Annotated in this window: 46 protein-coding genes, 4 pseudogenes and 1 riboswitch (1 of these 51 running past the window's edge); of the genes and pseudogenes, 36 read left to right on the top strand and 14 right to left on the bottom strand. The window is 59.0% G+C overall.

Annotated elements, in window-relative coordinates:
- The 3 genes in view from B7E11_RS02690 to B7E11_RS02680 are tightly spaced (at most 10 nt apart) and all read right to left on the bottom strand, a layout consistent with a single transcriptional unit that may run on beyond the window.
- Positions 1 to 681 carry the 5' portion of a 2,3-diaminopropionate biosynthesis protein SbnB gene (locus tag B7E11_RS02690; protein WP_080832085.1) on the bottom strand. It extends 288 nt beyond the left edge of the window, so only the first 681 of its 969 coding nucleotides appear in the window; it begins with the start codon at positions 679 to 681; the stop codon falls past the left edge of the window.
- Positions 678 to 1,655, bottom strand: a complete 978-nt coding sequence (gene sbnA, locus B7E11_RS02685; RefSeq protein WP_080832084.1) for a 2,3-diaminopropionate biosynthesis protein SbnA — start codon at positions 1,653 to 1,655, stop codon at positions 678 to 680. The genes B7E11_RS02690 and sbnA overlap by 4 nt, the downstream gene beginning before the upstream one ends.
- A gap of 10 nt (positions 1,656 to 1,665) precedes the next feature.
- Positions 1,666 to 2,970 (bottom strand): phenylacetate--CoA ligase family protein, encoded by a 1,305-nt coding sequence (locus tag B7E11_RS02680; protein ID WP_080832083.1) that lies wholly within the window; start codon positions 2,968 to 2,970, stop codon positions 1,666 to 1,668.
- 154 nt (positions 2,971 to 3,124) lie between these two features.
- On the opposite strand from B7E11_RS02680, the gene B7E11_RS02675 reads away from it, so the two are divergent.
- The 7 genes from B7E11_RS02675 to B7E11_RS02645 all read left to right on the top strand — a co-directional run bounded on the left by B7E11_RS02675 (position 3,125) and on the right by B7E11_RS02645 (position 11,203).
- Entirely contained in the window at positions 3,125 to 3,967 is an 843-nt protein-coding gene (locus B7E11_RS02675; protein ID WP_245809600.1) for a YheC/YheD family protein, read from the top strand.
- Between the two features lie 191 nt (positions 3,968 to 4,158).
- A complete protein-coding gene (locus tag B7E11_RS02670) occupies positions 4,159 to 5,034 on the top strand; it encodes an AraC family transcriptional regulator (protein ID WP_080832082.1) in 876 nt (291 codons plus the stop codon).
- Positions 5,035 to 5,181: 147 nt separating this feature from the next.
- Positions 5,182 to 6,135, top strand: a complete 954-nt coding sequence (locus B7E11_RS02665) for an ABC transporter permease (RefSeq protein WP_080832081.1) — start codon at positions 5,182 to 5,184, stop codon at positions 6,133 to 6,135.
- Positions 6,136 to 6,153: 18 nt separating this feature from the next.
- A complete protein-coding gene (locus B7E11_RS02660) occupies positions 6,154 to 7,047 on the top strand; it encodes a carbohydrate ABC transporter permease (RefSeq protein ID WP_080832197.1) in 894 nt (297 codons plus the stop codon).
- A 91-nt stretch (positions 7,048 to 7,138) separates the two neighbouring features.
- On the top strand, positions 7,139 to 8,809 hold the full coding sequence (locus tag B7E11_RS02655) for an extracellular solute-binding protein (protein ID WP_080832080.1): 1,671 nt from the start codon (positions 7,139 to 7,141) through the stop codon (positions 8,807 to 8,809).
- Positions 8,810 to 8,924: 115 nt separating this feature from the next.
- On the top strand, positions 8,925 to 9,917 hold the full coding sequence (locus B7E11_RS02650) for an N-acetylglucosamine kinase (RefSeq protein ID WP_080832079.1): 993 nt from the start codon (positions 8,925 to 8,927) through the stop codon (positions 9,915 to 9,917).
- On the top strand, positions 9,914 to 11,203 hold the full coding sequence (locus B7E11_RS02645; protein ID WP_080832078.1) for a 6-phospho-beta-glucosidase: 1,290 nt from the start codon (positions 9,914 to 9,916) through the stop codon (positions 11,201 to 11,203). The genes B7E11_RS02650 and B7E11_RS02645 overlap by 4 nt, the downstream gene beginning before the upstream one ends.
- Positions 11,204 to 12,455: 1,252 nt before the next feature.
- Here the strand turns inward: B7E11_RS02645 and B7E11_RS02635 are convergent.
- Positions 12,456 to 14,245 (bottom strand): annotated as a pseudogene (locus B7E11_RS02635) (glycosyl hydrolase family 18 protein).
- Positions 14,246 to 14,720: 475 nt separating this feature from the next.
- On the opposite strand from B7E11_RS02635, the gene B7E11_RS02630 reads away from it, so the two are divergent.
- From B7E11_RS02630 to B7E11_RS02620, 3 genes are all read left to right on the top strand, one after another.
- Complete coding sequence (locus tag B7E11_RS02630; RefSeq protein WP_080832076.1) at positions 14,721 to 15,494, top strand: ABC transporter permease; 774 nt, start codon at positions 14,721 to 14,723, stop codon at positions 15,492 to 15,494.
- Complete coding sequence (locus tag B7E11_RS02625; protein WP_080832075.1) at positions 15,491 to 16,282, top strand: ABC transporter permease; 792 nt, start codon at positions 15,491 to 15,493, stop codon at positions 16,280 to 16,282. The genes B7E11_RS02630 and B7E11_RS02625 overlap by 4 nt, the downstream gene beginning before the upstream one ends.
- A gap of 82 nt (positions 16,283 to 16,364) precedes the next feature.
- The gene (locus B7E11_RS02620) at positions 16,365 to 17,354 is read left to right on the top strand and encodes an ABC transporter ATP-binding protein (protein ID WP_080832074.1); all 990 of its coding nucleotides are present in this window, start codon (positions 16,365 to 16,367) and stop codon (positions 17,352 to 17,354) included.
- Positions 17,355 to 17,391: 37 nt separating this feature from the next.
- Here the strand turns inward: B7E11_RS02620 and B7E11_RS02615 are convergent, their stop codons facing one another.
- From B7E11_RS02615 to spoVAC, 3 genes are read right to left on the bottom strand one after another with little or no spacing between them, the layout of a single operon-like run.
- Positions 17,392 to 18,252 (bottom strand): DUF421 domain-containing protein, encoded by an 861-nt coding sequence (locus B7E11_RS02615; RefSeq protein WP_080832073.1) that lies wholly within the window; start codon positions 18,250 to 18,252, stop codon positions 17,392 to 17,394.
- 2 nt (positions 18,253 to 18,254) lie between these two features.
- Complete coding sequence (spoVAD, locus tag B7E11_RS02610) at positions 18,255 to 19,307, bottom strand: stage V sporulation protein AD (protein WP_080832072.1); 1,053 nt, start codon at positions 19,305 to 19,307, stop codon at positions 18,255 to 18,257.
- Between the two features lie 4 nt (positions 19,308 to 19,311).
- Positions 19,312 to 19,782: a stage V sporulation protein AC gene (gene spoVAC / locus B7E11_RS02605; protein WP_080832196.1), complete on the bottom strand. Its 471-nt coding sequence runs from the start codon at positions 19,780 to 19,782 to the stop codon at positions 19,312 to 19,314.
- Positions 19,783 to 19,951: 169 nt separating this feature from the next.
- Between spoVAC and B7E11_RS02600 the strand changes: the two genes are divergently transcribed.
- The 6 genes from B7E11_RS02600 (at position 19,952) to B7E11_RS02575 (ending at position 25,818) form a co-directional block, all read left to right on the top strand.
- Positions 19,952 to 20,158, top strand: a complete 207-nt coding sequence (locus B7E11_RS02600; RefSeq protein ID WP_080832071.1) for a DUF1657 domain-containing protein — start codon at positions 19,952 to 19,954, stop codon at positions 20,156 to 20,158.
- A gap of 72 nt (positions 20,159 to 20,230) precedes the next feature.
- Positions 20,231 to 20,986 (top strand): polysaccharide deacetylase family protein, encoded by a 756-nt coding sequence (locus tag B7E11_RS02595; RefSeq protein ID WP_080832070.1) that lies wholly within the window; start codon positions 20,231 to 20,233, stop codon positions 20,984 to 20,986.
- A 97-nt stretch (positions 20,987 to 21,083) separates the two neighbouring features.
- Positions 21,084 to 21,944, top strand: coding sequence for an ABC transporter ATP-binding protein (locus tag B7E11_RS02590; RefSeq protein ID WP_080832069.1), 861 nt, complete (start codon positions 21,084 to 21,086; stop codon positions 21,942 to 21,944).
- A 408-nt stretch (positions 21,945 to 22,352) separates the two neighbouring features.
- Positions 22,353 to 23,327, top strand: coding sequence for an AAA family ATPase (locus B7E11_RS02585; RefSeq protein WP_080832068.1), 975 nt, complete (start codon positions 22,353 to 22,355; stop codon positions 23,325 to 23,327).
- Entirely contained in the window at positions 23,324 to 24,424 is a 1,101-nt protein-coding gene (locus tag B7E11_RS02580; RefSeq protein WP_080832067.1) for a DUF58 domain-containing protein, read from the top strand. The genes B7E11_RS02585 and B7E11_RS02580 overlap by 4 nt, the downstream gene beginning before the upstream one ends.
- Positions 24,421 to 25,818, top strand: a complete 1,398-nt coding sequence (locus B7E11_RS02575; protein WP_080832066.1) for a DUF4129 domain-containing protein — start codon at positions 24,421 to 24,423, stop codon at positions 25,816 to 25,818. Before B7E11_RS02580 ends, B7E11_RS02575 begins: the two co-directional genes overlap by 4 nt.
- A gap of 102 nt (positions 25,819 to 25,920) precedes the next feature.
- Here the strand turns inward: B7E11_RS02575 and B7E11_RS02570 are convergent, their stop codons facing one another.
- Entirely contained in the window at positions 25,921 to 26,556 is a 636-nt protein-coding gene (locus tag B7E11_RS02570; protein WP_080832065.1) for a hypothetical protein, read from the bottom strand.
- Between B7E11_RS02570 and B7E11_RS02565 the strand changes: the two genes are divergently transcribed.
- The 4 genes from B7E11_RS02565 to B7E11_RS02550 are packed head-to-tail and all read left to right on the top strand — an operon-like array spanning position 26,546 to position 30,135.
- Positions 26,546 to 27,505, top strand: coding sequence for a metal ABC transporter solute-binding protein, Zn/Mn family (locus B7E11_RS02565; protein ID WP_080832064.1), 960 nt, complete (start codon positions 26,546 to 26,548; stop codon positions 27,503 to 27,505). The two genes, B7E11_RS02570 and B7E11_RS02565, sit on opposite strands and share 11 nt — an antisense overlap.
- A gap of 20 nt (positions 27,506 to 27,525) precedes the next feature.
- Positions 27,526 to 28,314 (top strand): metal ABC transporter ATP-binding protein, encoded by a 789-nt coding sequence (locus B7E11_RS02560; protein ID WP_080832063.1) that lies wholly within the window; start codon positions 27,526 to 27,528, stop codon positions 28,312 to 28,314.
- 4 nt (positions 28,315 to 28,318) lie between these two features.
- Entirely contained in the window at positions 28,319 to 29,251 is a 933-nt protein-coding gene (locus tag B7E11_RS02555) for a metal ABC transporter permease (protein WP_080832062.1), read from the top strand.
- Positions 29,248 to 30,135, top strand: coding sequence for a metal ABC transporter permease (locus B7E11_RS02550; protein WP_080832061.1), 888 nt, complete (start codon positions 29,248 to 29,250; stop codon positions 30,133 to 30,135). Before B7E11_RS02555 ends, B7E11_RS02550 begins: the two co-directional genes overlap by 4 nt.
- Positions 30,136 to 30,328: 193 nt before the next feature.
- Here the strand turns inward: B7E11_RS02550 and B7E11_RS02545 are convergent, their stop codons facing one another.
- Positions 30,329 to 31,189, bottom strand: coding sequence for a helix-turn-helix transcriptional regulator (locus tag B7E11_RS02545; RefSeq protein WP_080832060.1), 861 nt, complete (start codon positions 31,187 to 31,189; stop codon positions 30,329 to 30,331).
- Positions 31,190 to 31,331: 142 nt separating this feature from the next.
- Between B7E11_RS02545 and B7E11_RS02540 the strand changes: the two genes are divergently transcribed.
- The 4 genes from B7E11_RS02540 to B7E11_RS02525 all read left to right on the top strand — a co-directional run bounded on the left by B7E11_RS02540 (position 31,332) and on the right by B7E11_RS02525 (position 35,657).
- Positions 31,332 to 32,627, top strand: coding sequence for a Gfo/Idh/MocA family protein (locus B7E11_RS02540; RefSeq protein ID WP_080832059.1), 1,296 nt, complete (start codon positions 31,332 to 31,334; stop codon positions 32,625 to 32,627).
- A 92-nt stretch (positions 32,628 to 32,719) separates the two neighbouring features.
- A complete protein-coding gene (uxaC, locus tag B7E11_RS02535) occupies positions 32,720 to 34,129 on the top strand; it encodes a glucuronate isomerase (protein WP_080832058.1) in 1,410 nt (469 codons plus the stop codon).
- A 295-nt stretch (positions 34,130 to 34,424) separates the two neighbouring features.
- Complete coding sequence (locus B7E11_RS02530; RefSeq protein WP_080832057.1) at positions 34,425 to 35,018, top strand: YqaA family protein; 594 nt, start codon at positions 34,425 to 34,427, stop codon at positions 35,016 to 35,018.
- Between the two features lie 21 nt (positions 35,019 to 35,039).
- The gene (locus B7E11_RS02525) at positions 35,040 to 35,657 is read left to right on the top strand and encodes a DedA family protein (RefSeq protein WP_080832056.1); all 618 of its coding nucleotides are present in this window, start codon (positions 35,040 to 35,042) and stop codon (positions 35,655 to 35,657) included.
- A gap of 65 nt (positions 35,658 to 35,722) precedes the next feature.
- On the opposite strand, the gene B7E11_RS02520 is transcribed toward B7E11_RS02525, so the two are convergent.
- The 3 genes from B7E11_RS02520 to B7E11_RS02510 form a co-directional block, all read right to left on the bottom strand.
- Complete coding sequence (locus B7E11_RS02520) at positions 35,723 to 36,199, bottom strand: C40 family peptidase (RefSeq protein WP_080832055.1); 477 nt, start codon at positions 36,197 to 36,199, stop codon at positions 35,723 to 35,725.
- Between the two features lie 4 nt (positions 36,200 to 36,203).
- Positions 36,204 to 36,348, bottom strand: a riboswitch (cyclic di-AMP (ydaO/yuaA leader).
- A 203-nt stretch (positions 36,349 to 36,551) separates the two neighbouring features.
- Positions 36,552 to 37,370 (bottom strand): hypothetical protein, encoded by an 819-nt coding sequence (locus B7E11_RS02515; protein WP_139787047.1) that lies wholly within the window; start codon positions 37,368 to 37,370, stop codon positions 36,552 to 36,554.
- Between the two features lie 11 nt (positions 37,371 to 37,381).
- Complete coding sequence (locus B7E11_RS02510; RefSeq protein WP_080832053.1) at positions 37,382 to 39,445, bottom strand: M1 family metallopeptidase; 2,064 nt, start codon at positions 39,443 to 39,445, stop codon at positions 37,382 to 37,384.
- A 333-nt stretch (positions 39,446 to 39,778) separates the two neighbouring features.
- On the opposite strand from B7E11_RS02510, the gene B7E11_RS02500 reads away from it, so the two are divergent.
- From B7E11_RS02500 to B7E11_RS30845, 3 genes and pseudogenes are all read left to right on the top strand, one after another.
- Positions 39,779 to 40,291 (top strand): YwhD family protein, encoded by a 513-nt coding sequence (locus B7E11_RS02500; RefSeq protein ID WP_080832051.1) that lies wholly within the window; start codon positions 39,779 to 39,781, stop codon positions 40,289 to 40,291.
- A gap of 199 nt (positions 40,292 to 40,490) precedes the next feature.
- The gene (locus B7E11_RS02495) at positions 40,491 to 40,760 is read left to right on the top strand and encodes a hypothetical protein (protein ID WP_080832050.1); all 270 of its coding nucleotides are present in this window, start codon (positions 40,491 to 40,493) and stop codon (positions 40,758 to 40,760) included.
- 213 nt (positions 40,761 to 40,973) lie between these two features.
- Positions 40,974 to 41,179 (top strand): annotated as a pseudogene (locus tag B7E11_RS30845) (transposase); the annotation flags it as partial.
- A 321-nt stretch (positions 41,180 to 41,500) separates the two neighbouring features.
- Here B7E11_RS30845 and B7E11_RS28755 read toward each other — a convergent pair.
- Positions 41,501 to 41,666 (bottom strand): annotated as a pseudogene (locus B7E11_RS28755) (UPF0236 family transposase-like protein); the annotation flags it as partial.
- Between the two features lie 221 nt (positions 41,667 to 41,887).
- On the opposite strand from B7E11_RS28755, the gene B7E11_RS02485 reads away from it, so the two are divergent.
- The 6 genes and pseudogenes from B7E11_RS02485 (at position 41,888) to B7E11_RS30050 (ending at position 51,271) form a co-directional block, all read left to right on the top strand.
- On the top strand, positions 41,888 to 43,177 hold the full coding sequence (locus B7E11_RS02485; protein WP_080832049.1) for a sensor histidine kinase: 1,290 nt from the start codon (positions 41,888 to 41,890) through the stop codon (positions 43,175 to 43,177).
- Positions 43,174 to 43,956 (top strand): response regulator, encoded by a 783-nt coding sequence (locus B7E11_RS02480; protein ID WP_080832048.1) that lies wholly within the window; start codon positions 43,174 to 43,176, stop codon positions 43,954 to 43,956. Before B7E11_RS02485 ends, B7E11_RS02480 begins: the two co-directional genes overlap by 4 nt.
- Positions 43,957 to 44,046: 90 nt before the next feature.
- A pseudogene (locus B7E11_RS30740) lies at positions 44,047 to 45,816 on the top strand (cadherin-like beta sandwich domain-containing protein); the annotation flags it as partial.
- 145 nt (positions 45,817 to 45,961) lie between these two features.
- On the top strand, positions 45,962 to 49,504 hold the full coding sequence (locus B7E11_RS30060; protein ID WP_080832046.1) for a cadherin-like beta sandwich domain-containing protein: 3,543 nt from the start codon (positions 45,962 to 45,964) through the stop codon (positions 49,502 to 49,504).
- Between the two features lie 255 nt (positions 49,505 to 49,759).
- Positions 49,760 to 50,158, top strand: coding sequence for a transposase (locus B7E11_RS30055; protein ID WP_245809598.1), 399 nt, complete (start codon positions 49,760 to 49,762; stop codon positions 50,156 to 50,158).
- Positions 50,159 to 50,710: 552 nt separating this feature from the next.
- Complete coding sequence (locus tag B7E11_RS30050; protein ID WP_245809597.1) at positions 50,711 to 51,271, top strand: hypothetical protein; 561 nt, start codon at positions 50,711 to 50,713, stop codon at positions 51,269 to 51,271.
- Positions 51,272 to 51,560: 289 nt separating this feature from the next.
- On the opposite strand, the gene B7E11_RS02460 is transcribed toward B7E11_RS30050, so the two are convergent.
- Positions 51,561 to 53,618 carry a transglycosylase domain-containing protein gene (locus B7E11_RS02460; RefSeq protein ID WP_245809596.1) on the bottom strand — a complete coding sequence of 686 codons (2,058 nt, stop codon included), beginning with the start codon at positions 53,616 to 53,618 and terminating at the stop codon, positions 51,561 to 51,563.
- A 257-nt stretch (positions 53,619 to 53,875) separates the two neighbouring features.
- On the opposite strand from B7E11_RS02460, the gene speE reads away from it, so the two are divergent.
- The 3 genes from speE (at position 53,876) to B7E11_RS02445 (ending at position 56,998) form a co-directional block, all read left to right on the top strand.
- On the top strand, positions 53,876 to 54,712 hold the full coding sequence (gene speE, locus B7E11_RS02455) for a polyamine aminopropyltransferase (protein WP_080832044.1): 837 nt from the start codon (positions 53,876 to 53,878) through the stop codon (positions 54,710 to 54,712).
- A 35-nt stretch (positions 54,713 to 54,747) separates the two neighbouring features.
- Positions 54,748 to 55,617, top strand: a complete 870-nt coding sequence (gene speB, locus B7E11_RS02450) for an agmatinase (protein WP_080832043.1) — start codon at positions 54,748 to 54,750, stop codon at positions 55,615 to 55,617.
- A 187-nt stretch (positions 55,618 to 55,804) separates the two neighbouring features.
- On the top strand, positions 55,805 to 56,998 hold the full coding sequence (locus B7E11_RS02445) for a transposase (RefSeq protein WP_080832042.1): 1,194 nt from the start codon (positions 55,805 to 55,807) through the stop codon (positions 56,996 to 56,998).
- Positions 56,999 to 57,671 lie beyond the last annotated feature (673 nt).

The raw sequence follows: 57,671 nt of genomic DNA, 5'->3' as shown, positions 1-57,671 counted from the left end.
ATCCCGCAGCGACACGTTCAGGAGCAGGGCGCCCGGAGGCGGGGGCTCGTCGATGTAGCGCTCCGGGGCGGTCGTGCACGTAGCGAAAATATCGGCGTGGCGATACGCCTCGCGCCAGCTGCCCGCAATGACGACCGAGTTCCGAAGGTCGTCCGGCACGGTTTCGGGCGCGATCCCGTTCGCGTCGAACAGGAGCGTCCAGGCGAGGCGGTCCCCGAGCAGGGCGCGCAGCATTTCCAGGTGGGCCCGGCCGATCGGCCCCCACCCGACGATGCCGGCCGTCAGCGACCGGTCCGGCCGGCGCTTCAGCCAGCCGCGCAGCATGGCGCCGCTGACCGCGGCCGTGCGCAGGGCGTTCAGCAGGCCGCTGCGAAAAAACGCGATCGGCTCCCCGGTATCCGGATCGTTCAGGATAATCGCATTGTGCGCGCGGGGCAGGCCGAGCTTGCGGTTTCCGGGAAAGCTCGCGATCCACTTGATGCCGCAAGCCTCGATCCCGCCCCCGACGTAGGCGGGCATGGCGATGATGCGGTTGGCCGGATCGCCGAACCGCAAATACGGCTTGAGCGGCTGGGCGATCGCCTCCGTTTGCAGCAGCCCGGCGATTTTTTCCGCTTCGTCGGCCAATCCCGGCCAATCGACGCCAAGCCGCATAATATCGCCGTCGTTCAAATAGATCATTCCGCTTGCTCCTTTGCGGCCGCCTCCGGCAGGGAGGCAACCCATTCGTCGTCGTAAACGGTGTCCCAGTACCGGTCGCCCCGGTCCGGGAGAATGGCGACGCACGTCGCATCCGCCGGGATGTCCGCCCGCATGCGCCGGATGGCCGAAACGACGCCGCCCGACGAAGCGCCGGCGAGAATCGCCTCCGTGCGCAGCAGCTCGCGGCACCCGGCGACGCAGTCGCGATCGGTGACGCGAACGACGCGATCGGCCAGCTCCCGGCGCGCGAGCGGCGGCACGATCGCCGCCCCGAGCCCCGGCAGGCGGCGCGCCCCGGCGGCGCCCGCCCCGAAGATCGCGCTGCCGGCGGCGTCCACCGCGACGATCCGCGCGGCCCGCCCCTCGGCGCGAAGCCGCTCGGCGCAGCCGCGCAGCGTGCCGAACGTGCTCACGCCGCAGAACAGAAAATCGATTCGGTCCAGCTCGCGCAAAATCTCCGGCATCGTCGAATTGTAGTGCGCCAGGTAATTGGCCGGATTGGCGTACTGGTTCGGCCAGCAGCAATCGGCGATTTCGGCCTGCAGCTCGCGAATGCGCCGGATCCGGGCGGGCAAATATTCTCCCGTCTCCGGGTCGGGCCGGTCGACCGTCTCGACGACCGCCCCCAGGCCTCGGAGCGCTTGCAGGTGGGCGGCCGTCGTGCGCGGATCCACGACGCAAATAAATCGCAGCCCGTAATAGCCGCAGACGAGCGCCAGGCTGATCGCCAGATTGCCGGAGCTGGACTCGACGACGGTCGTTCCGGGGCCGATACGGCCGTTATCGATGGCGTCCCGGATCATGCCGAGGGCCGCGCGGTCTTTGGCGCTGCCGCCGGGATTCATCATTTCCAGCTTCGCGAATACCCGGAAGGGCGCGTCCGCGAACAGATTCGCAAGCGGCACGAGCGGCGTCCGGCCAATCGCGGACAGCAGTCCTCCCGCAGCTTTCATTCGCTCCACCTCAATCGTAATAAATCTTCTTGCGCTTGATCGCCCCGCCGGCGGGACCGGCCGCAGCGTCGCCGTCCTTGCCGAGCGGCGCGAACTCCACCTTGACCGCCTCCAGCAAGCCGCCCCGGATCATTTCCCCGATCTCGGGGATGCATGCGGCAAGCTCCCGTTCGACGGCAGCGCGCCGCTCCTCGCCGCCCGCGCCGCAGAGGATCCGAACCCGCAGCTTGTTGCCCGCAAGGTGCGTCTCGACGGCGGCGGGAGGCTCCACATGGCGATACACGGCGTTTTCGATGTCGTAAACGCTTATTTTTTCCCCGTGCTTCAGCTCCGGTCCGAGCCGTTTGACGAGCGCCCCGAAGCTTTGCCGCCACCGGCCGTCGACCCGAATCGGGCGCAAATCCCGCACGACGTCATACGTCACGTACCGCAGCGCGGGAAACATGTCGCGCGCAAGCGAAGTCAGCGCAAGCACGCATTCGTCTTCCTTGAGCGTATCCCCGTCGATCAGCCCGTCCGCGAAAACCGCCTTCGTCCCCGCCTCCGCCTCGCTGCCGGATGCGGTCGCGGCGGGCTTCAGCCCTTCCGCTTCGATGCCTTCCGCGAACAAGTAACGCCCGTGCTCGTGGGAAAAATAGGCGATCGTGCCGATTTCGATCGATCCGTACGTGTCCATGACGTCTTCGGCCCGAATGCCGAGCCGCCCCGCCGCGCGGGCGATCCAGGAAGGCGCGGCGGGCTCTCCGACGAGGATGACCTTGCGGATGCCGAAGCTTTCCGGGCCGTCCGCCGCCGCCAGCAGCCGGTCGAGAATGGACGGCATCGTATACAGGACGTGCGGACGGACGTCCCGCAGCCGCTCGAGATGGCGTTCGATCGGAAGCCGGAACGAAACGGCCTCCGCCCGAAGCCCGATGCTCTCCAAAATGCCGACCGCCGTGTCGGCCGCATGGCCCGTTCCCATGTCGGACAGCGCGGTTGCGAGCGGCTCCCCGCCGTCCGCGGTTCCCCGGCACAAAAAACGGGCGAATACGTCCGCCTTGATGCTCGCGTAACGCTTTTCGTCCTCGTCGGAGTAATAAATCGTCTTGCGGTAGCCGCCGCTGGTGCCGGATGTCCGGTACGTTCGAAGGCCCGGCTGGCGGCTTAACGGATTGTCCGGCGTGTAGTAATGCTTCTCGAGCTCGGCGGACGTCAGGAGGGGGAGCGCGGCGAGCGTTGGGTCGGTCCGCTCCTTCCCGAGCAGGCGGCCGTACCAGGGGAAGGCGAGCAGCGTTCGCTCGAGCTTGGCTTGCAATTGCTCGCTGGTCAGCATAGGCGGGCCTCCGGCGAATTTTTTTGTCTTCCGTTCGATGCGGCGATTGTGCTGCAAGCTCTGCGCTATTTGGTTTCATTGTATGTGCCTAGCCCCGGATGGTTCTTTGCCGGCCGTTAGGCGCCAGCCTTTCCTTGAAGGATGAAACTTCCATATGGTATCGGATAGGCTCCCCGAGCCGATCGAAACCGGAGGCGAGAAGAGAATGAAGAGCAATCGAAAAACGCTTTCGAGCAAATGGCTTAAAACGCGGATCGCGGAAAAATCGGCTTCGCTTCGACCGCACGTGCCTGAAACGAAGCGGTGGGGCCGCTCCTCGTTCGAAGGAATGCTGCGGCGGCACGGCCTCGTCTACGTCAAGCCGACAAACGGCTCGTGCGGCGTCGGCGTCATGCGCGCCGAGCTGAGGCGGAGAACGGGGGCGGTCGACGTTCAATCCGGGACAACGCGAGTCCGGCTGGCGTCCCCCCGGGAAGCGTACGGATGGATCGAACGCCGCAAGCCGGCCAAGCCGTATCTCGTGCAGCAAGGCATTCGCGTCCTCCGCAAGGAAGGGCGCCCGATCGATTTTCGCGTCGTCATCCAGCGCAACGGGGCGCGCGAATGGGAAGTGTCGGGCATGCTGGCGCGCGTCGCGTCACCCGGCAAAGCCGTTACGAACGGAAGCCAAGGGGGAAGCATTTATTCGGCCGACGACGTGCTGGCCGAGCAGGCCGGCAAGAGCGAAGCGGCGCGAATCGCAGCCGGCTTCGAGCGGCTGGCGAGGGAAACGGCAAGGCAGTTCGCCCTTTCCTATCCGAGGATGAACGAGCTCGGGCTCGATATCGCGGTAGACAAACGGCTGCGAAGCTGGATTCTCGAGGTCAACACGAAGCCCGACCCGCGTCCGTTCGCGCTGCTGGACGACCCGTCCATGCTGCAAAAAATCCTCGAGCTGGCAAAAGGGTACGGGCGAATTTGCGATATGACGGTGCGAAAAGCAAAAAAAGGCCGGTAGGCAGGAGCCTGGCGGGAAATCGCGAACATATAAATGGAATGTATGCGCTTTCCCGCCGGGTTCGGCGCAAGCTTTGACAAGGGCTTCCTCCAGGATCAATAATTGCGGCAACTATTTGACAGATAACATTACATAAAATTATCATTAAAGGACAAAAAACGGATGCCTAACCTTCAAAGGAGGGATAAAACATGACATTACTGCCTTCGGCCGATATTCCCCGGGAGAAGACGAAACTGAACAAACGCTTTCCAATCCATATCGAGGATACGGTAGGCGTCGACTCCGGCTATCAGAAGCTGCATTGGCACGACGCGCTCGAAATCAACCTGATCAAGTCCGGCAGCGGCTATTACATCATTAACGGAGAGACGTTCGAGTTTCGCCAGGGGGACATTTTGCTCATCAATTCCAACGACCTCCATTGCGCCTATGAAACTCGCGATCTCATCCTGCAGGTCGTCTCGTTCGACGGGGGCTGGCTGACCGGGACGCTGCGCTACGATCCGGAAATTCTTGCGCCTTTCAAGGAGATGGGCGTCAACTTCACGAATCTGCTCGACCGCGAGCATCCCCGCATCGGCTTGCTGCGCTCGCTGCTGCTCGAAATGCAGCTCGAGCACGACAGCGAACTGCGTTCCCACACCTCGCTCGTCTACGCCTGCCTGCACCAGTTTCTCGCTTACGTCAACCGCGATTTCCGCTTCGCCCGCAAGGACGGCATCCAAAGCCCGGTCAATGCCGCCCAGCTCGAAAAGGTGAGGCGCGTCATTCACGCCATGGAGACCGACCTCGCCCACCCCTGGTCGCTGCAGGAGCTGGCGGAGCTTGCTTTCCTGAGTCCGTCCCGGTTCTGCGACGTATTTCGCCGGACGGTCGGCGTGCCTCCGCAGCTGTACCTCATCCAGCTCCGGCTGGAAAAGGCCGTCGCGCTGCTGGAGACGACCGATCTGAAAATCGTCGACATCGCCATGGAATGCGGCTTCCGCACGTTGTCCAACTTCAACCGCCTGTTCAACCGCCATTTCGGCTACGCGCCCCGCACCGTCCGCAAGCGGACTTCCTGATAGCCGAACCGGCATCGCGGCGGATCGCGCGCGCAGCAGCGCCCGGAACAGTAAGATAGTATCAGTTTTCGGTTGATTTGGCGAAGAGACGCCGTCCCCCGGAAGGTAAGATAAAGGAAATAAACCGACGGGGGGCTGCAGTGGCATATGGCGCAAACCGAACCTCGCATCCTGCGGAACGCCGCGGATAAACCGTCCGCCCTCATCCGTTTTTTCCGGCAGTGGGACATTCAGCTTATGGTCGTGCCGGCGCTGCTCTTTTTGTTCATATTCAGTTACATCCCCATGTACGGAGTGCTGATGGCGTTCCAGGACTACAGTCTCTTCAAAGGCTTTTTCGGAAGTCCGTGGGTCGGCTTCAAGCATTTCGAAATGTTTTTCAACGCGCCCGAATTTTGGACCGTCATCCGCAATACGGTCGTCATCAGCTTGCTCAAGCTGCTGATCGGGTTTCCGGCGCCGATCGTTCTGGCGCTCTTGCTGAACGAAGTCCGCAGCCGGGTGTTCAAGCGGACGATCCAGACGATCAGCTACTTGCCCCACTTTCTCTCCTGGGTTATCGTGTCGGGCCTCGTCGGGTCGATTCTGTCGACCGAGAACGGCAGCCTCAACCTGCTGCTCCAAAGCCTGAATCTGATCGAGGAGCCGATCAATTTCCTGTCCGTTCCCGAATATTTCTGGACGATTCTCATCACGACCGACGTATGGAAGGAAATCGGTTTTTCCTCCATCGTCTACTTGGCCGCGATCGCCGGAGTCGACCCCCATTTGCACGAGGCGGCGGCCGTGGACGGGGCGAGCCGGTTCCGGCAAATTTTCTCGATTACGCTTCCCGCCATTTTGCCGGTCGTGATCGTCTTCCTCATCCTGGCCATCGGAAACTTCCTGAACGCGGGCTTTGAAAATATTTTGCTGCTCGGCTCGAATCCCGTGCTGCGCGACGTCAGCGACGTCATCGACACGTATGTATACCGGATCGGCATCCAGAACTCCCGCTACTCGTACGCGACCGCCGCGGGACTGTTCAAGGCGCTGATCAGCGTCGGCTTGTTGGTCGCGGCGAATTATTTGGCCCGCCGGTCGGGGAACAGTCTGTGGTAACGCAAGGGGGTGAGCAAGATAAAGCTGTCGGCCGGCGATAGAGCGTTTTTGATTGTCATTTACGTTTTGCTGCTTATTCTCGGATTCGCCGCTTTTTATCCGTTCTGGAACGCCGCCGTCATTTCGTTCAACTCGGGGACGGACACGATGAAGGGCGGGGTGACGTTCTGGCCCCGGGAGTTTTCGCTTGACAATTACCGGATCGTGTTCGAGGACAGCCGGCTCGTGGGCGCTTTCGTCATCTCGATCCTGCGGACGGCGGTCGGCACGCTTTGCACCATTTTGGCGACAGCCGTATTCGCCTATGGCATGACGAAGCGGGAGCTGATCGGGCGCAAGTTTTACATGGTGTTTTGCATCATTACGATGTATTTCAGCGGCGGTCTCATTCCTTCCTTTCTGCTTATTCGCGAGTTGGGGCTGTTCAATACGTTCTGGGTCATGGTCATTCCGGGTCTGATCAGCGTGTGGGACATGATCATTTTCCGGACGTTCTTCATGGGATTGCCCGCCGGCCTCGAAGAATCGGCCAAGGTCGACGGCAGCTCCAACTGGGGCATTTTGTTCCGCATCGTGCTGCCGTTGTCCGGTCCCGTCATCGCGACGCTGTCGCTGTTCACGGCTGTGTACCACTGGAACGACTGGTTTGCGCCGAGCATCTATATCAGCAATGCGGATTTGCTTCCGATTCAGACGAAGCTGCAGCAAATTTTGAATTCCAACATTATGAGCGAGCAGATGCAGCAGATGGATCCGGCGACGCAAGGACGGCTCAACAAAATGCGGACGGTGACGTCCAAGTCGCTTTCGATGGCGACGATGATGGTCGCGACGCTCCCGATCCTGTGCGTCTATCCGTTCGTTCAGAAGTATTTCGTGAAAGGCGTGCTCGTCGGTTCTCTCAAAGGTTGACTTTGGTTGGGTTTAAAGGCGCCAGGCCTTTGCCGCGGATCCTTTTGATTTTTGGATCCCATATAAAAGAATTGAAGGGAGAGATTGTAAAATGAAAAAGCGAAACAGAGCTTTGACGCTATCGCTTTCGGCTTTGCTGGCGGTCGCGCTGATCCTGTCGGGGTGCACGTCGGGCAACAACGAGGCTGCGCCTTCCTCCTCGGCCGCGCCGTCCGCCAGCGCAAGCGGGGCCGAAGAGACGGCGGGCGGCGACGTCTACGAGCTGGGCAAGGAGCCGCTGGAGTTTTCATTCTACGGCCATTACGACTGGTACACGATGCCGAACTGGGGCGAGGACCTGGCGTCGAAATGGATCCAGGAAAACAAGAAGGTCAACGTCGTGCCGGTCAGCTCCGGCGGCAACGCGGCGCAAAAGCTGAGCACGATGATCGTTTCGGGCGAGCTGCCGGACGTCATCTGGACGGAGCGCGGCGCCGACGTCGAGAAGCTGCGCGCGGCCGGCATGCTCGTTCCGTTCGACGAATATTTGGAGAAATATCCGAATTTGAAAAAATGGGCGGGCGAATCGACGCTGAACATGCTGCGCTCTCCCGACGGCAAAATCTATCAATTCCCGAACTGGTACACGACCCAGCCTAACGGCAACTCCGGCTACCTGGTCAACAAAAAGATCTACAACGAGCTGGGCGCCCCGAAGCTCGAAACGATCGACGATCTGTACAACTATTTGAAGCTCGTGAAAGAGAAGTACCCCGACGTCGTTCCGCTGGAAGGCGGGCAATCGGCGGAAGCGATCGATATTTTGTCCTCGGCCTACGCGGAGAATCGTCCGTATTTGTTCAGCGCTCTCAGCATGATGGCCGTTCCGAAAGACGGCAAAATGACGTCCGTATTTCTGGATGAACCGTTCCGCGAGTCGATCGCGTTCGGCGCGAAGCTGTACCGCGAAAAGCTGTTGAACCAGGATACGTTCAGCCAGCCGCTGGAGCAAGTCGAGCAAAAGATCGTCACGGGCAAAATCGCGGTATTCGCCGCGTCGAGCCCGACCGAGTTCGGCGCCATCGGCAACGCTTTGCTGGAGGCGGAGGATCCGGAAGCCGGCTACATCATGATTTGGCCGATTCATAAAGAAGGCCTGGACAAAAATAAAATTTTTACAGGCTACTACAACCAGCTCGGCTGGAACGTCAGCGTTATTACGAAAAACGCGGAAAACCCCGAAGCGATCTTCGCCTTCCTCGACTGGATGACCGGGCCGGAAGGGCAGCGGGTCATCATGTGGGGACCCCCGGGACTGTACTGGGACGGCGTCGACGAAGAGGAGGCTCCGCTGTTCACCGACAAGTTCACGAGCGACACGAAAGGCCGCGACGAACTGATGAATTCCACGGTCAACCTGCAATGGGTCGGCAACACAGTCTATGTGGATAACTCGAAAATGAAGTTCGAATCGACGCTGCCCGACGACCAGAAAAGCTGGGAAACGAAATGGCAGTCGGAAATTACGTGGAAAACGCAATACAACACGACGGAGTTCGTCAACCTCGAGCCTGCCGGCGATTCCGACGAAGGCATTATCGCGCAAAGCGTCAAGGAAATTTACGAGAAAGTCCGCGCCCAGGCGATTCTGAATGCCAAGAGCGACGAAGAGGTGTACGCCCTGCTCGACCAGGCGGAAGCCGACGCGCAGAAGGTCGGATACGAAAAGCTGCTCGAGTACAAAACGCAAAAATGGCAGGAAAATCTGAACATGTTGAAATGACGACGTCGACTAACTATTGACGGCAGCGGAGTCGGTTGGCCGGACGGCATGGCGCTGGCGCAGCGCATGTCCGGCAGGCCGGCTCCGTTGCCGCTGCAAGGGAGCGTGAGGCTGCATGAATTACTATTTGGGGGTAGACGGAGGCGGCAGCAAAACGCTCGCCGTCGTTTGCGACGAAAGAGGCGTCATCCTGGGCCGGGGCCACAGCGGATGCGGCAATCACCAGTCCGGGGCCGAACCGGCGAAAGCGAACATCCGCGAAGCGGTGGAAGGCGCGCTGGCGCAGGCGGGACTTAAGCGCGGGGAGATTGCGTTTACGGTATACGGGCTGGCGGGAGCCGACCGGGAGGCGGATTTTCGCGTATTGCGTCCGATGCTGGCCGATCTCGGGCTTGCCGCGCACGACATCGTGTGCGATACGGTCATCGGCCTGCGCGCGGGCACCCGGCAGCCGGACGGCGTCGTGCTGGTGTGCGGCAGCGGCACCAACTGCTACGGAATCAACAAGCGGGGAGAATCGTTCCAGTGCGGGGGCTTCGGCTATCCGTACGGAGATTTCGGCGGCGGCACCGATCTGGCGGTCGAAGCCTTTCGTTCCGTCATCCGGGCATGGGAGGGGCGGGGCGAACCGACGCTGCTGACGGAAGCCGTTCCGGCGTCGCTGGGTTACGCTTCCGTCGAGGCGATGTTCCACGACTTCCTGGATCGCGACGCCCGCATTCCGCGCCATCTCGCCAAGCTGCTGTTCGAGGTGGCGGACCGGGACGAGGTGGCTCGCCGGATTTTGCGCCGTCAGGGCAGGGAGCTGGGCCTTTCGGCCGAAGCGACGATCCGCCGACTGGGCATGGAAGGGGACGCGTTCGACCTCGTGCTGGTGGGCAGCGTGCTGACGAGAGGCGAGAGCCGGTTCGTCGCTCCTTACATCGAAGAGGTCGTGCTTCCGACCGCGCCCGGCTGCGGGCTGCGCGTGCTGACGATCGAACCGGTCGGAGGCGCGCTTCTTCTTGCCATGGAGCGGACCGGGCGGGAAGTTCCGGCCGAGGCGTACGATAATTTGTCGCGGGCGCTAGCGGTAAACGCGGCCGACGGAGGAGGAAACGAAGAATGAAAGTAGCGGTTATCGGCGGGGGCTCGTCCTATACGCCGGAATTGATCGAAGGCTTCATCGCCAATTACGACAAGCTTCCCGTGAAGGAGATCGTGCTGGTCGATATTCCCCAAGGAGAGTGGAAGCTCGACATCGTGGGTCGGCTGGCCCGGCGCATGGTGGCGAAATCGGGCTTGCCGATCGAGGTCGGCATGACGCTGGACCGGCGCGCGGCGCTTGCGGGGGCGGACTTCGTCTCGACCCAGATGCGGGTCGGGCTGCTCGAAGCGAGGGGGTGGGACGAGACGATCCCGCTGCGTTACGGGATGATCGGGCAGGAGACGACCGGGCCCGGCGGCATGATGAAGGCGCTGCGGACGATTCCCGTGCTGCTTGATATCGCGAAGGACATGGAGGAGCTGTGTCCCGACGCCTGGCTGCTCAACTTCACCAATCCGGCCGGGATGGTGACCGAAGCGATTCTGAAGCATTCCCGCATCCGTTCGGTCGGCCTGTGCAATTCGCCGATCGGCGCCTACAAATGGTTGTCCTCCTTGTACGGGGTGCCGACCGACCGCATTCATTGCGAGTTTGTCGGCCTGAACCACCTGCACTGGATCAGCGAAATTACGGTGGACGGCGTGCCGAAGCTGCCGGAGCTGCTGGGCAACCGCGACGGCTATTCCGCCAAAAACGTGCCCCAGTTTCAATGGAACGCGGAGCTGCTTCGCTCGCTTGGGGCGATTCCGTCCTATTATTTGAAGTATTTTTACCTGCATCGCGAAATGCTGGCGGAGCAGCAGGCGGCCGCGGCCAAGGGCGAAACCCGCGCGGAAACGGTGAAGCGGCTGGAAGACGAGCTGTTCGACATTTACCGGGACGAGAATCTCTCGGAAAAGCCGAAACAGCTCGAACAGCGCGGCGGCGCCTACTATTCCGAGGCGGCGGTGAAGCTCATGGTTTCGCTGCATAACGATTTCCGCGACGTGCAGACGCTGAACGTGTCGAACGGCGGCATCCTCGATTTTCTGCCCGACGACGCCTGCATCGAGGTGAACTGCGTCGTAACGGCCGAGGGCCCGATTCCGCAGCCGCTCAAGGTCGTTCCGCCTTCTGTCATAGGGTTGATTCACGCGGTGAAAACCTACGAGCAGCTGGCGATCGAGGCGGCCGTCACCGGCGACGCGGGCAAGGCGCTGCTGGCGCTGTCCCACCACCCGCTCGTGCCGTCGGCGAACGACGCGGAGAAGATGCTGAGCGAAATGCTGGAGCGGAACAAGCCGTATTTGCCCCGTTTTTTCCGCTGATCGGTTGATGGCGGCTAAGTCATTTCAAACCGTGGAAACCTCCAAGCCTGCCGAAGCTTCCTGCTTCGGCGGCTTTTTTTTGAATGCTCACCGTCTCCGCCCCCCTTGCTGCCGATTCGGTTGGGTCGTGGCGGCTCACCTTGCCCCTCCAAACGCATGCAGCCGCCCGAATTTGAGTAGCCATTACTCATCTGACCGCCACCGCACGCCCGCCGTTCCTCCGGTTGAGTCATGGCGACTCATCTCGACCCTCCAAACGCATGCAGCCGCCCGAATTTGAGTAGCCATTACTCATCTGACCGCCACCGCACGCCCGCCGTTCCTCCGGTTGAGTCGTGGCGACTCATCTCGACCCTCCAAACGCATGCAGCTGCCCGAATTTGAGTAGCCATTACTCATCTGACCGCCACCGCACGCCCGCCGTTCCTCCGGTTGAGTCGTGGCGACTCATCTCGACCCTCCAAACGCATGCAGCCGCACGAATTTGAGTAACCATTACTCATCTGACGCCACCGCACGCCCGCCGTTCCTCCGGTTGAGTCATGGCGACTAATCTCGACCCTCCAAACGCATGCAGCCGCACGAATTTGAGTAACTTGCATCTTACGGCGGGGAGCGCTCAGGGTGGGAGACCTATGCTGGATTTTATCCAATCGAAGGAGCGGAACACGGGGAGCCCCCTAATCTAAAAGTGGATTTTGTCCAACGAGGAACGGGAATTTCGGGCGAAATCTTCGAAAAGGCCTCCCCAGATTGGACAAAATCCAAAGAAGGCAGCAAGTTCCGTGCAAAAGCCGTTATTGAGTGGATAAAATCAGATAAAATCAGATAAAATCCAATGAAGCTACGCCGAACCTCGTTAAGCAGGGCCAGACGAGCATCGTACCTTTGCCGAGTTGCACGCAAGCCTTGCAAGAGAAGCATCCTGTGCCTTCGCCGAGCGAGTTACGCGCAGGCATGGCCAGAGATGTATCCAGTACCCTCGCCGAAACATCGCGTAAGTCGGCCAAAAGGGTGCGCAAAGTGCCCTCTGCGAGCCTCGCAAGGGCCAGCCTATAAGTCAGGCTAGTCCTCGCGGCTTCCGCCATCGGCCATCCTGCCAAGGACTTCCCGAGCTACGACTGAGCCGGGAAGTCCGTCTATTCCGAGGATGCCGCCAAGGCGCAACACTTGCGGAAAGCCTTGCCCCGGTCCGGAAGGGTCGAGGCAAGGCCGGGGACCGGAAGTCCGGAGCAAGGGGCAAAGCGGCGCGTCAGACCGGGTCCCAGAGCGCCGGAACGCCGGGCGGCTCCCAGCCGGGGAGCGAGGTGTGCGCCTGAAGGCAGCGATAGAGGACGCCGTTGTACGTCACCTCGTCGCCGACGCCGTAGAAGACGCCGGCCGCCCAGGACGTCGCGCCCGGCGCGGCGTCCGTCGTCGCCGTCACGGCGCCGCTCGCCGGCGAGAAGTTGCCGGCGGCGTCCCTGGCCTGCACGGCGAACGTGTAGCTCGTGGCCGGGGACAGCCCCGAGATCGTCGCCGCCGTGCCGGATACGCTGACGCTGCCGCCGTTATACGAGACGACGTAGCCGGTGACGCCCACGTTGTCCGACGCGGCGTTCCACGACAGGCTGACGCTCGAGGACGTCGTCCCGGTAACGGCGAGGCCCGTCGGCGTCGTCGGCGCCGTCGTGTCGCCGCCCGGGTTCGGGTTGCCTCCGTCCAGCAAGTCGTCGCTCAGCTTGGTCAGCAGCGTGTCGTTCCGGTCGCCGCTGAATTCCCAGAACATTGCGCCCCCCAACCCTTGCGACTCGATAAAGGCCGTTTTATGGCCCATCGATTCGACGTCGTCGTAGGAGATGAACGTGCCGTTCGACGGGTTGTACAGGTAGGGCACCTTGGCCGTGTCGTTCCAATGGCGGGTATAGCCGTTTTTGTTGATGTAGTTGTTTTCGAGATCGGTGAAGTCGAAGACGCCGGGCTCCCACGTTCCCGGGGGCGTGCCGGTGCAGCTTTGGTACTGTCCGTTGCCCGCGCTGGCGCAGCCCGTCCAGCCCCGGCCGTAGAACGGAACGCCGAGCACGATTTTGTCAGCCGGGACGCCGGCGTTCAGGAAGCCCTGCACGGCGGCGGCGCCGTTGAAATCCTGCGCGTTTGCGATTCCGGCCGCGGAAGCCGCGGGATCGTAGTAGAGCGGGGCGTTGTGGGCGCTCGTGCTCTGCCAGCCGCCGTTGAAGTCATAGGTCATAATATTGATCCAGTCGACGATGCCGGCGATGTTGGCCAATTCGTTGTTCTGCCTGTAGGCCGGGCTGGCCCCCGCGGCGATGGTGAGCGTGTAGTACTTGCCGTCCTGCGCGCCGGCCGCATCCAGCTTGTCGCGAACCGCCTGCAGCAGCAGCGTATGGTTTTGTTTGTCTTCGAGGCGGTAACCGTTGCCGGGCAGGCCGCCGCTCACCGGGTATTCCCAGTCGAGATCGATGCCGTCGAACTGATATTTCCGCAGGAAGTCGACGGCCGAATTCGCGAAGTTTTCCCGCGTCTGGGCGGTGGCGGCGGTGTCGGAAAACCGGTTGGACCACGTCCAGCCGCCGACCGAAATGATCGTTTTCAGGTGGGGGTTGGCCTGCTTCAGAAGGATCAGCTGCTTCAGATTGCCGCGGAGCGGATCGCTCCACGTGTCGCCGGGATTGCTCATCTGGGCGTCGATCCAGGGATCCCCGAGCACGATCGACCCGTTCGGGACCGAGATCGTCCCGTTTTCGTCCTGGCAGGTCCACGTTTGCGGATTCGGACCGGTCGGATCGGGGTTGCCGTGAATGCCGTTCCAACAGATGTCCGCGAACGCATAGTTGATGTGGGTCACCTTGGAGACGTCCATTTCCCATACGGGATAACCCCGGCCGTACGCGCCCCAGGGTAGTAGCCTATGATTTTATAATCCGAATCTTCGGCGGCCGCAGCCGTCCTTTCCTGAAACGGCAAAAACGAGACCATCAACGAAGCCAAGAGAAGAAGCGACAGGGAAACACGAATTTTCGCGAAGCTTGCCCGAACGCACATCTTTTTGCCTCCTTCGTCATTGGATGGATTGCGGAAAAACCGAAAATCTCCTCATCTCCACCTCCTTCGCCGTTATCTGACTCTATTTTCTGACAAACTATGGAAAAGAGGAAGGGCTAAAAATGACTAAGAGGGGTAAAAAACTGATTTTTCTGATAAATATAACGAACGAAAGAAAGAGCCTGCGGCATTTGCTCGAAAAGTCGCTTCGGGCCAAATGCGGTGCAAGCTCGGGAATTTAAGCATATGTAAAAAAGGGTCTGAAAAATAAAAAAACCGCGTATGCGGATTTTTGGCAGATTCTAAGCAGGGGCTCGACAACTCGGCCGAGTCTTAAAAATAGTATGTCCTCGTCATCTATAATATTAGAATAACATGAAGAAAAAGATAAGTCTAGTCTTTTTCGCCGGATTTGGTATGATTTTTTTGCTCTCTGCGCAGGAGCCATTTTCGAGCGGGAAAGGAGTCGCGATTTATGGTTCTGTGGGTGCTGGCCCGGAGCATGGTGCAAAGCCGTTTGCAATATTCGGTTTCCCATGCGGTGCGAACGGCGGCCAGCGTAATATTCGGCATGATCTATGCAGCGATTTGGCAAGGAATCGGCGAGCAGGATTCGCTCGGCGACTTCGGCACGGAAGGCATGGTCGCATATATCGCCTTCAATCAGGTTATTTTATGGCTCACCTTCACCAATTACGGCCTCGGACTGGCGGAGCGGGTGCGGACGGGACAAATCGCGCTCGACCTCGCGCGTCCGCTCCATCTGTTCGCGTTCGCGGCGGGCCGGGAGGCGGGGTCGATGGCGTACAACGCGCTGTTCACCGCTCTGCCATTGTATTTCATTTACTTTTGGATATACGATCTTTCGATTCCGCGCGATCCGGCCGTATGGCTTTGGACGGCGGCCGCCCTGCTCATGGCGGTATACGCCGCGCTCTGCATCGCTTACGCGATCGGACTGGCGTCGTTATGGACCGTCGAAGGCTACTGGCTTCATATGCTGAATTATTCGGTCAACTTCGTCCTCTCTGGCTTTTTGATCCCGATCCAGTGGATGCCGGAGTGGCTGCAGACGGTTGCCGGCTTTTCTCCGTACCCGATCTTTCATTCGATTCCGACCCAATTGTACTTGGGAAAAACGGGACCCGGCACGCTGCTCGTTCCGCTGCTTTGGTGCGCGCTGCTGACGGCGGGAGCGCTAGCGGCGACGAAGGCGGTCAAACGCAAGGTGGAGGTGCAGGGCGGATGACGTGGATGGGAATTTGCTGGCTGCTTTACAAAATGAATGTCAGGGCGAGGATGCAGTATCGCCTGAATTTCGTGTTGATGACGCTGCTCGCCTCCGTCGTCACGGTCGCGGAATTTCTTGGCTTGGCTGTCGTGCTGAACGCCTTCGGCTCGATTCAGGGCTGGGATGTGTGGGAAGTCGGCTACCTTTATGGGGTGCTGATGACGGCGAAATTCGCATATCGCGCGTTCGGCTCGGGCATCAACAACTTCGAGCCCTACCTGGTGAACGGCCAGCTCGACCAATTGCTGCTGCGCCCGATGCCGCTGCTGCTGGCCGTCCTGACGTCGCGGACGCGAATGGTCGGCGGCGAACTGCTGCAAAGCTTGGCGGTGCTCGGCGTCTGCATCGCGCAGCTGATGAGCCGCGGCCAGGTCGGCGCGTGGATTTTGCCCCAGACGCTTTTCATCATCGCGACCGGCACCGTCATCATGTTCGCCGTGGGGCTGGCTACCGCCGCCATCGGCTTCTGGATTACGCGGGTGGAGGATCTGTCGGTGCTGACGGACAACGCGACGACGACCGCCTGCCAATATCCGCTCAGCCTGTTTCCCGATTGGCTGCGTACGTTGCTGCTGGCGGTCATTCCGTTCGGATTTATCAGCTACGTGCCGGCCATGCACATCGTCCGCGGAGAATGGGGCGGCTGGACGCTGCCGCTGACGGGGGCGGTTGCCGCCGCCGCGCTGGCAGGGGCCCTGGGTCTGTGGCGGATCGGCGTCGCCCGGTATCAAAGCACGGGTACGTGAGCGCGGCGGCCCGGAAAGAGGGGGAAAAGCAAGACAGGCGCTATAAAACGAACGCAACGAACGCATGACGAGGAGGATGAAAATGAACGCGAAAATAATGGAAGTCGAAGGTCTCGTCAAAACGTTCGCGGCGCCGGCCCCGCGCGAAGGAAGGTTCGCCGCCGTCCGCTCGTTATGGACGCGCGAGAAACGCCTGGTCGAGGCGGTAAGGCGCCTCGATTTCTCGGTGGACCGCGGCGAGTTCGTCGGCTTCATCGGGCCGAACGGGGCCGGCAAGTCGACGACGATCAAAATGCTGTGCGGCATCTTGCATCCGAGCGAGGGCGAGGTGCGGATACTCGGGCTCAGTCCGCAGCGGGAACGGAAGCGGGTGGCCAGGCGGATCGGCGTCGTATTCGGCCAGCGGACGCAGCTGTGGTGGGATTTGCCGCTTCGAAACAGCTTCGAAATCTTGGCGGCGATGTTTCGGCTCGGCCGGGCGGAGAGCGCGCGGCAGCTGGAGCGGCTCGACGAAGTGCTGGGGCTCCGCGAATTTTGGGATACGCCGGTGCGCAAGCTGTCGCTCGGCCAGCGGATGAGGGGCGACCTGGCCGCGGCGCTGCTCCACGATCCGGAGCTGCTCGTGCTCGACGAGCCGACGATCGGCATGGATGCCGCCGCCAAGCGCCAAATCCGGGCGCACCTGAAGCTGCTGAACGAGGAGCACGGCAAGACGGTGCTGCTGACCACGCACGATATGGACGACATCGAGCAGCTGTGCCGCCGGGTGATGGTTATCAATCGCGGGGAGTGCATTTATGACGGAAGCAGGGAAGGGCTTCGCGGACGAATCGGCATCCCGACCGTCATCCGCGTGGCCTATCGCAGCCTCCCGCAGATGCCCGATTCCGACGGACGGGATTCCGGCGCGTTTCAGATCGTCGGCCTAAAGGACCGGGAACTGACCGTTTCCTGCAACCGAAGCCGGATTCGGGTGATGGACGTGCTTCGCGAGCTTGGCGAATGGGGGGAAATCGAAGACGTGCATGTGGAGGAACCGGACTTCGAGGACGTCGTCCATCGAATCTATTGAAAAAGCGGGGCTTGCGGCCCCGCCGGACGGTCATTCGTCAGCTTTGAAGCATCGGTCTTACTTCTTCGATGACGCCCGCAAGCTCCTTGGAGCTTGCCTCGTACATGGCTTTGGCCGAAGGATCGCGCGTGGACGAAGCGAACAGCTCCAAATCCGCCTGCGCTTTTTTCAGCGTGGAGAACAGCAAAGCTTTCCCTTGCGGCGCCGGGGTTTTGATTTTGTCGTCGTACAGATCGATGTACAGCTGCTGGTAGGCGTCGACCTGCGCGAGAAACACGTTGTCCAGCGTGACGCCGATCTTTTCCAATTCGGTCATCAGCCAGCCGGGACTCAGCTCGAGCGTGGCCAGCGGCTCGTACATGATTTTTCCGTCGATGACGACGGTTTGGGTTTCAACCTCGTTGACGGTGCGGATGCCGAGGTGGCTCGCCGACAAGGGCTGCTTGTCCTTTTTCAGCAGCACGCTTACTTCCCCGTTCGTCTCCATGACGGCGAATTCCACGTCCGCGAGGTTGAACACGCCCTTGCCCCGCAGCTGGGAAAGCATTTCATCCGCCGTCAGCCGCTCTTTCTTTAAATTGTCCTCCATGATTTTTCCTTCCTTGACGATGACGCGGCCTTTGCCTTCGAAGATGCGGCGGGCGGTCTTGCTTTTCAGCGTCAGCAATTCGAACAGGAACGGCACCACGAACCAGACAAGCAAGGCGAGCGTGCCATGCCAATAGTTCGCTTCGATATCGGTGGAGATGAATCCGGCCAAGGATCCGAGCGTAATGCCCAGCACGTATTCGAAAAAGGTCAGCTGCGAAATCTGTTTTTTCCCCAGGATCCGGGCCATTAGAAACAACATGGTCAGCGCTCCGAGCGAACGAAGCAAAATTTCGGACGAATCCGGCATCGTCACTGCCCCCTTTCGGCTCCGTTTAAGGCCGTATTCGCGTCCGTCTCCGGCGCTTCGATCGCGACCGCGTGCGCGATGCAGGGGATCGATTCGCCCTGCTGCACGGCCAACGGAGAGAGGAGGGCGCCCGTGGCAACGACCAGGACGCGGCGAAGCTCTTTTTTGCGGATTTTTTTCAAAATATGACCGTAGGTCACGACGGCGGAGCAGCCGCAGCCGCTGCCCCCGGCCTGGACCATCTGCTTGTCATAGTCGTAAATGAGCATGCCGCAGTCGCGGTAACGGGTTTTATGCATCGGAATCCGGTGTTTTTCGAACAGATCGCAGGCGATTTCGTAGCCGACTTTGGCCAAATCGCCGGTGACGATAAGATCGTAGTGATCCGGACCGACGCCAAGGTCCCGGAAATGGGACGTGATCGTATCGACGGCTGCCGGAGCCATCGCGGCCCCCATATTGAACGGATCCTTGATGCCCATGTCGACGACGCGTCCGATCGTGGCCGAGGCGATGACGGGGCCGTCCCCGGATTCGGACACGACCGCGGCGCCCGCACCCGTGACCGTGTATTGGGCCGTCGGAGGCTTCTGCGACCCGTACTCCGTCGGATACCGGAACTGCTTTTCGATGCTGGAGTTATGGCTGCAGGTAGCCGCCAGGGCGTATTTGGCCCCGCCGGTCCCGACGAGGTAGGAGGCGACCGCCAGGCTCTCCATCGACGTCGAGCAGGCGCCGAAAACGCCGAGGTACGGCACGGAAAGCGTGCGCGCGGTATAGCTCGTGCTCGTGATCTGGTTGAGGAGATCCCCGCCGACGTAAAATTGGATTTGATCCTGCGTCAAGCCCGCGTACTGGATCGCAAGCTTGGCCGCCTCCTCGAGCATCGTCTGCTCGGCTTGCTCCCAGCTGTTCTGTCCTACGAGGGAATCGCCGTGCACGATATCGAAATCGCCGCCAAGCGGCCCCCTGCCTTCGAACGGTCCGACGACGGACGCGGACGCGGCGATGACCGGCTTCCGCCGAAACTTCCAGCTTTGATGTCCTTTTAGCATATCGTCACCCCCCGCGTACGATTAATCGGACGATCGCAACCGCAAAGGCGGCTACCGTCCCAAACACGATGACGCTTCCGGCCAGCTTGAACATCTGGGCGCCGACGCCGAGGACGAGTCCTTCGCTCCGGTGCTCGATCGCAGCCGATGCCATCGAATTGGCAAACCCGGTCACGGGCACGGCGGAGCCCGCTCCCGCCCACTGGCCGATCTTGTCGTACACGCCCAGGCTCGTCAAAACGACCGAAACGATAATCAGAATCGCGACGGTCGGATCGCCCGCCTTTTTCTCGTCCCAGCCCGCAAAGTGCACCAACGCCTGCTGAATGCATTGTCCGAGCAAACAAATCGCGCCCCCGACCGCGAACGCCCGCGCGCAGTTGCGCAATACGCTCCGGGAAGGTTCGCGTTTCCAAGCCATAATTTGATACTCCCGCTGGACAGGGGTCAATTTTTTCGTTTTGCTGCTGCCGATGGCGCTCAAGCCCCCCTTCGACCCTGATTTACTATTTGAGGATGCCTCCAAACCGGGTTTTTAATCATCTTGAAGTTCTGACTTAAATTTACAGTTTAAGCTCGTATGAATAGGGACGCCGTTAGGAAAGATGTACTTTGGATTCGCCAAAAAAGAAGGAGGAAACGAAATGACCGTCGCATCTCAAGTCAAAACTTGCCTCGCTTCGCTGAAAAGCGCGCAGGCCAGCCTGGAACAGTTCGCTCTCGGTACGCAAAACCAGGACGCCAAAACGCTGTTTACGAACGCGGCCTCGCAAACGCAGCAAATCGTGCAGCAAGTCGAGACGCGCGTGCAGCAGCTGGAGAATGAAGAACCGCAATATAAGGGATTCTAAAGAAACCATGGTTTGCCCAAGGAGGGCGAAGCGCCGGACGCTTCCCCTCCTATTTCGCTAAGGAGGCCTAACATGCGTTTTCAACGGAAAATCGCGCTGCTTTCCGCAGGATTTTTGCTGCTCTTTTCATCCGGCGTGCCCTCGTCTTCGGCGGAAGCGCCTTACAATAGATCCTATTACGAAACCCGGGGAGAAGTCGTGTGGGAAGTGCCGGGCAACGAGAAGCTGGTCGCGCTCACGTTCGACGACGGGCCCGATCCGGAGGATACGCCGCGAATTTTGGATATTCTGAACAGGCACGGCGCGCGGGCGACTTTTTTTGTTATGGGCAAAAAAGCGCGCGAGCATCCCGAAATCGTGCAGCGGGAAGCGCGGGAAGGGCATGAGGTGGCGAATCATACGTTTTCGCATCTTGTGCTCGGCCGCTCCGTGCCGGCTTCCCGCATTCGCGAGGAGATCGTGGCGACGCAGGAAGCGATCGCGGAAGCGACCGGCCGCACGTCCCACCTGTTTCGTCCGCCGGAGGGCGTTTTCGATCCCCATGTGCTGGAGGTCATCAAGCGCGAGGGGCTTCAGACGGTCATGTGGTCGTGGCATCAGGATACGCACGACTGGTCGCGGCCGGGAGCGGATCGGATCGTCGGGACGGTGCTCGGGCATGTCCGCAACGGCGATATCGTGTTAATGCACGATTTCGTATACGGACCGAGCCAGACGGTCGAAGCGCTGTCCCGGATTTTGCCGCAGCTGAAAAAGGAAGGGTTTCGCTTCATTACCGTTTCCGAGCTGCTCGGGCATAGCCGCGCCGTCGGCAAAAATAACGATTGACATCTAAAGTGAGAACGATTATCATTTCAATCATAGCGTAAAATCAGGGTGAGAATCGTTTTCAACCATATATCAGAACGAGCGGGGAGAGGATTCCATGTCGCGTCTAAGCACGAAACAGCTGTCTCTCGGATACGGAAGCAGACGCATAGTGGAGGAGCTGGATTTGCTTGTGCCGGACGGGAAAATAACCGCCCTGGTCGGCTCCAACGGATCGGGCAAGTCGACGATTTTGAAATCGATGGCGCGGATTTTGAATCCGCTGGGCGGCGGCGTCTATTTGGACGGAAAGCAGATTCACCGCCAGCCGACGAAGGAAGTGGCGAAGCAGCTGGCGATCCTGCCGCAAAATCCGACCGCGCCGGAAGGGCTGACGGTTCGCGAGCTCGTCTCGTTCGGCCGGTATCCGCATCAGAAAGGGTTCGGAACGCTGACGACGGAAGACCTGCGCATGGTCGATTGGGCGCTGCAGGCGACCAATATGTCCGATTTCAGCGAGCGTTCCGCCGACCAGCTGTCGGGCGGACAACGCCAGCGGGCATGGATCGCGATGGCGCTGGCGCAGGGAACCGACGTTCTGCTCCTTGACGAGCCGACGACGTTCCTCGACATGGCGCACCAAATCGAAGTGATGATGCTGCTCGAGAAGCTGAACGCGGAGCAGCGGCGCACGATCGTCATGGTCGTTCACGATTTGAATCATGCCGCCCGCTATGCGCATCACCTGGTGGCCCTGAAGCAGGGGACGGTGCTGTACGAAGGCAAGCCGGATGAAGTGATGACGCCGGAAATGCTGCGGGTCGTTTTCGGCATCGACGCCGACGTGATTCCCGATCCGAGGTCGGGCACTCCGATGTGCCTGCCGTACGGCCTGGCGCCGGAATTGCCGGGGGGAGCGCAGGCGCAGACGGGAGAATCCCGCCAGCTGCAAGGAACGGCGGTCGCGGCGGTGGGCTAGATATCGCCGCCGGCACGCGGAGAATATACTTAAGCTACAGCGGTCGCTCCTGCCAGGGGCGGCCTTTTTCCGCCTATCGTTGTCATTGCTCGCGGCCGACTGTAAAATGAAGGTATTCCGAGCCGGGGGAGAGCGGTCCGCGCAAGGCCGATCCGGCAGACCGGCGCGGCTTGGGGAGATCGGCATTAGCGGATCGACGAAAGGAATGAAAGCGTTACAATGCCGATCCGCCTGCCTGATGCCGAGATTTCGGCTTCTCCAGTCCTTTTGCTTTTCCAAGGGCCGATCGGCGCGGAAGGCCTCAACCTGCGTTTGTCCCGGACGAACCCGGCTCCAATCGGACGTGCCCGCGTTCGAACGTTTATTCGCGGATTACTATTTTTTCATAGACTATGGAGGGTTGCGTCCATGAATTCGATCGAAGAAGTCGGCCGCCAGGCGTCAGCCATCAAGGAGCAAATCGCCGCCGCCGTCGTAGGAAAGTCGGAAGTCGTGGAGTTCCTCCTCATCGCGCTTCTGGCTTCCGGACACGTTATCCTGGAGGATGTGCCGGGAACCGGCAAAACGCTTCTCGCCAAATCGCTCTCCAAAACGCTCGATTGCGATTTCAGAAGAGTTCAGTTTACCGCCGACCTTCTCCCTACCGACATTACGGGCGTTAATTTTTACAATCAGCAGACCGGCCGGTTCGAGCTGCGCAAAGGGCCGGCTTTTACGAACGTTTTGCTGGCCGACGAGCTGAACCGGGCGACTCCGCGCACGCAGTCCAGCCTTCTGGAATGCATGGAGGAGCGCCAGGTGACGATCGACGGGGAGACGCTGCCGCTCGAGGCGCCGTTTCTGGTCGTCGCCACCCAAAATCCGATCGAAAACCACGGCACCTTTCCGCTCCCGGAAGCGCAGCTGGACCGGTTTATGATGCGGATTTCCGTCGGGTATCCGGCGGCCGGCGAGGAGCTTGAAATTTTGCGTCGCTATTCGGCTCGCGATCCGCTTCCGACGCTTCGGCCGGTCATGGACAAAGCGCGTCTGCTCGCGCTGCAAAGCTTCGTTCCCCAAGTGCGAATAAGCGACGATCTGCTGAACTACATGCTCGCGGTCGTCGCGGCGACCCGCGAGCATGCCGAAATCCTGAGCGGGGTCAGCCCCCGGGGCAGCCTTCAATGGGTGAAGGCCGCGCAGGCCCGCGCCTTGCTGCGCGGTCGCGAATACGTCGTGCCGGACGATATCCGCGCCCTGGCGGCGCCGGTGCTGGAGCATCGCCTTGTGCCGAAGGACGGGTTCGGGTTCGGGCGCGACCAATTGAAAAGCCTGCTGCAGCGCATCGTCGCGGATGTCCCCGTCCCGACGGAGCCGGCGCTCGAACGAGGCCTCGGAAGATGATCATTGTGTGGCTGCTGACCGTGTTCGGGGCTGTCTATTTGGTGCAGCACGGGCTGTTTCGCCTATGGGGCAAGGCCGGAATCGAATATGAGCGAACGTTCAGCCAGCCCTACGTGCACGCCGGCCAGACGGTCGTCATGACGGAAACCATCGTCAATCGCAAGCTGCTTCCGCTTCCCTGGCTGCGAGTGGAAACGATCATGCCGTCGATGCTTCGGTTCAAGCATCAAAACGCGGAAACGGCGATCAGCGCCGGAACTTTGCTGCAAAATCATGCGAGCTTGTTCAGCCTGCCCCCTTTTTCCAAGGTGGTGCGCAAGCATGAGGTGGCCTGCGTGCGGCGAGGGATTTATCGCGTGCCTACGCTAGCTTTCACGTTCGGAGACGCCTTCGGATCGGCAGTCGGGAAAATGGACCGGGAAACGGATTGCTCCATCGTCGTATTTCCCCGGGTGAAGGAGATCGCGGAACTGCCGCTGTCAGCCCGGCGGTTTATGCAGAGCGTGCTCAGCCTGTCGGATGCGTTCATGGAAAATCACCACCATGTGGCGGGGGTGCGCGATTATCGGGGCGGCGATTCGTTTCGGCTGATCAATTGGAATGCGACCGCCCGGACGGGAAGGCTGCTGGTGAACAAACGCGAGACGATGCTGGACAACGATTTGACGATCGTGCTCAATGCCGAATTGATGGACGATTCGACCAATCGGAGAATCGGGCCGGACGCGTTCGAGGAAGCGCTCGGGTACGCCGCCTCGGTCATTCGCCATATGCAGCTAAGCGGGGGCAAATCCGGGCTTATTTTTAACGGAAAAACGGCGGACCCGCACCAAGTTCCGCTTCGGGTCGAGCCGCGCGCCGGGAGCGAACAGCTGCTGCACCTATTCCGCTTGATGGCGGGATTCGAAGCGGTCGTGAAGCTGGATTTGGTTTACGTGCTGGAGGAATTGCTCGCTTCCGGGGTGCGGAACGCCAATTTCCTGATCATGACGGCCTTTATGACGCCGAAGCAGCAGCAGTTGGCCGATCGATTGCGGCAGTCGGGCAATCGGGTCGAAACGATGCTGTTGTACCGGGAACGGGAGGCTTCCGGATGAGCGACGGACAAAAATCCGGCAAATCGCCAGGCGGGCGGGAACGTTCGCGACTCCGCGGGGAAGGCCGGGCGAAGTCCCTGTTCGCCGCGGCGGCGCAGGCGTGGGCATGGCTGCCGGCTATGCTCGTTCTTGCGGAGACGGCCGGGACGGGCCCTCTGCCGCGATGGCTCGGCGTGGCCGCGGGAGCCGCCCTGCTGGCGGCGGCGCTTGCGGTCGTCCGGCATCTGCCGCGCTGGGTCGTTCGCTTCGCGCTGTTCGGGGCCTTTGTCGCCGTCATTGCGGGGGCCGTCTTCTACGCGAACGCGGCGCTGCTGCTGCCGGTTCTGTTTCTCGGAGCCGTTGCCTGGCAAAGCGGCCGGCCCCCCGGCTGGCTGGGCATCGGTGCCGCCGGGGTGGCCGTGGCCGCGGTCGTCTCGATCGCGGCCAGGTGGGCGCCGGAGCTTGCCGCCTATCGGCTTTTCTTGGTCCTGACGGGAGTCTTCTGGTTCGTCGTGCTGCTTGCCGCGGGACATAGCAGGCAGCTCGATGCGGCCGGGCTCGGCCAGAATATCGTCACCCGCGCCGTGTCTGCGGCGAACCGGAAGTATTTGATCGGGCTGATTGCGGTCGTGCTCGCGGTTTTTCTGATGACGAGCGGGCTTTCGGCGTGGAGCGCGATCGCGGAATATTTGAATCGGCTTATCCCCGAAGGAGGAAGCGCCGATCCGCCTCCGGCACCTCCTCCTCCCATGCCTGCAATGCCCGAAGGCATGTTTCCCGAAGAGGGCGAGCCCGCCCCCGCATGGCTTCGAAGGCTGATGGACGCGGCGATGTACGCGATCGCCGGAGCCGCGGCGGCGTTTCTCCTGTGGCTGCTGGCGCGCCATTATCTGCTCGACCGTTCATGGTACCGATCGCTGCTCGCACGGTTGCGGAAGCTGTGGCAATGGGTGTTTGCGGAGCGGAAGCCGGAGGGGGTTCCGCTTTACGAAGAAGAGAGGGAAAGCGTCCTCGATATCCGCAAAATGCTGCGGGAGGTTCGCTTGACCCGGGGGCGGGGAGGCATGCGAGCGGGCCGCTTGAACCGCGAGGAGTGGGAAAGGCTGAGCCCGGAGGATAAAGTGAGGCGGCTGTATGAAGATGCCGTTTCGACCGGCATTCGGGCGGGCTTTCCGTTTCGCCCGTCCCGGACGCCGTCCGAGACGCTCGACGAGCTGGAGGCGTGGCTGGCGGAAGCTCCGCCGAAAGCTTCCGCTGCCGCGAGCGGGGCCGGCGGATTGCGCGAATGGCTGGGCGCCGGCAAAAGGCGGCTGCGCGAAGCCTACGAAAAGGCGCGCTACGGCAATGCCGCGCCTTCGGAGGAGGAGCTTCGCGCGTTCGCGGACGCCTACCCGTGGCGGGAGAAAAAGCGGTGAGCGAGTTGAGGCAGCCGGCAGCGCCGGCTGCTTTTTCGTCTATGTTGGATTTTATCCAATCGGCGGAGCGAGAAACGGGAAAACGGCGGTCTACAGTGGATTTTATCCAACGAGAACGGGAGTTTCGGACGAAATCCCCGAAAAAGCTTCGCCAGATTGGACGAAATCCAACGAAGATAGCGAGTTTCGTGAAAAAGCCGGTTTTTGATTGGACAAAATCCAACGAAGCTTCGCCAAACCTAACGCAGCCCTGCGTAACCCTGCATAACCCTGCGCAGCCCTGCGTAACCCTGCATAACCCTGCGTAACCCTGCATAACCCTGCATAACCCTGCATAACCCTGCGCAGCCCTGCATAACCCTGCGTAACCCTGCGTAGCCCTGCGTAACCCTGCGTAACCCTGCGTAGCCCTGCGTAACCCTGCGTAACTGCAAGCTGTTCCACCATGTACCTGCACCGAACCTCGTTCGCGCAAGCCTGCCCTAAGTTTAGGGCACCATGCGGCGGCCGGTTGACCGAATGAAAGTCCGTCAAGTTCTCCGACATATTCCCGCCTTCCCTTGCATCTGCCAAAAAGGCCCCGGCAGACTTTTTTTGGCGAAAATGTTGCACTAGGTAAAAACATTTGTATAATATTAAAAAAGAGGCGCCGATAAAAATAATGGTCGTCCAGGAAACATATTTTGATTCGAACAATAAAATAAGAGCAAGCAAGGAGAGGAACGAAATGAAATTCAAATTGGCTTCATCCGTAAAGCGGCTTATTCTTCTTGTCGTGTTTCTGACGCTGGCGATGTCCGTCTTGGCGGCATGCGGAAACGGCACCGGAAACGAAGGGGAAAACGGCGCGAGAGAAGGCAAACTGCAAGTTACGACGACGACCGGCATGATCGCGGATTTGGCGAGGGAAATCGGAGGCGACCATGTCGAAGTGGTCGGCCTCATGGGTCCGGGCGTCGATCCGCACTTGTACAAAGCGACGCAAGGCGATATCGCCAAGCTGGAAAATGCCGACGTGATTCTGTACGGCGGACTTCATCTGGAAGGGAAGATGACGGACATTCTGGTCCAGATGGCGAAAGAACGCACGGTCGTGCCGGTAACGGAAGGGATTCCCGAAGACCGGCTGCGCATTCTCGACGAGGAAACGGAGGACCCGCACGTCTGGTTCGACGTTTCGCTGTGGATGCTGGCGGCGGAAAAAGTCCGCGACGTGCTGAGCGAGGCGGATGCCGCGAATAAGGCGGCCTACGAGCAAAACGCGGAAGCTTACTTAAAAGAGCTCGAGGAGCTTGACGCCTACGTGAAGGAGCAGATCAGCTCGATTCCGGAGCCATCCCGGGTGCTGGTCACCGCCCATGACGCCTTCGGATATTTCGGCGATGCGTACGGAATGGAAGTGGTCGGCTTGCAGGGCATCAGCACGGCATCCGAATACGGCTCCAAGGATGTGATGGCGCTGCGCGACCTGATCGTGGAGCGGGGCATCAAGGCGGTGTTCGTCGAATCGAGCGTCTCGACCCAATCGATCGAAGCCGTCATCGAAGGGGCGAAGGAAAAGGGACATGAGGTTGTCATCGGCGGAGAGCTGTTCTCCGACGCGATGGGAGCCGAGGGCACGCCGGAAGGCACGTACATCGGAATGGTCCGGCATAACGCGGAGACGATCGCGAACGCGTTGAAATAACGGAAAGGGAGGACGACAACATGAAGGACGGAACGGGCAAAACGCCGCCGCTGGCGGTTTCGGGACTGACGGTCGCCTATCAAAAGAAGCCGGTGCTGCGCGACGTGACCTTCGAGATCGCCGAGAAGGAGCTCGTCGGCATTATCGGCCCGAACGGCGCCGGCAAGTCGACGCTGATCAAGGCGATCCTCGGCCTGCAGCCCGCGCTCGCCGGAGAGGCGCTCATTTACGGGAAGCCGTACAAGGACAGCCGGAAGCTGGTCGGTTACGTGCCGCAGCGCGAATCGGTCGACTGGGATTTTCCGACGAACGCGCTGGACGTCGTGACGATGGGCAGATACGGCCATCTCGGCTTGTTTCGGCGCCCCGGAGCCAAAGAGCGCGCGATGGCGATGGACTGTCTGGAGAAGGTCGGCATGGCCGATTACGCGCACAGGCAGATCAGCCAGCTGTCCGGCGGCCAGCAGCAGCGGGTGTTTCTCGCCCGGGCGCTGGCCCAGGACGCGACGCTATATTTTATGGATGAGCCGTTCGCGGGCGTCGACGCGGCGACGGAGAAAGCGATCGTCACGCTGCTGAACGAACTGAAGCGAAGCGGCAAAACGGTGCTCGTCGTCCACCACGACCTGGCGACGGTGACCGATTATTTCGATTCGGTGCTGCTCCTCAACGGCGAGGTCGTCGCCTGCGGGCCGACCGCGACGACCTTCACGCCGGAACTGCTGCAGCGGGCCTACGGCGGCAAGCTGGCCTTTTTGACCAAAGCGGAGCAGCCGGAACCTGTAGGCAGCGCCCGCGAAGGGAAGTGAGGACATGCTGAATTTGTTCGCGGATCCGAACCTGCGCTGGATTTTGCTCGGAAGTATGCTGCTGGGCTTGAGCAGCGGTGTGATCGGGACGTTTTCCTATTTGCGAAAGCAAAGCCTGATCGGCGACACGCTGGCGCATGCCGCGCTGCCCGGCATCTGCATCGCCTTCATGCTGACCGGCGTCAAATCGATCGGCCTGTTTCTGATCGGGGCGATTGTCGCCGGCGTCGTGGCGACCTGGTGCATCAGCCTGATCACCCGCCGCTCGCGGATCAAGCCCGATGCGGCTTTGGGCATCGTATTGTCTTTGTTTTTCGCGATCGGGGTCGTCATGCTTACGCGGATCCAGCATTCCCCGACCGGCAACCAGAGCGGGCTCGACAAATTTCTGTTCGGCCAGGCCGCTTCCATGACCTCGTCGGACTTGTACACGCTGGGCGGAGTCGCCTTGCTGCTCGTGATCGTGTGCGGGCTGCTGTACAAAGAGTTCAAATTGCTCAGCTTCGATCCCGGCTACGGCCGCGGCCTCGGGTTTCCCGTCGGCGCGCTGGAGCAGCTGCTGCTGGGGCTGACGACGGTCGCCGTCGTCGTCGGCATCCAGGCGGTCGGGGTCGTGCTGGTCGCCGCCTTGCTGATTACGCCCGCCGTATCGGCCCGTTATTGGACCGATCGGCTGGGCGTTATGGCGGTTCTCGCCGGCCTGTTCGGCGCCCTTAGCGGCGCGGCGGGAACCTGGATCAGCTCCGGCGTCAGCCAGCTGCCGACCGGTCCGATCAGCGTGCTGGCGGCCACGTCCTTTTTCGTCGTGTCGCTGCTGCTCGGACCGAAGCGCGGCCTTGCGGCCAAGCTGCTCGGCCGCAGGACGGCCAAGCGGGAGTGGCTGACGGAACGCGCAAGCGCCGCCGCCCAAACGAAGGAAAGGGGGGCCTCCATATGAGCGGATTCTGGATTATGCTGGTCGGCGCGATGGTGGCCGCCTGCTGCGCCATCCTCGGCTCCTTTCTCGTGCTCCGCCGCATGGCGCTGGTGGGCGACGCGATCAGCCATTCCGTGTTGCCGGGGATCGTAATCGCCTTTCTGGTCAGCGGGTCCCGCGACTCGTTTTTCATGCTGCTGGGGGCGGCGCTCGTCGGCTTCGTTACCGTCTTCCTCATTCAAATGTTTCAATCCAGCGGCTTGCAAAGCGACGCCTCGATCGGAGTCGTGTTCACCGCCCTGTTCGCCGTCGGCGTCGTGCTGGTCAGCCTGAACGCGCGGAACATCGATCTCGATCTGGATTGCGTCCTGTTCGGGGAAATCGCCTACGTCCAATGGAACGTGCTGGAGATCGGGGGAACGGCGCTCGGGCCGAAGGCGGTCTGGCTCGTCGGGTTTGCGCTGTTGGCGATCGTCGCGGTCGTCGGTCTCTTTTACAAGCAGTTCAAGATATGCGCCTTCGATCCCGCGCTCGCTCTCGCGCTGGGCATCCCGGTCGCCGTCTTCCATTACGCGCTGATGGGCCTGGTGTCGCTCGCGACGGTCAGCTCCTTCGAGAGCGTCGGAGCCGTCCTCGTCGTCGGCCTGCTCGTCATTCCGCCCTCGGCGGCCTATCTGCTGACAGACCGGCTCGGCCGAATGATCGGCATCGCGGTCGGGATCGGCGTCGCAAGCTCGGTCGCCGGCTACTACGCCGCCGTTTGGCTCGACGCGTCCATCGCGGGCTGCATGGTATGCGCCGCCGGCGCGCAGTTCGCGCTCGCGTTCCTGTTCTCGCCGAAGCACGGCCTGGCGGCGAAACGGCGCCGCCGGCTCCGCTCGGCGCTGGCCGGTCAAGCGGGCTGACCGGGGGCGGCCGATCCGGCGTGACTCGCCGGACGAACCGGGCGGCGCCCGTCCGCCGACTCCCTATCCCGGCCCTCGTGCCGCCGCTTCTTGTTGGCGGCTTCGCGGGGGCCGATTTTCATGAAAGAACCGCTATGGTAATATAAGTGTGCAATGGGATGTCCAGACCGTTGGGCTGCGGCGCCGGATGCGGTCAGGAGCGCGTCGCCTTCCGGTATTCCCGGGGGGATTGCCGGGTGATTTTTTTGAACGTTTTGCCGAAATGCGAGAAGTTGTCGAATCCGACGGACGACGCGATTTCGGCGATCGTCGCTTCGCTGTCCCGCAGCAGGCGCTGCGCCTCCTTGATGCGCGTCAGAATCAAATAGTCGGAGAAGGCGAAGCCGGTCACTTCCTTGAACATGCGGCTCAGGTAGTACGGACTGATGAAAAAGCTCTCGGCCACGCCGCCCAGCTTGACGGGCTCGTGGTAGTGCTCGTTCAGGTAGCGGACGATTTCCGAGATTTTGGCGTGCAGCGGCGTCGAGTCGAAGACGGGAACCGGCTCGTTGTCCAGCAGGTAGCGCGCGGTCGCAAGGAGCAGCTCGACGATGCCGGCGGCGGGCGTCAGCTCGTAGCCCGGCGGTTTGTTCCGGATTTCGGCGACGATGCGGCGGATCGTGCCGGCGACGGCTTTTTGTTCGGCGAGCGGGAGCCGGATGACATGGCTTTTCTGCTCGAACGGGCTGAGCAGCAGCTTGGCGTGAGGGCCGCCCCGTTCCCGGATGAAGGCGTCGCCGAAATGGATGACGACCCGCTCGTGGCCGGATTCGCCGGCGTGCAGCGTTTTGTGCAGCTCGTTTTTGGCGATGAAGACGAGGTCTCCCTGCTCCACCGTGTACGTGCGGTCTTTTACAAAGTAAATGCGCTTGCCGGACAGCAGGTAGTAAATTTCGTAATACGAGTGGAAATGGTCGGATTGCATCGTGTACGGTCCGCTTCGTCTTACGTATTCCACGAAGTGGTCCGTTTCGAGGCCGTAACGGCTCGTTTCCCATGCGGTCGGCGGCTGCATGCGTCGGTCTCCTTTCGAATGCGGGAACAAAAAGCAAAATATGCGGGGTTTCTCGGAAAAAGGGCATCATTTTAGCAGAATTATAGCATTTCGTTGCTTTAGAATAAAAGCAATTCCCGCATATCGAGAGGAGAACGCCATCATGTCAGCGAAAAAGAAATACGTACTGGTCGGAACGGGCGGCAGAGCCGAATTTTTCTATGGCGCTATTGCAAGCGATTTCAGGGAAACGTCGGAGCTGCTCGCGTTTTGCGATATCAACCAGACGCGCATGAACTACGCCAACAAGCTGCTGGCCGAAAAATACGACTACCCGAGCGTCCGCACGTACAAAACCGACGAGTTCGACCGCATGATCGAAACGGAGAAGCCGGATTTCGTCATCGTCACGAGCGTGGACCGCACGCACCATACGTACATCATCCGGGCGATGGAGCTCGGCTGCGACGTCATCACCGAGAAGCCGATGACCGTCGACGAGAAAAAATGCCAGGAAATCGTCGACGCGGTCGAGCGCACCGGACGCAACGTCCGCGTGACGTTCAACTACCGCTACGCGCCGCACCATACGAAGGTCCGGGAGCTGATCGAGTCCGGCGTCATCGGCAAAGTGAACGCCGTTCATTTCGAATGGCTGCTCAACACGAAGCACGGCGCCGACTATTTCCGGCGCTGGCACCGCGACAAGCGCAACAGCGGCGGGCTGCTCGTGCACAAGTCGACGCACCACTTCGATCTCGTCAACTTCTGGATCGGCTCGCAGCCGGAAACGGTGTTCGCGTTCGGCGACCTGCTGTTCTACGGCCGCGAAAACGCCGAGCAGCGCGGCGTGACGAAATTTTACGAGCGCGCGACCGGCAACCCGAACGCGGAAGGCGATCCGTTCGCGCTGCCGCTGGACGGCAACGAGCATCTGAAGGCGATGTACCTGGACGCGGAACACGAGGACGGCTACCGCCGCGACCAAAGCGTATTCGGCGACGGCATCAGCATCGAGGATACGATGGGCGTCATCGTTCGCTACCGGAACCAGGCGATTTTGACGTATTCGCTGACCTCGTATGCGCCGTGGGAAGGCTACCGGATCGCGTTTACGGGCAGCAAGGGACGTCTGGAGCTGGAGGTCGTCGAAACATCGTACGTCAACTCCGGCGGCAAAAAGTCGGACGAAGGGGCGCTCGAAGGCATCCGCTTCACCGTGCTGCCGATGTTCGGCGCACCGTACAAAGTCGAGTTCGAAAAGAAGCAGGGCGGCCACGGCGGCGGCGATCCGGTGCTGCTGAACGATCTGTTCGGGGTTCCGGTTCCCGACAAGTTCAACCGCGCGGCGAACCATGTCGACGGCGCGAGGTCGATTCTGACGGGCATCGCGGCGAATCGTTCCATCCGGACCGGGCAAGCCGTGCAAATCAACGATCTGGTCAAGTTCCACAACTAGCAATCGGACAATCGGGAGCGGGCGAAGCGGCGAAGGCTTCGTCCGCTTCGCCATGACGGTTCGGGAAGCATAAGCGAAGGAGACGAATGCCGATGAAGCCTTTTTTGGACGATAACTTCCTGCTGGGCAACGAGACCGCGGTCAAGCTGTATCACGATTACGCGGCCAAAATGCCGATCATCGATTATCACTGCCATTTGAGCCCGAAGGAAATCTACGAGAACCAGTCGTACGAAAATCTGACCCAGGTGTGGCTGTACGGCGACCACTACAAATGGCGGGCAATGCGCACGAACGGGGCCGAAGAAAGCCTCGTGACCGGCGGGGCGGGCGTGTCCGACTACGACCGGTTTCTGGCATATGCGAAAGCGGTTCCGGCGGCCGTCGGCAATCCGCTGTATCACTGGTCCCATCTGGAGCTTCGGCGGTACTTCGGCGTCGAGGAAATTTTGAACGAGAAAAACGCTCCGGTCATTTGGGAAAAGGTGAACGCCCGGCTCGCCCAAGGCGGCTTTTCCGCCCGCGACCTGATCGTCAAATCGGGCGTCGAGGTCATCTGTACGACGGACGATCCCGTCGATTCTCTGGAATATCACCGGCTTATCAAGGACCTGCCGGATTTCGAGGTCAAGGTGCTGCCGTCGTTCCGTCCGGACAAGGCGCTCGAAATTCGCCGGGCGACGTTCCTGCCGTGGCTGAAGCAGCTGGAGCAGGCGGCCGGCCGGGAGGTGCGCGATTACGACGCGCTGCTGGCTGCTCTCGCCGAGCGGATCCGCTTCTTCCACGAGACGGGCTGCAGGGTTTCCGACCACGCGCTGGACGCGATGGGCTACGCGGAGGCGACCCGGGACGAGGCCGCGGCGATTTTCGCCAAGGCGCTGGCGGGCGAGCCGATCGACGCGGAAGAGGAACGGAAGTACAAGACGTTCACGCTGCTGTTTTTGGGCCGGGAGTACGCCAAGCTGGACTGGGCGATGCAGTTCCATATGCACGCGCAGCGCAACAACAACAGCCGCATGTTCGAGAAGCTCGGTCCGGATACGGGCTACGACTCGATTTACGACGGCCCGGTCGCGGGTCCCCTGGTCCGGCTGCTGGACGCGCTGGAGCGGGACGACGCGCTGCCGCGTACGATCGTGTACTCGCTTAATCCGAACGATCTGTACGCGCTCGGCACGGCGATCGGAAGCTTCCAGGGCGGAGGAGTTCCGGGCAAAATCCAGCTGGGCTCGGCCTGGTGGTTCAACGATACGAAGGACGGCATGCTGGACCAGCTCAAGGCGCTCGGCAACACGGGGCTGCTGGGACGGTTCGTCGGCATGCTGACCGATTCGCGCAGCTTCCTGTCGTATACGCGCCATGAGTATTTCCGCCGCATCCTGTGCAACCTGCTCGGCGAATGGGCCGAAGACGGGGAAGTGCCGCGGGACTTCGATTTGCTGGGCGGAATGGTCCAGGACATCAGCTACCGGAACGCGAAGGCCTATTTCCAATTCGGTTAAATCCGAGCGCATCCGAAGCATCAGCCGCTTCGACACGGTTCGTTCCTATCGGGACGGCCGGTCCGGGGCGGCTTTTTTTCGCGGCCGGGAAGGAAAAGACGACGAAGCCGGCTTTACCCGCTTTTGCCCGCCTCTTTCGAAAACTCCCTGCATCCTTTTTTTTGCGCCAACGTAACCCTTAATGTAGCCTTTTTGCCCCGCCTAAAGTCCAGTCCGAAAACCGACGCAGGTTCATGACGGGCCGTGCAGCGATTCTTTATAATAAAACCTGCAGGCCGTAAAAGAGGAGAACAGAATGTTTCAAAATTTGGTCGACATTTTTTTGGAGTTTGGCGTCTGGGGATTGGCGATTCACTCGTTCGTCGATGCCATCATTTTTCCGATTCCGGCCTTTTTTCTGCAGGTATCGTTAAGCCTTGTCGACCCTTCGTCGGCGTTATGGTACGCGACCGTGGGCTATATCGCCTGTTTGCTCGGAACGCCGGTAGGGTACGGGATCGGCAAGCTGCTGGGTCATTCGGTGCTCTACAAATTGCTGAAAAAGGAATGGATCGACAAGGCAACCGCCATGTTCCAAAAAAACGGCGAGGCGACCGTGCTTATCGGCGCGTTCACTCCGATTCCGTTCAAAGTGTTTACGATCATGTCGGGGTGTTTGAAGTTTCCTCTATGGAAGCTGATCGGCTATGCCGCCATAGGCCGGGCCGTCAAATTTTACGTCGTCGGGTTTTTGTTTTACTATTATGGCCGGATGGCGGAGAGCATGGTCAAGGACGTATCGCTCTACATTTTCGTGATTTTCGTTCCGATTCTCCTCCTGGGCCTATGGCTGAAGCGAAGACACGACCGAAAGAAGCAGGCGCGAAACGCCGAGCAACAGCAACTGTAAGGTGCGGCAAGGGGCTGGCAAATGGAATTGCTGGAATACATCGAACGATTGTTTTCGCAATACGGCTATTGGGTGCTGCTGATCGGCCTGCCCCTGGACGCGATCGCGCTGCCGATTCCCCCCGGCAATACGACGCTGGCGTTAACCGGATATTTGGCGTCGCAACGTATTTTGGCGTGGCTTCCGGCGCTCGGTTCCGCTTACTCGGGCGCGGTGATCGGCATTACGGCGACTTACTGGCTCGGACGCAAGATCGGGGCTCCGCTTGTCGAAAGATACGGAAAGTGGCTGTTTCTCAAACCCGACCATGTGGCAAAAACGCGCAAAGCATACGACCGGTACGGAAGCAAAGTGCTGTTGTTCAGCTATTTTCTGCCGGGCATCCGCCAATTCATCGGTTATTTCGCCGGCATTATCCAAGTGCCGTACCGTTCTTTCGCACTGTACGCCTACACGGGCTGCGCCTTGTGGGTGAGCGCCTTTTTCCTGATCGGGTACGGATTCGGGGACCAGTGGGAGATCGTTTTCGGGTTAGTCGAACGGTACATGAAATTCGTTTTCGCGGGGCTGTGCGCGGCCGCCGCCGTCGTCTTCGGCTTGAAGTGGCGGCGCAGCCGGCTGGAGCGGGCCGGACGGTGACCCGGTGAGGAGCATGACAAAGGGCCTCCTGCTAGCGACAGGAGACCCTTGGCGATACTAGCGGCTTACGCTTTGTAAGCGGCCACTGCCTCGTACGTTGCGTCGTCCAGGACGCGGCGCGCGCCGAGGTAGCGTTTTGCGTAATAGCTTTCGTCGAGGTCGGTTACCGTAACCCCTTTGGATGTCGAAGCGTGGGCGAATTTGTTGTTTCCGACATATACGCCAACGTGAGATACGCCTTTGCCGTTCGTGTTGAAGAACACGAGGTCTCCCGGGCGCAGCTCGCTTTGCTCGACTTCCGTTCCGGTCTCGAACTGGTCTTTGGACGAACGAGGCAGCTTGATTTCGAACTTCTTGAATACGTAGGACGTGAAGCCCGAGCAGTCGAACCCGCTGGTCGTCGTTCCGCCGTATTGGTAGTCGACACCGATCAGATCGGTGACCTCGTCGTTCAGCTTGGAGCCCGCAGACGCGGTTCCCGCCTGAAAGGCCAGCAAGAACGCGAATGAGAAAGCAAGAAAACCGAGTGACAACTTCCGCAAAACAAGTGACTCCTTCCAATGCCTACGAGGTTAGCTGAAGGGTTCGGTAGAAGGTTCCCTATGATTCCTGCTAGCGAAGCGGAATCAATTCACCCGGCAAATCTGGTTCCCCCGTTTCCCTGTGCAAGGAAATTCGGCAGTTTTCGCACATGAGAATTAATTATTCGCGCAGTGGGAGTCTTTTCCTGCCGATAAAAGATTAGAATTCGTTAATATAAAGTTAAGAAAGCTTTAATAAACGCGAAAAAACCGGAATGAAAACGAAAAAAGCTATTCCAGGCGCTGCGAATCGCGGCGACGGAATAGCTTTTTTGGCGAACGTTTGCAGGGCGAGGGGCGGGGAGAACGCCGGTCAGGCGGCCGAATCGGCCTTCCATAACGCGTATTGGGAGGCCGAGGTCCAGACGGCCATCATGGTTCGGACGAATTGAAACGCTTGGTGAACCGCGACGGAAATAAATCCGGTCCAGAACATCGTCGCGCCCGTGACGGCGACCGAAGCCGCCGCGCCGATCCCCGTCAGCAACAGCGTAACGGCGGCCAGCGGCAGCGCTTTGGCGCACGCGCGGGCAAGCCCTTTGACGATGCCATCCTTAGATACGGCGCCGAACTGCATGAATTGGAACAGCAGATGAACGATAAAAATCCAGCACATCCAGACGGCGGCGTAAGGGAGCATTTTCAACGCCCACGACTCGACGGAAAATTGCGCCAGAAATTGCGATTTGGCGAAGGGGAGGAGCCATAAAGCCGGCAGAAAAGCCAATGCGTTCTCCAGCAGGTACAGCAGAACGACCGGCTTCCACGCGCGGCGCATGCCGGTGAGCATCCGGGTTCCCCGCTCTTCGTCGGCGTGATGGAAGGAATAGTACAGGCCGGCGTTCAGCAGCGGCGTGAGCACCATGCGGAGAAGCAGCATTCCCGCCAGCATAAGGAGAGCTTCGTTCATGAGGTCGGTTTTGGTCAGGCGGAATTGGGCCTCGATCAGGAACAGCCGGACCGCGTTGCCGTTCGGGTGCCCGTCGGGGTAACGGGCGAGGATCGGCGTGACGACCGAATCGATAAATCGGTACAGAAAGAAGCCCCACAGCAGCCGGTACAAAAACAGGGCGACCAGCACGTATTTATGCCGGGAGGTCAAACTCCATCCCTCGCGGATTATTGAGCGCATCTCGTTTCACCTCACCAGGCCAGGATGCCGAGCAGACCGTCCACCAGCTTGGTCAAGCCGATATTCCAGCGGGTCCGAACGGGTTCGTCCACATCGGTTTTCAAAAAGTTGTTATACCGGTAATTGTCGAGCACGACCGCCATTTCGGGATCGACCGCCACGAATTGCAGCGGCGATTCGTGTTTGACCTGGAACTGCACGTGCTTTTGCGCGCCGTCCCATGTTTTGCGCAGCTTTTCGCCGTTGGCGAATTGGAACCAGACCGATACCGGTTCGGGACTGCCGCCGCGCTTCAGCACGACCCTGGATTCGTAAACGTTCTGATCGTTCAGGCGCGATTCGATCGATTCGACGGAGAAGTCGGCCATTTGGCCGTTTTGGACGTACGCATGGAAAAACTCGGTCCATTTCTTTTTCGTCACGCTCTCGACGACTTTCTGGAAGTCGTAAGAGGATGGGTGCCTGAACCGGTACGTCTGGAAATAGGTCCGCATGATTTTGTTCATCGTTTTTTCGCCTACCTGCTGTTCGATGGCTTTGAGCACAAGCTTGCCGCGCATGTACACGTTTTCCGCGTAGCTGTTTGAATCGCCGTACGCCCAGGCGTATTGCTTCAGCGGTTCGGGCCGGGTCAAATAGCTCGCCTCGACGATAGGGTTGGGGACGACATCGTAAATTTCCTCCATCAGCTTATCTTCCGTGTAGGACGTAAAGCCTTCGTCCAGCCAAGCTTCTTCGAATTCGTTCGTGGCGACGATGCCGTACCAGTATTGATGGGCGATTTCGTGCACGACGGTCCGTTCCAGCTCGAACCCGGGGTTGTCGTTTTTGGCCGCCGCTCCCGTGATGAGGGTCGGGTACTCCATGCCGCCCGCGCCGTTGGCGTCGGCCGGCGGGATGACGATGGACAGGGTGGAATAAGGATAGTCCCCGTACCATTTGCCCAGCAGCGCCAGCGCGGACTTGGCGGCGTGCATATAGCGCTCCTGCAAATCCTTGTGAAGCGGGTCGATGTACAGCTTGATCCGGACGCCCGGCACGCCGATGGACGAAAATGAATCTTCTACGTAATGAAAAGAAGGGGATGCCGCCCAGGCAAAGTCGTGCACGTCGTCGGCGTAAAACTGGTACGTTTTGCGGCCGTCCTTGATGACCGCCTGCTGCGTCTGAAAGCCGGTTGCGGCCACTTTGTACGCTTCGGGCACGTCGATTTTGACGCTGTAAATGCCGAAGTCCGAGTAAAACTCCGAATTTCCGTGATACTGGTGCGTGTTCCAGCCTTCGGATGTCCGTCCCCGCGTTCCGACCGTCTCGTAGGCGGCGGCTTTGGGGAACCATTGCCCGGCCATCACGAAGTCTTCGGCTTTGCCCATGCGGGCGAACACTTGCGGCAGCTGAACGGCGAACGTCATGCGCAGCGTTACCTTCTGACCGGGGGCGACCGGCTCCGGAAGCCGGAAGGACGCGAGGGTCCGGTCGTCTTTGTTGCCGTCGTCGGGCTGGACGTAATGCAACCGGGGGAGCAGCGTTTCGCCCTGGGCGGTTTCAAGCGACGTCAGCGTCATCGCTCCGTAGCTTCCGTTTTTCATCCGGTCCCCTCTGAGCTGGCCCCCCGATTCTTTCAAAAACGTGCTGCCCGGAGAAAAAGCGTTCGGATATAAGTGCAGGTAAAACTCTTGGACGGGCTTGCGGCCGGGGTTTTTCCAGGTTAGCGTCTGCTGCCCCGACAGCGTGCCGTCTTCCTCCAATTTGACGCTGATGTGGTACTCCGAAACCCGGTTGCTCAGAACGACCGGCTTGGGCGCGATCGGCACGTCGGCTTCGGGCTCCGCGGCGGCTGCCTTCGCGTCGGACGGACCGGCGGGGGCGGAAGCCGTTCGCAGCTCCGGCACCTCCGGCGAATGTCGTTCCGGCGGCTCCGCGGCCGACTCCTGCAGCCCGGCGGGCTGAAGGGCGGAGGCGGGCAGGGCGTACTGGTTGACCCAAGCCTCCGCGAATCCGAACGGAATCGAGAAGACGAGCATGGCGGCAGCGGCGGCCAAAACAAGGTAACGCATAAAGCGGCGTTGGGGCATACGGATTACCCTCCCGTTGACAAGCTTACTACGGGATATATATGCCGGTTGTCCAAGGAATATATCTGAGGGCGGACAACATCTCCGGCGGGCGGATCGGCGCGAAGCGGCGGGGTGCCGGATCGGGCGGCAAGGTAAGGGCGCGGGATAGCGGCGGGCTGGCGGATCGGCGGCAAGGCGGCGGGGTGCCGGGCGGAGGCGGGGCGTCCGGGATCACGAGCGGAAAGTGCCCTGGGATCGCGCGTCGCTTTCCGTTTGCTGCGATCCATCGCTTTTCCCGGTCAAATTCGCTACAATGGGATTAGTTAGTCCGTTTGGATGGAGGCGTATACGATGGAGCAAAATCAACCGCAATCCGCGCCGGAGAAAAAGAAGCTGGCGCTGAATATCGTAAGCAATGCCAAGCAGCATAAAGGCTTCGGCGCGGGAAGCATCGACCTGAGCCAAATGTCCCCCGTTATTATCGACCAGGGCGAAGCATACCTCGATATGGGAGCGATGCATGCCAAGAGCAAGGTGGAAAAGGGAATTAAATTTTCCCCGGACAAGGAAACCGTGCCGAACGGGCGCCAGGCCTGGATCGTATGGGTGGCGGTCGATCACGATGCGGAAGGCGGCTACTACGCCGGCGTAACCTCTTGCGAGATGCTGATCGATACGGAGGCTCGGCGCGGATGGAAGATCCTCCCGGACCACGTAAACCGGATGGATGCCGCTCTCAAGCGCAAATATATGCTCGACAACCTCGGGCCGGAAGAGAAAGCGCTGCTGCGAGGTTTGCTGCAAGAACATAACGCGGAATGGTGGAATCATTCTCCGCAGCAGTTGAAGGATCTTCTCGCTTGATTTGCCGTTAGTACGGCGGAGGTCGATTCGAGACTTCTGCGGGGCGCAGCTGTATGCGAGCGGCAAGGTGGCGCACCGGGTGCGCTACTTTTACAATAACAAACTGCAGACGTATGGAAAGAGGCTGTCATTTTGCGGCAAATGCCGCAAATGGAGCAGCCTCTAGCCTCTAATTGTAACTGGGAACAATTTCATCGATATGCGCATCGTAGCGATTACGATCGATTCGGGCAAGGATGCCCTCCGCAGCGAGAACGAAGAGGATGCTTTCCTGTTAAATTCAGCAAAAGGACAGACACCGTTAATGGTCGGGTTCGCCGGTTCGAGTTTGAATAAAGCAGCGACTCTTGCGAAGGGAGTCGTGAAGCGGCTGGTGTCGTCGGGATACCATACGATGCTGCTCGAGAACGGCCGGGGAGAATCGATGCGGCGAGCGGCAGAGGCCGCCAAAGTATTGAACGATGCATGACTTATTGCGTTGGTATCGTATGATTCTTCGAGCGCAAGCGACCTTGAAGCCGAGAGAGGATCATTGGTCAAGAATATTTCGACGAGGGTGTCCCAGAAGTCATCCTAGATGACTTCTGGGACACCCTCTTTTTCATAATCGTCAAACAAAAAGAAATCACTCTCTGGTAAAATGGAGGTACCACCCAACCATAAACCAAAGGAGACGGTTTCTTTGTACATTCAATATACCATGGATCAACTCTGTTTACCAATGGATTTAGAAGAGGACATTCCCGTTAATCACCTCGTTCGCGTGGTCAACGCCGCCGTCAATCGTCTCGACGACGCCATCTTCGACGCGGCTTACCCTGGAGCGGACGAGACAGCTACCATCCTAAAATGCTCACCAAAGTCATCATATACGCCTACACGCAGCGCAGGCCAGGGAAAAGCTCCGCAGTGTAGAAGGGTATGCCTGGCCGTAAGGCGCATGATCGAGCCGGAACCTGTGTTTGGCGATATGTCGGGTGGCTTTCGCTTGCCCACAATCTGCTCAAGAAAGCAGTGGTGGACGTAAAAAACGAAGGAGCTAAGTGACAGCAGGCCGCTTAGCTCCTTCGTTTATTCCGAGTGCCATCCTATTTTGCTGCTAAAGGTGTTCCAGAGGTTACTATGGGACAGCCTCTGTTCTACTCGTTGCGAATCTGCCTCGCAGAACTGCATCTATCGATCCAACAGGCAGACTTATGTGTTCTTGTGACGATCCCAATAAAACCTCTGCATAAAGCGTATATTTCCGAACGGTATTGATGTTGGTTTCGCGTTCATTCTTCACACGATCTCGTTCGCGATCTCGCTGCTCTAGGATCTGTTGATCCGGCATTTTCCGAAACATCCATTGCTCTTGCTCTATCATTGTCGGCATCCTTGTGGTAAAGCGACGTGCAATTCCCTTGTCAAGGGGCTGCCATATCCGATTTCACGGCGGCACCAGCAACCGGAAGGAGGCACATCCCTCCAAAATATAATCCTAAAAAACGGAGGCCATCCTAACTCAATTTGATGACTTATCGGATAGCCCCATCTTGTGCGTTTCCGAGATGTAAAGCATAATTTTCATATACAACCGGCAGAGGACGGAATCGAATGCAAACCGTGAACATCATCCTCGACTCGTACAGCTTGCTTATTACCTTAATTCTCATTCTCTATCTATGGACGAATGGCAAAACCAGTGAGAAATCCGGACGCTACTTTATGCTGATTTGTGTTTCCAACCTCGGAATGGTGCTTGGGGATACCGGCAGCTGGGCTTTCGAAGGCATGGCGCAGCCATGGTACCCCTTTGCCCTCCGGTTCGGCACCGCCCTGAACTTTGCTTGCACCGCGCCGTTGCTTCTTACCTTTCTCGGGTACGTCATGGCGTTTCTTTCCCCTAAGGTTGCTTTTAAGAAATACATATGGAACGCTGCCTGCGTTCTTGCCGCCATGCAGTTCTTGTTCAGCGTGCTGTCCTTGTGGAACGGCATGTATTTCGACTTCAGCCCGGACAATCTCTATCGACGCGGCCATTGGTTCTGGCTCTCCCAGCTCATTCCCTTCCTGATCTACGGAATTTCCACAACGCTCATCCTCCGATACCGGCGTTATCTGGATTCCAGGGACGTGCTGTTTCTGTTGAGCTATGTGGTTTTGCCGCTGGTAGGGGAAGCGATTCAATTCGCCTACTACGGAATCGCGCTGACGGGACCGACCGCGACTTTCTCCATCCTGCTTATCTTCATCAACATTCAATCGAAGAGGGAGCTTCTCTTAAAGCAGCAGGAGAAGGAGCTGGTGGAAGCCCGTATCGGCATTCTGATCAGCCAGATTCAGCCCCACTTTCTCTATAACACGCTGACGGTCATCCGGCAGCTTTGCGACCTGGATCCGAAGCAGGCCAAGCAGGCGATCGGGGACTTCTCCTTGTTTCTGCGGGCCAATATGGGCGTTCTGGAGAGCAAAGCGCCGATCCCCTTCTCCCAGGAGTTGTCCCATGTGCAGTATTATTTGAATCTGGAGCAGCAGCGGTTCCGGGAGCGTCTGAGAGTGATTTATGACATCGGCCCCAAGGACTTCCCGATCCCCCCCCTGACCGTTCAACCCCTTGCGGAAAACGCGGTGCGTCACGGCATCATGAGGTGGGAGGAAGGAGGCGCGATTACGATTCGTACGGAAGAAACGGATACCTCCTATCGGATCGTCATAATGGACGATGGAGTCGGGTTTGCGTCCCTGCCCGATCCCTCGGAGGGCGAGCAGCGCGTAGGGATTCGCAATGTGCGTAGACGACTGGAGGAGCTGTGCGGAGGAAGGCTGACGATCGACAGCATCCCGGGCCGAGGAACGACCGCTGCCATTATTCTGCCGAAGGAAAAGGAAGGGAAACTCCAATGAATTTCTTAATCGTGGATGACGAGCCGCTGGTTCTTCGGGATCTCGAGCAAGCGCTGAGGGAAGCGGTGCCGGATTGCGCCATTTATCCGTTAGCGACATCGGGAAGGGCGCTGGAGCAAGCGCGGTCCGTTCGGTTCGACGTGGCGTTTCTGGACATCGAGCTGGGCAGCTCCAGCGGGCTTGTACTTGCCAAGGAGCTCAAGGATATTCAGCCGGACGTTCCTATCATCTTCGTGACCAGCTATGCCAAATACGCAGTAGACGCCTTCCGGGTTCGGGCCACCGGGTACCTGATGAAGCCTGTGCTTCAAGAGGACATTTTGCGAGAGTTGACTTTTATTTACGAGGACTCGCTTCAAGCCAAAAGGAAAAAGGTGCAGGTGCAGACCTTCGGCGGCTTCGAGGTATTCGTGAACGGCAGGCCGCTCCAATTCAAGCGCGCCAAGGCCAAGGAGCTGCTCGCCTGCCTGATCGACCGGAGGGGGGCCAGCCTGACGACGGCGGAAGCCTGCGCGATTCTCTGGGAGGACGAGGCGGGCGATCCGGCGAAGCGCGATTACTTCCGAACCATCGTCAAGGACTTGAAGGAATCCTTGCAGCAGGAGAATATCTCGTCTGTTTTACGCAAGTGGCATGGGCGCCTCTCCATCGATCCCGAGCAATTGGACTGCGACAGCTACCGGTTCCTGGATGGAGATCCGCAGGCGGTCAACGGCTATCGCCACGATTATTTGCCTAGCTATAGCTGGGCGGAATTTGCCGTCACCAGGTTTGAATAGAACGGCCATGCAGGAGCCTGTCACGCTTTTGCAACGCTCTGAATCTTATACTAATTTAGAAGATTCAGAGGTCTGGTGAGGTGGGCAGAGATGAGGGAAAGCAGAATAAAGGGTTACCGCTCCATTATCGTCTATGCGTTGATCGCGGTAATGGTTTGTACGGGTTGGCCGTCCGTCGGGCATGCAGCTTCTTTTACGGTTGATAGTGCACGAGGGAAGATAGCTGCAGGAGCCCTCCATAGCGTGGCTTTGAAATCTGACGGATCTGTGGTGGCTTGGGGAAATAATAGTAATGGTCAGTGTAATGTTCCGTCCGGATTAACAGGAGCAGTGGATGTAGTTGCAGGAAACGGTCATAATCTAGCCTTAAAATCAGACGGAACAGTGGCGGCCTGGGGATATAATGGTGATGGTCAGAGTAATGTCCCGTCCGGATTAACCGGTGTGAAGGCTATAGCTGCAGGAACCCTTCATAGTCTGATCTTAAAATCAGACGAAACAGTGGTCGCCTGGGGACATAATGGTTATGGTCAGAGTAATGTCCCGTCCGGATTAACCGGTGTGGCGGCTATAGCTGCGGGATATTTTCATAGTCTGGCCTTAAAATCAGACGGAACGGTAGTGGCCTGGGGAGCTAATGAACCGAGTAATGTCCCTTCCGGATTAACCGGCGTGGTGGCTATAGCTGCAGGAGACTTTCATAGTCTGGCCTTAAAATCAGACGGAACGGTGGTGGCCTGGGGAGATAACCTATATGGCCAGAGCGTTGTCCCGTCCGGGTTAACCGGCGTGGTGGCTATAGCTGCGGGATATTCTCATAGTCTGGCCTTAAAATCAGACGGAACGGTGGTGGCCTGGGGATATAACAGCTATGGCCAAAGCAATGTCCCGGCCGGATTAACCGGCGTGGTGGCTATAGCTGCAGGCAGCTATCATAGTCTGGCCTTAAAATCAGACGGAACGGTGGTCGCCTGGGGATATAACAACTATGGTCAAAGCAATGTCCCGGCCGGGTTGAATCTGCTGACCCAAGTGCCGGTTAGCAATGATCATTCTTTCACTATTAATCAGAATACCACCGGAACCGGTACTTTAACCGCTACGGATGCCGACGGAGACCCGTTGACTTACTTGCTTGTCAGTCCGCCAAGCAAGGGAATCGCATCCGTGTCCAACTCGGGTTCTTATACCTACACGCCATATTGGGATGTGACCGGAATCGATACGTTTCATTATCAGGTGAACGATGGAACGGTCAGTTCGAATGTGGCCACCGTAACGGTGAACATTCTATCGAATAACGCGGATTTAAGCAGCCTGACGATTAGCAAAGGTACGCTTAGCCCGGCTTTCTCATCGGACCAAGTAAATTACTCGGTGAGTGTGCTCTATGAGGTAGATCAATTGACCATTACGCCGATGGTAGAGGATAGCACGGCGACGCTAAAAATTAATTCGGCTTCGACAGTCAGCGGCATTGGCAAGACAGTGGATCTGAATGTGGGGAGTAACGAGATTCTGGTGGAGGTCACCTCACAGACTGGGGTGCAGAAAACGTACAAGGTCACGGTAACCCGAGCGCCGCAGTCGAGCAACGCGGACTTGAGCAATTTGACGATAAGCGAGGGTACGCTTTCTCCGTCGTTCTCCGCCGACACAACCGAGTACACCGCAAGCGTGGGGAACGAAATACCCAGCTTGGAGATTACGCCGACGGTGGCGGACGGCACGGCGACGTTGCAAGTGAACACGGCGGATGCGACCAGCGGGAGCGCCAGGACAGTAAGCCTGAACGTTGGGGACAACGAGATCTTGGTGGACGTTACGGCGCAGAATGGCGCGACGAAGACGTACAAGGTGACGGTAACCCGGGCGAAGTCGAGCAATGCGGACCTGAGCAACTTGACGATTAGTCAGGGAACGTTGTCGCCATCGTTCTCGTCCGGTNAGCGAGGGTACGCTTTCTCCGTCGTTCTCCGCCGACACAACCGAGTACACCGCAAGCGTGGGGAACGAAATAGCCAGCTTGGAGATTACGCCGACGGTGGCGGACGGCACGGCGACGTTGCAAGTGAACACGGCGGATGCGACCAGCGGGAGCGCCAGGACAGTAAGCCTGAACGTTGGGGACAACGAGATCTTGGTGGACGTTACGGCGCAGAATGGCGCGACGAAGACGTACAAGGTGACGGTAACCCGGGCGAAGTCGAGCAATGCGGACCTGAGCAACTTGACGATTAGTCAGGGAACGTTGTCGCCATCGTTCTCGTCCGGTACGACCGAGTACACCGCAAGCGTGGGGAACGAAATAACCAGCTTGGAGATTACGCCGACGGTGGCGGACGGCACGGCGACGTTGCAAGTGAACACGGCGGATGCGACCAGCGGGAGCGCCAGGATGGTAAATCTCGATGTAGGAGACAACGAGATCGTAGTGGACGTTACGGCGCAGAATGGCGCGACGAAGACGTACAAGGTGACGGTAACCCGGGCGAAGTCGAGCAATGCGGACCTGAGCAACTTGACGATTAGCGAGGGTACGCTTTCTCCGTCGTTCTCCGCCGACACAACCGAGTACACCGCAAGCGTGGGGAACGAAATAACCAGCTTGGAGATTACGCCGACGGTGGCGGACGGCACGGCGACGTTGCAAGTGAACACGGCGGATGCGACCAGCGGGAGCGCCAGGATGGTAAATCTCGATGTAGGAGACAACGAGATCGTAGTGGACGTTACGGCGCAGAATGGCGCGACGAAGACGTACAAGGTGACGGTAACCCGGGCGAAGTCGAGCAATGCGGACCTGAGCAACTTGACGATTAGTCAGGGAACGTTGTCGCCATCGTTCTCGTCCGGTACGACCGAGTACACTGCGAGCGTGGGGAACGAAATAACCAGCTTGGAGATTACGCCGACGGTGGCGGACGGCACGGCGACGTTGCAAGTGAACACGGCGGATGCGACCAGCGGGAGCGCCAGGACAGTAAGCCTGAACGTTGGGGACAACGAGATCTTGGTGGACGTTACGGCGCAGAATGGCGCGACGAAGACGTACAAGGTGACGGTAACCCGGTTAGGACTGTCCGATGAGGAAGCGGTCATGGAAGCCCAAAAGGCCTTGGAAGTCGGCTTTGCGGAGGGTGATAGTTCGGGCGCGGTCACCAAGAACGTGATATTGCCCACGGGCGGCTTAAATGAAACCGCGATTAGCTGGACCTCCGACAAGCCGAATGTGATCGCTCCGGATGGAACCGTGACCCGTCCGAAATATTCTGCTGGCGATTCTGCTGTGGTTCTGACAGCCTTAATTGCCAAGAACGGCATCACGGACACCAAGACATTTACCCTGACGGTGAAGGCGACAGAAGCCCAATTCTATACCCTAACGGTCGAGAACGGAACGGGGAGCGGCAGCTATGAAGAAGGGGTAGAGGTAGCCATTGTGGCGGACGCGCCGCCAGAAGGCAAGGAATTTGACAAGTGGATCGGAGGAGACGGGGGTGTCTTGGCCGACGCTACCAGCAGCAGCACGACATTCACCATGCCGGCAGACGCTGCTACGGTCACGGCTACTTACAAGATAATGGCACCGGCGCTGATGCCTAGCATTGAGTTGAGTCAGACGGATAACCACGACTTTGGCTCCGTCATCGAAGGATACTCGCCTCGGACGCCGTTCACCGTTCTGGTCAACAATACGGGCACCGGGGCGACCGGCGATTTGACAGTTGAGCTAGGCGGAAGCGATGCGAGCGCGTTTGCGTTATCGAAGACGACTATCGGCAGCATCGGAGCTAGCGGCAGCGACAACTTTACGGTCGTTCCGAACAATCACCTGCTTGCGGGAAGCTTTTCGGCGACGGTCGCTGTCTACGGCGATAACGTCGCGCCTCAGAGATTCACCGTCAGCTTTACCGTGACGACGACCCCGCCGGAAATCCCGACAGCCCCGGCGAACGTATCCAGCGTCGCGGGAGACGGACAGGTAACTCTGAATTGGGAAGCCGTAACGGGTGCGGATCATTACTCGGTGTACCAATATGAAGGAACGGCGGCTCCGATGGATGAAACCGATTGGAATCTCGTGCAGGCGAGCGTAACGTCGGCGACGTACACCGTAACGAACTTAACGAACGGGACGAGTTATGCATTCGCGGTTAAAGCGATCGGCGCAGGAGGAACGAGCGGGTTCTCGGCAGCGACGTTGTCGACTCCAACCGCTTCCTTGCCGCCTGCCCCGACAGCCCCCGCGAAATTAATCGGTGTCGCGGGAGACGGACAGGTGACTCTGAATTGGGAAGCCGTAACGGGTGCGGATCATTACTCGGTGTACCAATATGAAGGAACGGCGGCTCCGACGGATGAAACCGATTGGAATCTCGTGCAGGCGAGCGTAACGTTGGCGACGTATACCGTAACGGGGTTAACGAACGGGACGAGCTATACGTTCGCGGTTAAAGCGATCGGCCCAGGAGGAACAAGCGGATTCTCCGAAGCGGCAACAGCGACCCTGGTAGCAACGGGCGGCAACGGTGTAGTCGGTGGGGGCGGTAACAGCCCAAGCCATGTGACTTCGGCGAATGGAGCCATCGCCATCCCGGTCGGAAGCTCCGGAGAAGTCGGCCTGAACGACGAAATTTCCATTCAGGTTCCTGTCGGCGCGGCGGAGCAAGAGCTTCGCATCACGATCGAGTATCGATCGGTCGCGGATATCCCATCTTCGACGCAGGAAGCATTCGCAAGTTCAGTTTTCGAAGTCTTGAAGAACGTCGCAGGAGCCTTCAAGAAGCCGGTCAAGCTCTCGATCAAGTTCGATCCGGCCAAGGTCGGCAGCGACCGGAAGGCCTCCATTCACTACTACGATGAAGAAAAGAAAACGTGGAGAGAAGTGGGAGGCACGGTTGACGGCGAATGGATTACGGTGGAGGTGGACCATTTCACCAAGTATGCCGTTCTGGCAATCGAAGCGAATAACAACGTCGACGAAGAAACGGTTACCGAACCGATCCCATCCTTTACCGATATCGCCGGCCATTGGGGCGAGCAATCGATCGTTCGCGCGGCGACGTTGAAGCTGGTTAGCGGTTACCTCGACGGCACGTTCAAGCCGAATGCCCCGGTAACTCGCGCCGAATTTACCGTTATGCTGGCTAGCGCGCTGAAGCTGGACGGGACAGGCGTAGCGCTTGCCTTCAAAGACGAGGCCAAGATCGGCGCCTGGGCGAAACAAGCGGTAGCTCTCGCCGTGCAAGCGGGTATCGTCAGCGGTGACGGGGGAGGCAGCTTCCGGCCGGAGGCCAAGATCACCCGCGCGGAGATAGCGTCTATGATTGCCAAAGCGTTGCAGGTATCCCCCGGCGCGAACGTAACAACCGGCTTCGGCGATGACGAAGACATTCCGAAATGGGCTAAGGGCTCTGTCGGAGCGATCCGCCAACTGGGCATCGTAAGCGGCCGCAGCGGCAATTCGTTTGCCCCGAACGGCAACGCCTCGCGTGCGGAAGCTGTCGTCATGCTGCTCCGATTGCTGGAAGTTAGTCAACTATAATAGCTCTAGCGGTTGCCCAGGAGGCAGCCGCTTTTTTCACTTAAGTTCCATCAAAGTTTTTCCCCCCTTAAGGATAAATAAGTCTCTCGGAATTCACGATTCCGCTTCGGCTCTGGCCTTTCGGCCAGGGTCTTTCTTTGTTTCACCCCCAAAAACAGGATGCGAACAAACTTTCCTCTTGACTTTTTCGAAATGCCCCAATAATCGCCGAGAAGGCATTTTTCAGCCTATCTCTTAGAAAGTTGGGTGATTGCAATGACGCCTGTATCTCGTTCTCATCCGGACTACCTGGCCTTCGTGCTTGATCAACTGCGAAAGGAGTATAACACCCCGGAAGCCCGGCTATTTTTGCAGCGATTCTACAGCGACCTGATCTTCTGGATCACGGCGATCGATCTGTCCGCTACGGCTTCCTTGATGCGAGGGGCTTACTCCTCCAAGCCAAGAGGCCGCAAGCCCCACGATCCCGCCGACATGCTCCGCTGCCTGCTCCTCATGACCAAGCTTGGGCTTAGCGTCGACGAGGGCGTCGTCGCCATTCGAACGACGCCGGTTTATGCCATCCTTTGCGGTTTCAACCCCGGCGAGTCGCCGGGTGTCGGGACGTTCTACGACTTTTTCCCCCCGGCTTTGGCAGGCATCCACCCCGCATAAGACCGGGCGAATCCAACGCCGCCTGAAAAAACCGCGAAAGAAAGGCAAGAAGAATCAAAAGCAAGAACCTAAAAACCCAAAGATCACGGAAAGGCTCGTCGCCCGCATCCTGCGAGCGGGCAAGATCCACTACGCCCCCAAGGAACACGACCTCTTGCAGCAATTGTTTCAATCCATGTTTGTTCAGCCTTCTGCGGCAAAGGGATTGCTTGGCGATACGAACGCCTTTCGCGTGATCGGCGACGGGTCCCCGGCCAGCACCGGAGCGCGTTCCTTCGGCAAATTCCTTTGCGATTGCCGCAAGTCGGGCAATGGAAGTGTACCTGCAAACGGCAATTCTCCGATCCCGATGCGGACTGGGGCTGGGACAGTTATCGCGAGAAGTATTACTATGGACGTACGCTTTACATGTTTACCGCCGCGGACAGCCCGTATGATCTGCCCGTGTATCCACGATTGTTTCGCGCTAGCCAGCACGATTCCGTGTCGTGGATTTGCGGGTACCGCGAACTTCGCTACTGGTACGCAGATTGGAAGGTGGGAGAGGCGATCTTGGATTCCGCCCACGACGCCCTCCCGATCTATACCATGCTGGAACACGATGATGTTAGCAGCATCATCGACCTGAATCTCAGGCGTTCCGGGCAATTGGTATACAATGAAATGAACATTAACTCCGATGGCGTTCCCGTCTGCCCTATTAATCGCAAGATGATCTGCTGGGGCAAGTGTTCCGGGCGGCAGCGTATCAAGTGGCGCTGCCCCGCCAAAGTCGGAAAATGGGAATGTCCCACACCTTGCTCGCCTTCCGAGTATGGAAGAACGTTCTATACGTCTACAGCCGATAATCCACGCCTGTTCCCGCGCATCCGCCGTGACAGCAAGGAATGGAGAAAGCGTTATGCAATGCGAACCGGCGTCGAGCGCTGCATCAAGCGCCAGAAGGTGGATTACCAGTTAGAATCGTCGCGCGGTCGCAGTTCACGCCATTGGAATATTCGAGTGTATCTCATCGCCATGTGCCAGCACGCTGACGCATGGTTCGAAGAAGCAAAGAAACATAAAACGTTACCTACGATTCAGCAATGGCTTAACGAATCGCTTGCCGGGTAAACCCATTTTTTTTAAAATAGAAATCTGTCGGCTTCTTTGGCATGCGCATTCATGAAAATCACTTTCATTTTCGGACGATCTTTCATTTTTTGCGCTCATTCCCCCTCGTTCCGACTCGAACCACCCTATTTAATCCGAGCTCCTATATAAAGACAATGGAGGCGATGAAAATCCGCGAGTCACGTAAGGTTAGACCCCCCTGCGAGAAAGGAGGTATCCTGTCCGGGCAATTTCGAAACGAACGTCCCGGCAGCCGCGCAGCCTGCTTCGCTACGACATTCGCCCCGGCTCAACCGGTCCACCAGTTCCGCAGCCTGCTCCACCACGATGCGCCGTTCTCGCCGGTTCCGCCCGGCTCTTTCGCGTCTTCTTTTACGGCGCAGGTCTGCGTAGGCTCCGTGCCCGCGAGAAACACTTCCCGGACTTTTTCCCTTTCGTCGGCAGGACACCCGGTTCCTGCGATGAGCCCGCTGGCCGGGTCGATGTCGAGGCTGACGACTCCTTCGGGCACCTCGAACTCCCGGGCAGGTACATGGGCAAGCGCGGTTTCCGTAAACTGAGCGAAAATCGGCGCGGCCCGGTGCGCTTCGCTGGACGAGATAGCTCGCCCGCGGTCGTAGCCGACCCATACGGCCGTCGTCAGCTCCGGCGTGTAGCCGACGAACCAGGCGTCGGACGAGGTCGTGCCCGACTTTCCGGCGACCGGCCGCTTCAGCATTTTCGCCACCCGGTGGCCGGTTCCGCCGGTATCGAACACGCTGCGGAGCAGGTCCGTCACGACATAGGCGAGAGACGGCTCGATGACTTGCGTTTTCCGGGGCCGGTTCTCGTACAGCACGCGGCCGTTGCGGTCGGCGATGCGCACGATGGCGACCGGTTCGGTCTTGCTGCCCCCCGCGGCGAACGCGGTGAAGGCGGCGGCCATTTCGTAGGGGCTGACCGGGAACGTGCCGAGCGCAAGCGACGGGACCGCGGAAAGCGGGGCGGTTACCCCGAGCCGGCGCGCCATTCCGATCACCTCTTCGGGTCCGACCTGCATGATCGTATTGACCGCGTAGATGTTGTCCGACGTCCGGATCGCTTGGCGCAGCCCGATTTCCTCATGGGAATAGCGGTCGTTGAAATTGCTCGGGCGGTAAATTTTCCGATTGTCGTCGTAATAAAAAATCGTCGGCTCGCTCCGGAAACGGCTGGCGGCCGTGACGACGCGCTTGTCGAGCGCAGCCGCGTACAGAATCGGCTTGAACGACGAACCCGGCTGGCGAGTAGTCGCGAACACCCGGTTGAACTGGTTGGCGGCGTAATTGCGTCCCCCCACCATCGCTTTAATGTAGCCGGTGGCGGGATCGATCGCGACGAGGGCGGCTTGCAGTTCGCTGTCCTTCGGCATTTTGGCGGCGACGGCTTCCTCGGCGGCGCGCTGCATGTCGCCGTCGAGCGTCGTCGTGATCGTCAGCCCGCCCTCGCTGAGCAGCGATTCCTCCTCGCCGAGCAGCTCGGCCGCGCGCTTGCGGACGTAATCGACGAAATACGGCGCAATGACGCCCTGGTTTTTCGGCAACGGCTGTACGTTCACCGCCACGGCGGCGGCCTGCTCCGCCTGCCTGACCGTAATGCTGCCCGTCTCCTTCATCGCCTGGACGACCGTCCGCTGCCTGGCGGCCGCCTGGTCGGGATGCAGATGCGGCGAATAGTAGCGCGGCCCCTTCGGGATGCCGGCAAGCAAGGCGCTTTCGGCCAACGTCAGCTCTTTCGCGGGCTTGTTGAAGTAAAGCCTGGAGGCGGCCTCCGCTCCGTAGGCGCCGTGGCCGTAATAAATTTGGTTCAAATACATCTCCAAAATTTCGTCTTTCGAGTACGTTTGCTCCAGCTTGGCTGCGTACCAAGCCTCCTTCAGCTTGCGGCTCCACGTTCGTTCGTGGGAAAGGTACAGGTTGCGGGCGAGCTGCTGGGTCAGCGTGCTCGCTCCCTGCTCCTTGGACATATGGCGCACGTCGACCCAGGCGGCCCGGGCAAGCCCGCGGAGGTCGAGTCCGGCATGTTCGTAAAACCTCCGGTCCTCGGCGGCGAGCGTCGCCTTGACGAGCCATGGGGAAATATCCTTGAGGGATACCGTCCGACGATTGACGCCTCCCTGCAGCGAGGCAAGCACGCCGCCTTTCGCGTCGGTAATTTGCGTCGATTGCGGAAAGGAAGCCGCGGGCAGCGATCCGTAACGGACGGAGGCGGCGAGGGCGCCGAACAGCAAGACGGAAGCCGACAGAAGAAACAGCGACAAAATATGACTTTTGCGAAGGCGTCCGGGCCGCCTTTTTGCGCGGGTTGAACGTTTCGTTTTCCGGTCCACGGCTTTCCCTCCTTCGGTTTCATCCGGAGTTAACATTTCCCACTTAGTATGGAGTAAGAAGAGCCGGTATATTCTAAGGCCGACGGTTGGCGGTTTTTTGCGGGAACTTCGGTTGCATTTTGCCGGCGATATCCTATAATACTTGTTGGTTGGCTTAACTTGTGGCGCGCCTGCGATCACCACGGACGAGAGCTGGCGCCGGCCGCAGGAATCGACACGCGAACGATCAAATTTCCCTGGAAAGAAGGGTTCTGCTCATGTCTTCTACGGAACTGTGGTTTACCGAGAAACAAACCGAAAACTTCGGCATTACGGCCAAAATCAAAAATACTTACGTTCACGAGCAAACCGATTTTCAAGAGCTGGTGATGGTGGAAACGGAAGAGTGGGGCAACATGCTGCTGCTCGACGGGATGGTCATGACGACCGTCCGCGACGAATTCGTCTATCACGAGATGGCCGCGCATCCCGCTCTGTTCACGCACCCGAACCCGGAAAGCGTGCTGGTCGTCGGCGGCGGCGACGGCGGCGTCATCCGCGAGGTGCTGAAGCACCCGAAAGTGAAAAAAGCGGTGCTCGTCGACATCGACGGCAAAGTCATCGAATATTCCAAAAAGTATTTGCCGACGATCGCCGGCAAGCTGGACGATCCGCGCGTCGAAGTGCTCGTGAACGACGGCTTCAAGCATATCCACGACCACAAAAACGAATACGACGTCATCATCGCCGACACGACGGAGCCGGTCGGTCCGGCCGTGCAGCTGTTCACGCGCGGATTTTATCAGGGCATTTACGAATCGCTTAAAGAGGACGGCCTGTTCGTCGCGCAAACGGACAACCCCTGGTTCAAGGCCGACCTGATTCAAACCGTCAACCGCGACGTCAAGGAAGTGTTCCCGATCGTCCGCGTGTACGGGTGCAATATCCCGACGTATCCGAGCGGCCTGTGGACGTTCACGATGGGCAGCAAAAAGCACGACCCGCTGAACGTCAAGCCCGAAGACATTCCCGAAATCGACACCAAATACTACACGCCCCGCCTGCATCAAGCGGCGTTCGTGCTGCCGAAATTCGTGGAAGACCTGACCAAATAATATCGGCCGCGAACCGAAAGGAGACCGCAACGCCCATGAAATTGGACCCAAAATATTCCGGCAACGTCTTCATCCTGAGCTCCGGCGATTATGCCTCCTCCAAAGCGGTCATCTACGGCATGCCGATGGATTATACCGTCTCGTTCCGTCCGGGCTCCCGCTTCGGCCCCGGCCGGATTCGCGAAGCGTCGGTGGGGCTGGAGGAATACAGCCCCTATCTCGACCGCAGCCTGGAGGAGCTCGACTATTTCGACGCGGGCGACCTGCTGCTGCCGTTCGGCAATGCGGCCCGGAGCCTCGACATTATCGGCGACTACGTGCGCGGCGTGCTGGCGGACGGCAAGTTCCCGTTCGGAATGGGCGGCGAGCATCTCGTCACCTGGCCGGTGCTTCAGGAAATGCATAAAAAATATCCGGATCTCGCCGTCATCCACATCGACGCGCACGCCGATTTGCGGGAAAGCTACGAGGGAGAGCCGCTGTCGCACTCCACCCCGATCCGCAAAGCGGCGGAACTGATGGGCGGGCGCAATATTTATCAATTCGGCATCCGTTCGGGCAGCCGGGAAGAGTGGGCGTACGCCCGGGAGAACATCAACTTTTACCCGTTCGAAGTGGCGGCGCCCCTGCGGGAGGCGATCCCGTCGCTTGCCGGCCGTCCGGTCTACGTGACGATCGACATCGACGTGCTCGATCCGTCCGCGGCTCCGGGCACGGGCACGGCGGAAGCGGGAGGCATCACGTCCAAGGAGCTGCTCGAAGCGGTTCATCTTATCGCGGGCTCCGGAGCGAACGTCGTCGGAGCCGACGTGGTCGAGGTCGCCCCGATTTACGATCCGACGGAGCAGACGCCGATCGTTGCGGCCAAGCTGATTCGCGAGATGCTGTTGGGGTTTGTGAAATAAGAACTATATGCGCGAAAAGCGAGCGAGAAAGCCGTTTCCTTCGGGAGGCGGTTTTTTTATATGAGCATTTTGCATTAATCTGAGCCCTTGCTGTACAAAGGTTTTTGAGCAAAAAAAAGGGACTTCACCCCAACTTGGAGAAGTTTTCAAGTGACCAAACCAGAAAACCCAAGGGAGGGAAGTCACTTTGTATATTCTCCAAGAAAGTCTATTTTCCTTTGATGTGCTTCAAAAACTTGAATCTAAAGAACGATTGCCTATCTTTTTCAGCGCCCTGGACTTACGCCCCTATGCCAAGGAATTGAGAAGTCATTCACCCCGAGGTGCCGACGGACATTGCAGGCAAGGGATTCTTCGTGCGCTACTTGCTGCCCCGCTTGAGAACATCGATACATTTACGGGTCTACATCATCGTTTGGATGTCGATCTTCGCTTTCGTTATCAATGTGGACTTAGACTGGACCGTGAGGCTCCTTCTATCGCGACTTTAAGCCGCGTGTTCGCTGAGTTAACCAGCAAGGGGCAAGCTCAGCGCCTGTTTGATGATCTCGTTGTACAATGCAAGAAGGAGGGAATCATCGACGGAAGTCATGTGGCGATCGACAGTGCAGCGATTCATGCTTATGAGAAGAAGCAACCGAAACGGAAAAGCGAACGGACTGGCAATGCCAACTGGGGGGCTAAGTTCGATTCGTTTGGCAACAAGGTCAAGTGGTTTGGCTACAAGATTCATCTCGCCGTCGACACAACAAGCGAGCTGCCGATGGCGCTCTCCGTTACACCGGCTCACGTCAATGACGGCGATATGGCTCCGATTCTCATAGAACAAGTGGCTGCGGGTACACAGGTGAAGTTCTTTATGCTTGATGCCGGTTATGACCAGCTTAAAAACTACGAAGCAGCGCGAAATGTAAAGGCGCAGGCGATTATTCCGATGAACCTTCGCAACGAGAAGGAACCACCTGCGGGCATGACATCCAGTGGCACACCCTGTTGCTCGATGGGCTATGAAATGACTTATTGGGGCGTTGATGGAGAATACCTGAAATTCCGCTGTCCCCATGCCACGGGCAAGGTAGACTGTCCGCTTGGGATGGCTGCTTGCTCATCTTCCAACTATGGAATGGTCGTCAAAGTCGATACGAAAAGCGATTTGCGTCGTTATTCAAGTCCACATCGAGACACCAAACGCTGGAAGGAGTTGTATAACGAAAGAACCAGCGTAGAACGATGCAACTCCAGGTTGAAAACCTATCTCACCGCAGACGCCATGCACGTCTGGGGTATTCAAAAGGTGACAACTCACCAATACCTAAACGCCATTGTGTTATTAGCTTCTGCGTTAGCGATGGCTCGTCAATCCAAGAACGCCGCCGCTTAAATTTTTTGATTCAGTAAAAATTCTGCAGGTCTGCCCATTTTTGAAAATTAAAGTCGATTTAGCTAGAAAGCTGGTTTAATTGGCCCCATAATTCCACTACCTACTTCAAAAACGGAATTATGCAAAATGCTCATATAAAAATGTTTAAGTCTTCACCGTGCAAGGACCCGGACAAGCTCGCGGGCACGGGTGGTGGGCCGCTCGGGAGCGCGTGAATATTTTTCCGACGACATTTTCCCATCCGCTCAGGAAGTCGGTTCGGTCCCCCGGGACTCCGGTCGAATCATGGTGGCTTAACTCTACCGTCGTGTGCATGCGGCCGCACGCAGTTGAGTAAAAATTACCCATCTCGCCCGGCCGTGCTCCAGGAACCGCGGACAGTTGAGTAAAAATCACCCGTCTCGCCCGGCCGTACTCCAGGAACCGCGGACAGTTGAGTAAAAATTACCCATCTGCCCCGCCATGCGCCAAGAACGTAAGCGTCAAACTCTCCCCACCTTCGTTCCTTGCAATAACCGTGAGATAATCCTCCTCATAGTCCAATTCGGGGAGGATTTTTTATGGCCAGAGAAGACGTACAGAAGAAATGGGAAGAACGAATTGCCGCTTTCCGTTCCAGTGGAGAAAAAGCAGCAAGATGGTGCAAAGCCAATCAGGTGGATCGTCGCGGGCT

This window comes from Cohnella massiliensis (assembly GCF_900169535.1).
In the GTDB taxonomy this organism is placed as follows: Bacteria; Bacillota; Bacilli; order Paenibacillales; family Paenibacillaceae; genus Cohnella; species Cohnella algarum.
The sequence above is the reverse complement of the archived record's forward strand: the minus strand, read 5'-3'. Positions and strand labels throughout refer to the sequence as shown.

Coding starts and splice junctions, on each gene's coding strand:
- sbnA (WP_080832084.1), bottom strand. CDS start 1,655: ATGAAAGCTGCGGGAGGACTGCTGTCCGCGATTGGCCGGACGCCGCTC.
- B7E11_RS02680 (WP_080832083.1), bottom strand. CDS start 2,970: ATGCTGACCAGCGAGCAATTGCAAGCCAAGCTCGAGCGAACGCTGCTC.
- B7E11_RS02675 (WP_245809600.1), top strand. CDS start 3,125: ATGGTATCGGATAGGCTCCCCGAGCCGATCGAAACCGGAGGCGAGAAG.
- B7E11_RS02670 (WP_080832082.1), top strand. CDS start 4,159: ATGACATTACTGCCTTCGGCCGATATTCCCCGGGAGAAGACGAAACTG.
- B7E11_RS02665 (WP_080832081.1), top strand. CDS start 5,182: ATGGCGCAAACCGAACCTCGCATCCTGCGGAACGCCGCGGATAAACCG.
- B7E11_RS02655 (WP_080832080.1), top strand. CDS start 7,139: ATGAAAAAGCGAAACAGAGCTTTGACGCTATCGCTTTCGGCTTTGCTG.
- B7E11_RS02650 (WP_080832079.1), top strand. CDS start 8,925: ATGAATTACTATTTGGGGGTAGACGGAGGCGGCAGCAAAACGCTCGCC.
- B7E11_RS02645 (WP_080832078.1), top strand. CDS start 9,914: ATGAAAGTAGCGGTTATCGGCGGGGGCTCGTCCTATACGCCGGAATTG.
- B7E11_RS02630 (WP_080832076.1), top strand. CDS start 14,721: ATGGTTCTGTGGGTGCTGGCCCGGAGCATGGTGCAAAGCCGTTTGCAA.
- B7E11_RS02625 (WP_080832075.1), top strand. CDS start 15,491: ATGACGTGGATGGGAATTTGCTGGCTGCTTTACAAAATGAATGTCAGG.
- B7E11_RS02620 (WP_080832074.1), top strand. CDS start 16,365: ATGAACGCGAAAATAATGGAAGTCGAAGGTCTCGTCAAAACGTTCGCG.
- B7E11_RS02615 (WP_080832073.1), bottom strand. CDS start 18,252: ATGCCGGATTCGTCCGAAATTTTGCTTCGTTCGCTCGGAGCGCTGACC.
- spoVAD (WP_080832072.1), bottom strand. CDS start 19,307: ATGCTAAAAGGACATCAAAGCTGGAAGTTTCGGCGGAAGCCGGTCATC.
- B7E11_RS02600 (WP_080832071.1), top strand. CDS start 19,952: ATGACCGTCGCATCTCAAGTCAAAACTTGCCTCGCTTCGCTGAAAAGC.
- B7E11_RS02595 (WP_080832070.1), top strand. CDS start 20,231: ATGCGTTTTCAACGGAAAATCGCGCTGCTTTCCGCAGGATTTTTGCTG.
- B7E11_RS02590 (WP_080832069.1), top strand. CDS start 21,084: ATGTCGCGTCTAAGCACGAAACAGCTGTCTCTCGGATACGGAAGCAGA.
- B7E11_RS02585 (WP_080832068.1), top strand. CDS start 22,353: ATGAATTCGATCGAAGAAGTCGGCCGCCAGGCGTCAGCCATCAAGGAG.
- B7E11_RS02580 (WP_080832067.1), top strand. CDS start 23,324: ATGATCATTGTGTGGCTGCTGACCGTGTTCGGGGCTGTCTATTTGGTG.
- B7E11_RS02575 (WP_080832066.1), top strand. CDS start 24,421: ATGAGCGACGGACAAAAATCCGGCAAATCGCCAGGCGGGCGGGAACGT.
- B7E11_RS02565 (WP_080832064.1), top strand. CDS start 26,546: ATGAAATTCAAATTGGCTTCATCCGTAAAGCGGCTTATTCTTCTTGTC.
- B7E11_RS02560 (WP_080832063.1), top strand. CDS start 27,526: ATGAAGGACGGAACGGGCAAAACGCCGCCGCTGGCGGTTTCGGGACTG.
- B7E11_RS02555 (WP_080832062.1), top strand. CDS start 28,319: ATGCTGAATTTGTTCGCGGATCCGAACCTGCGCTGGATTTTGCTCGGA.
- B7E11_RS02550 (WP_080832061.1), top strand. CDS start 29,248: ATGAGCGGATTCTGGATTATGCTGGTCGGCGCGATGGTGGCCGCCTGC.
- B7E11_RS02545 (WP_080832060.1), bottom strand. CDS start 31,189: ATGCAGCCGCCGACCGCATGGGAAACGAGCCGTTACGGCCTCGAAACG.
- B7E11_RS02540 (WP_080832059.1), top strand. CDS start 31,332: ATGTCAGCGAAAAAGAAATACGTACTGGTCGGAACGGGCGGCAGAGCC.
- uxaC (WP_080832058.1), top strand. CDS start 32,720: ATGAAGCCTTTTTTGGACGATAACTTCCTGCTGGGCAACGAGACCGCG.
- B7E11_RS02530 (WP_080832057.1), top strand. CDS start 34,425: ATGTTTCAAAATTTGGTCGACATTTTTTTGGAGTTTGGCGTCTGGGGA.
- B7E11_RS02525 (WP_080832056.1), top strand. CDS start 35,040: ATGGAATTGCTGGAATACATCGAACGATTGTTTTCGCAATACGGCTAT.
- B7E11_RS02515 (WP_139787047.1), bottom strand. CDS start 37,370: ATGCGCTCAATAATCCGCGAGGGATGGAGTTTGACCTCCCGGCATAAA.
- B7E11_RS02510 (WP_080832053.1), bottom strand. CDS start 39,445: ATGCCCCAACGCCGCTTTATGCGTTACCTTGTTTTGGCCGCCGCTGCC.
- B7E11_RS02500 (WP_080832051.1), top strand. CDS start 39,779: ATGGAGCAAAATCAACCGCAATCCGCGCCGGAGAAAAAGAAGCTGGCG.
- B7E11_RS02495 (WP_080832050.1), top strand. CDS start 40,491: ATGCGCATCGTAGCGATTACGATCGATTCGGGCAAGGATGCCCTCCGC.
- B7E11_RS02485 (WP_080832049.1), top strand. CDS start 41,888: ATGCAAACCGTGAACATCATCCTCGACTCGTACAGCTTGCTTATTACC.
- B7E11_RS02480 (WP_080832048.1), top strand. CDS start 43,174: ATGAATTTCTTAATCGTGGATGACGAGCCGCTGGTTCTTCGGGATCTC.
- B7E11_RS30055 (WP_245809598.1), top strand. CDS start 49,760: ATGACGCCTGTATCTCGTTCTCATCCGGACTACCTGGCCTTCGTGCTT.
- speE (WP_080832044.1), top strand. CDS start 53,876: ATGTCTTCTACGGAACTGTGGTTTACCGAGAAACAAACCGAAAACTTC.
- speB (WP_080832043.1), top strand. CDS start 54,748: ATGAAATTGGACCCAAAATATTCCGGCAACGTCTTCATCCTGAGCTCC.